We start from the raw sequence: 57,446 nt of genomic DNA on the forward strand, positions 1-57,446 counted from the left end.
ACTTCCTTTTGTTTTTCCGGGAGGATTTGTAAGAACTTAAAGACCATTTTAATCTGAATGTCAGCATCTCCCTCATCCTCCTTTGCTTCCGATTCAAGGTCCATGCCTTCTATTTTTTCAAATTTCTTATTGTTGCGAAACTCTTGAAGGCTTTCATTTTTTAAAGTTCGAACCATCCAGCCTTTGGCATTTTTCATTTTCTCAAGCTCGTCTTTCCTTTGCCATGCCTTTTCAAATACACTCTGTAACACATCCTGCGCTACATCCCGGTCCTTGATCCAGAGATAGGCCATTCTGTAGAGCTGGTTTTTGAGCGGAAGTATATGTGCTTCGAAAAAGGACTTCATTTTTGTAGATGATGCATGGCAAACTGAAATGTTACAGCAATTTGAAAAAAAAACGGAAATTAGACTGATTTTAAATTGAAACAAAAAATAGTATGCATGCCTACTATTTATTATTTTGCAATAGCAAAAAGTTGCATAAGGAAACAATCTTTAATTTGAACGGCTGAAAACAAAAAAAGTCCTGAGCGAACCCAGGACTTTGTGGTGATGAGTGGACTCGAACCACCGACTCACGGATTTTCAGTCCGATGCTCTACCAACTGAGCTACATCACCGTTACCGTTAAAGTGATGCAAAGGTAGATATTTGTATCTTTGATGCAAATCATTTGAGTAAAAAAAATCTTATAAACCCATACGTAAAACTCTAAATCTAACAATATGAGCATATTACCTCAATTGCTTTTTCTTCTCGTTTTTGCAGTGGCTGGCTTTTTTATTTACAAAAGGGTCAGTTTTCTGAGAAGAAGTATTTTTCTTGGAAAGCAAGAAGCCAGAAATGATCAAAAAGATGAAAGATGGAAGACCATGTTGCTGGTGGCATTTGGACAGAAGAAGATGTTCAAGCGCCTTGGTCCTGCTTTTCTGCATTTATTGATTTATGTAGCCTTTATCGTTATTAATCTAGAAGTTTTGGAGTTTGTCATCGATGGACTATCGGGGCAGCACAGGATTTTTGCGCCTTTTCTCGGTGCTGTTTATACCATAGCAATGAATATTTTCGAGTTTTTGGCCATTGCTGTACTGGTTTCCTGCTTTGCGTTTCTGATCAGGAGAAACATCATGAGGGTCAATAGGCTTGCCATGAAAGAACTGAACGGTTGGCCGGCATTGGACGCAAACCTGATCCTTATCATCGAAATTGTATTGATGTTTGCCATTTTGACCATGAATGCTACGGATCAGATTTTGGCAGAAAGAGGAGTGGAAAAATACATAGTGTTGGATGGCCTGTTCTTTAGTAGCCTGATTCAGCCATTGTTTCAGGGAATGTCTGACAGCACACTTATCTTTTTGGAGCGTTTTTCCTGGTGGTTCCACATCATAGGCATACTTGCTTTTTCAGTTTACATTACATATTCCAAGCACCTTCATATTTTCCTGGCATTCCCCAACACTTGGTATTCCAACCTCAAGCCTAAAGGGGAAATGAAAAATATGCCTGAAGTCACCAATGAAGTGAATATGATGCTGGGCATACAGACAGAAGGCAGCAGTGAACCTCCAGCAGAAATAGGCAGGTTTGGTGCCAAGGATGTCAATGACCTTTCTTGGGTCAATATCATGAATGCATTCAGCTGTACTGAGTGTGGCAGGTGCACTGCGGAATGCCCCGCTAATATTACAGGCAAAAAACTTTCTCCACGTAAAATTATGATGGACGTAAGAGATAGGGCGGAAGAAGTCAGTAAATCAATTGACGCCGGTGGTGCTGGCTTCGAAGACGGCAAATCTCTTTTGGGAGATTACACCAGCAAAGAAGAAATCAATGCCTGTACTTCCTGCAATGCCTGTGTGGAGGCTTGTCCCATCAACATTGACCCTCTAGATATCATTCTACAAATGAGAAGATACACTGCCATGGAAGAGTCAAGTTCACCGGCCCAATGGAATGCCATGTTCCAAAATATGGAAACAAGCTTTTCCCCTTGGAAATTTGCCCCAACCGATAGGTTCAACTGGGCGGATCAGCTGAAAAACGAAGAAACGAAATAAGAGATAAGAAGCAAGAATCAAGAGATAAGAAGCAAGAATCAAGAGATAAGAAACAAGAAGCAAGAGATAAGAAGCAAGAATCAAGAGATAAGAAACAAGAAGCAAGAGATAAGAAACAAGAAACAAGAAGCAAGAGAAAAGACGTATGATTCAAAATGGAAGAGCTCCTAAAAATCTACAATCTTAAATCTAAAATCTAAAATCTACAATCTACAATCTAAAATCCAAACAATGTCAACATATAAAGTTCCAACCATGGCCGAGATGGCCGCTTCCGGCGAAAGCCCAGAAATACTTTTTTGGGTAGGTTGTGCCGGTTCTTTTGATGATCGATACAAAGCCGTAACTCAGGCTTTTGTAAAAATATTGAATAAAGTAGGTGTGAGTTTCGCAGTACTTGGGCCAGAGGAGGCTTGCACAGGTGATCCTGCTAGAAGAGCTGGCAATGAGTTTCTTTTTCAGATGCAAGCTGTTGCAAATATACAGGTGATGAATGGCTATAACATCAAGAAAGTCGTCACCGCCTGTCCGCATTGCTTCAATACCATCAAAAACGAATATCCTGCCCTCGGAGGCAATTATGAGGTAATCCACCACTCTGAATTTTTGCAGCAACTGATCAATGAGGGGAAAGTGGCCCTTCAAGGTGGCGGAGAATTTAAAGGGAAGAAGATCACCTTCCATGACAGCTGTTATTTAGGAAGACATAATAATGTCTATGAGGCGCCTAGGGAGGTGATCAAGGCACTGGATGTAGAATTGGTGGAAATGAAGCGCTGCCGGACCAAAGGGCTATGTTGTGGTGCAGGAGGAGCTCAGATGTTCAAAGAGCCTGAACCGGGAAAAAAAGATGTCAATATTGAAAGAACCGAAGAGGCGCTTTCTACAGGTGCTTCTGCGATAGCCGTAGGATGCCCGTTTTGTTTGACCATGATGACTGATGGGGTCAAAAACAAAGACCGGGAGCATGATGTCAAAGTCTATGACTTAGCCGAGATGATTGCTAAGGATATGGGGATATAAGTGGATTGGTATTGTTAAAGCTTTCCGATGAACTCTGTCATTTAGTTCATTATCGATATAGGAGGGAATGATATTTATGGATATTTCGATACTTGTTGAAATTGGCTGAGGATGTAAACGATGATCCTTTACGGCAGTTTTAATTGGTAAATTAGATTAAAAGGAGCGTATTATTTTTAAATGTATAAGACCTGCCAGGTTTCCAAAACCTTGCAGGTTTTTTAATGAGCATTTGTTAAAAAAAATAGGATTCAAAAACCCCAATTGCCCTGACATTGTTACAAGATTTGCTCAAATTTGCCTTTACTTTGTTACAAAAAATAAATTAATTACCCTTACTTTGTTACAATAAAATAAAAAAAATGCCTTTACTTTGTTACAAGATAGTTTGGATATGGCATTTAAAAGACAGGTTTTCAATTATTTAGAGGAATGGAAGAATTCTGTGGAGCGAAAGCCATTGATTGTCAGAGGAGCTCGGCAAGTAGGGAAGACTACATTAATCAAGGATTTTTCAAAATTGTATAAGTATGCTATCTCTTTGAATTTGGAGAAAAGAGCAGACAAGTCATTTTTTGATGATTTTGATGATGTTCAAAGCATTGTGGAGGCGGTATTTTTGACACATAACCTGAGGATAGATGACCTTCAGGATACACTTTTGTTTTTGGATGAAATTCAAGAGTCGCCCAAGGCGATCAAGCTTTTGCGCTACTTTTATGAAGAATTACCACAACTTCATGTTATCGCAGCTGGCTCTTTGCTAGAGTTTGCCATGAAGAAAGTGTCCAGTTTTCCAGTTGGAAGGGTTCAGTTTCTGTATTTGCATCCAATGAATTTTGAGGAATATTTGGAAGCTTTGAATCATAAAATGGCTTTAGAGCAGTTTAATTTAATGCCCATCAAGCCAGTGGCTCATAAAATTCTGATGGATTTATTTCATCGCTATGCTATAGTAGGAGGAATGCCTGAGGTCATAAAGAGAGATTTGGACAAGAATAATTTGTCTGACCTGACGACAGTTTACGAAAGTATTTGGGGTACTTATAAAAATGATATTGAAAAATATACTGCCAACGAAACAGAAAGAAAGATTATCAAGCACATCATGAATTCCGCTCCTTTGGAGTTGGACAAGAGGGTGAAGTTTCAGGGATTTGGGAATTCTAATTATAGATCCAGAGAAGTAGGTGAGTGCTTTAGAATATTGGATGATGCCAAGGTAATCAGGCTGGTATACCCCACTACTGTACTAGAGCCACCTATTCAGGCGGATTTGAAAAAATCTCCAAGATTACAGTTCCTAGATTCTGGATTGGTAAATTACTCCTTGGGGATTCAAGGGCAGCTTTTGAAAATGGATGATTTGAGCAATGCTTACAAAGGAGCATTGATTCCACATTTGGTGACCCAAGAGCTACTTTCTGTTCAGGTCAAGACTGAGCACAAACCCAATTTTTGGGTAAGAGAGAAAAGGCAATCGAGTGCAGAAGTAGATTTAGTCTTTAGCTATCAGGACATGTTGATACCAATCGAAATCAAATCCGGTCCAACAGGCTCTTTAAGATCATTGCATCAATTTATCGATGCTTCTAATCATTCATTCGGGGTAAGGGTTTACGGAGGAACATTGAGTGTTGAAAATGCTGTTACGCCTGACGGGAAACCATACAGACTTTTGAACTTGCCTTATTTCCTCGGTACCAAATTGAATTCATATATACAGTGGTTTATTGAAGGGAAGTTTTGATTTCTGGCCATTAAATGAATTATTAGCTTCAAGAATTATACCCATGCTGTTTATTTCTCCGTTAAGGGAAAGAACTAAATTGGGCTAAAAGTCCTTATTTTGAAGGATAAATTATCAGCAAATATGTACTTGGAATTTGATCAAATGCCTGCCCAAGCAAGAATATGGGTATACCAGTCTGAAAGAAAATTTACTGCTACCGAAAAAGCCTGGATTGAGGATCGTTTAAGGCAGTTTTGTGTAAACTGGAATACCCATGGTGCCATGATGCCCACCTCATTTACCATTAAATTCGATCAGGTTATCATCCTTTCTGTAGATGAAAGTCAGCTTGGAGCAAGTGGTTGCTCTATTGACAGTTCGGTAAGGACATTAAGAGAAATAGAGCAAAAACTCGGTGTCAACCTTTTGGATCAGGGAAAAGTAGGTTTTCTTGAAGAAGGGGACAGTTTGATAGTAAATTCCGTCTTTAAAGTAAAAGAGAGTGTCCAAAATGGAATACTGAACCAAGACACCCTTGTGCTCAATCCAATGGTAAGGGAGAAGAAAGATCTTAAGGACAATTGGCTTATGAGCGCAAAAGATACTTGGTTAAACAAATACTTTAGGAATTAATTATAATAATTATTCTATATTTAAATCGTTAAGAAAAAACTACCGGGAGATTTAGAATGATGCGATCAGCTTTGTTTTTGGGAATGATTATCCTGCTTTTCGGAGCTTGCACCAGCTTGTTTCAGAAAGGTCAAAATCAATTTTTGGCTGGTGATTACCAATTGGCCATCAATTCATTTACCCAGATCCTTGAAGATGACCCTGACAACAAAGAGGCCAATTTTTATGTAGCAGAAAGCTACAGGCTTTCGAACAGGATAGAAAAGTCCAGCGAATATTATAAGAAACTGGTAGAAGAAGAGGAGACTTTTGAGTCTTATTTCAGGTATGGACAAAGCCTTAAAAGTCAAGGGAAATATGAAGATGCAGAAGAAGCTTTTGCTAAAGCAAAAGAACTCACATTGAATGATAATTTTCAAAGGCAGGTCGATATGGAGCTGGCTTCGATTCAGCGAGTTGAAGAAATTGAAGATTACTATCCTTATATGGAAGTGCAGAATTATGAGCTTTTGAATACTTCTGGTTCTGATTATGCTCCAGTATTCAGTGAAGGTTTTGTATATTTTACGAGTACCAGGACTGCGTCGGGGATATATCCAGCTACAGGAATGCCATACACCAAAATTTATCGTGCCCGTGCCGAAGGTGTTAAAGTGGATGTTCAAAATGTGCAGGAGATGCCCGAATTCCGCAATGAGGACGGCTTGAATCAGGGAGCAATTGCGATCAGCCCGGATGGGAATACCATTATTTATGCCAGAGGTAACTCAAGGTCAAATAAGGATCTTCCCGAAGTCCATTTGTTTGCCAGTTACTTTAGGGGGGGTGGCTTCACCCAACCCGTATGGATGCCTGTCAATGAGGATGAATTTTGGTTTAATTCAACGCCTGCATTCAGTCCGGATGGAAATGAACTCTATTTCACTTCCAATAGAGATGGAGGAAGAGGGGGGCTGGACCTTTACAAAGCTACCAAGCTTGCTAATGGAGACTTTGGGAATGCAGTCAATCTTGGGGCGCAAATCAATACTCCCGGAAATGAAATGTTCCCTTATGTGGCTCCGGATGGAAAGCTGTTTTTTGCTTCAGATGGGCATCCTGGCTATGGGAAGCTTGACATTTTTGTAGCAGAACAGACCGAAAATGGCTGGGAAGTCAAAAATCTTGGTCCAAATATCAATACTGTAGCAGATGATTTTGGTATATTTTTTACCAACTATCCTAAAGAAGGTTTTCTGTCTTCTAATAGAGAAGGTGGGGCCGGCGATGATGATATTTATTACTTTGAAGATAAAACTCCAAAACCCAAAATCGTCAATGTGCTGCTTAATGTAGTGACAAAGGAGAAGAAGGATGATGGCTCAGAAGAGGTATTGCCACAGACAAGGGTGGTGCTCTATGACCAAAGCAACAAAAACATCGGTGGTGATTTTTCCAGTCAGAGCGGAAGGTTGAGATTTACCTTGACTCCAAACCAGGAATTTTCTATGATCGCTTCCAAGAGTGGATATTTCTCCAAAACAGTTTCCTACAGTACAGTTGGCAAAACACCAAATCCTGAAGACCTTATTCAGGAAGTTACCAACATTGTTCTGGACACCACAATAGTGCTTGAACCATTGATTTTGGAGCGTTCGATCGTACTTGAGAACATTTATTATGATCTGGACAAAGCGGATATACGTCCAGATGCAGCAGAAGAGCTCGACAAATTGGTACAGATACTTAAGGACAATCCTAAAATCAGGATTGAGCTAAGCTCTCATACTGATGCCAGAGCATCAGACTCCTATAATGATGCATTGTCACAAAGAAGGGCTGAATCTGCGGTTGAATATATCGCTTCTCAAGGAATTGATCGGGACAGGTTGGTTCCAAAAGGATACGGCAGAAGGCAGTTGATTATAGAAAACGCACAGACTGAAGAGGAACATCAGGTCAATAGAAGAACTGAGTTTAAAGTGATTGAAGTAATGGATTAATCACAGCTCAAAAAAATCCCCCTTACGATTGGTTATTGTAAGGGGAATTTTTTTATTTCCTGATACGGCTCCATACCTTGGTAGTAAATCTTGGCCGGTCTTCCATGACATTGAAATCATCTTCACTTACCCGTTTTACACTTTCGATGGTATAGAAGGCCTTGTCATTTAATTTTTTGACTTTACTCACATATTCCTTTAGATCTTCCCTTTTCATGACGGTAAAAAGCAAATTGACTTTTCCGTACCTGCCTTCTGCACCGACATTGGTAAATCGGAAGTTTTTCTCTTTCATATATTCTATAAGCTCCGGCATCGGGGTAGGCGTAATTACCCTTACCAATACTCTTCCAAGTGCAAGCTTTTCTTCAATGGTCATGCCCACATAGGTACCCATTGCAAATCCACCTGCATAGGCAATGTAGGACATCGGGTTGTTGATATTTTGAAAAATCTGACCAATGGCGAGGAGCCAGATCATGGCTTCAAAAAAGCCAAGGATAGGAGCCACGTTTTTTTTGCCATTGAGCACAAACATGATCCTAAGTGTATTTATAGATACGTCCGTTACCCTGGCCATAAAGATCAGCAAGGGCATGATGACATAATTGAATACCTCTGGGGAAATCCCAAAATTCAGAAAATAATCCTGCATAGCACTTAATTTTTTTACAAAGGTAATGGGTATAAATACCATTCCCTAAAAAAACCAAATTAGCTTCTGATTCCGTTAAAGTTCCGCATTTCTGATGATTATGAATGAATTTTCTGTAGAAACAGAAATCAGGCTGTTTTCAATTTCAGCTCTCCTTTTCTTTTGACAATTTTGAGATCAAAATACTGATTGATAAAAGCCTTGCAATTATTTTCAGACCATTCTGCCCTGGATTCAGTATCAAAAAGCAGGGTCATTCTCAACATGGTTTTTACATATTGCTCATGTCTGCCCAGTTCACGGCACCATGAAGTCAGTTGGTCTGCCCAGTCCTCCTTGAATTTTTCTATATGTGTCCTCCCATCAAAAAGCAGCTCGAGCTGATTGTCTCCATTGCGGAACCTGTAGATTCCGCAAAGTTGGCGGTAGATCATCTTCAGTCGGTCATCAGGGTACTCATGGGTATCCAGAATTTTCACAAAAGTCTCATCCATCAGCATCAGGGGGTTGTATAGCTGAGTGTAGGATTTTTTCAATTCAAATACCATCACAGCTGTAAGCTGATCTTCAAGCACTGATTGTGCCTGCCTAAGAATGTAATTTTTGTCTAATGGGAATAATTTCTGAATCATCTGAGGATCAAATCTTTCGCAAATTAGCCTTTTGGTGCCGAAAATTAAAGTTTTTGCTATCAAATTAATTCTTCAAGAGCAGATTGTATAAGGTCCTGTTCAAAACCTTTGGACATTAAATATTGGAAAGTTTTGTGCTTTTTCCTGAATTCATCACTCTCCTTCACCATTCTCAGTTTTTTCTCTGTTTCTCTTAATAAAATTTCCCAATATTCTTCGGGGTTGATTTCTTTGAGTCCTGACTTGATGCAATTGGCACTGATCTGTTTAAATTTCAATTCTTGGACAATTCTGTTTCTACCCCACTTTTTCAGTCTGTATTTTCCCCTTACGAAAGCTTGGGCAAACCTCTCTTCATTTAAAAATCCTTCAGAAATCATATCCGCAATCAAGTCCTCAGCCTTTTCGCCGTATATTCCTCTTTCGTGTAGTTTATTCCTTACTTCCATCTGACACCTCTCCTGATATGCGCAATAAGCAGCGATTTTTACTTTTGCTTCCGCTTCGGACCAATACTTTTTGGGTGCTTCGTAGGGATTATCTTTTCGGGAGTAGGACATTTTGTGTAATTTTAGCCCAAAGTAACTTTATGAGTTATTTTTTTCAAATCAAATCAACAAACCATTAAACAATCATGCGCAAGAAAATAGTAGCTGGCAACTGGAAGATGAACCTCAATTTCGAAGAAGGGCAAAAGCTTACTTCAGAAATTGTCAATATGCTGAAGGATGAAAATGTGAAAGACGTGACAGTAGTTCTGAACCCTCCTTTTGTTCACCTGTATTCAGTAAAAAAAATGATAGGAGATACGCCTAACTTATTTTTGGGATCCCAAAACTGTTCTGATAAAGCATCCGGAGCCTACACTGGCGAAACCTCTGCTGAGATGTTGGCCTCTTTCGGTGCCAAGTTTGTCATCATAGGGCACAGCGAAAGAAGGGAATATTTCGCAGAGTCCAATCAGTTGCTCACAGAAAAGACCAAGCAGGCCCTGGCAAACGGTCTTACACCGATTTTCTGCTGCGGGGAGCCTTTGGAGATCCGCGAAGCAGGAACTCACGAAGATTATGTCAAGGATCAATTAACCGAAAGTCTTTTTGGCTTCTCAGCGGAAGAAATGTCCAAAATAGTTCTCGCTTATGAACCGATTTGGGCTATTGGTACAGGAAAAACGGCCAGCTCTGATCAGGCTCAGGAAATGCATGCAGCACTTAGATCCCACATCGCCTCCAAGTTTGGAGCAGATATCGCAGACAACCTTTCGATTCTTTACGGAGGTTCGGCCAAACCGGACAATGCCAAGGATTTGTTTAGCAAACCTGATGTAGATGGAGGATTGATAGGAGGAGCTTCTTTGAAGTCCAGGGACTTTGTGGAAATCGTTAAATCATTTTAAATAATTCCCGATATATTTTCACCCGGAGCGGCTGGCGACTTAAAAGTCGAAACCCAGGCTTCGGGTGTTTTTTTACCCAACGCAATCATGCAATACCTAGAATTTAAGATCAGCTGTAAGGAACCATTTCGTGAAATTTTAATTGCCGAATTAGCGGAAATTGGCTTCGATTCTTTTTTGGAAACAGACCAGGGTGTAGATGCTTATATTGAAGAAAGCCAATTTGAAAGGGATTCCTATCAGGAAGTCATAGACAAATACCAAGTAGCTGCATCAATTGTAGTAGAGGAAGGGTTGATGGACAAGGTTAATTGGAATGAGGAATGGGAAAAACATTATGATCCCATCATGGTAGGGGAGAAAGTGTATGTGAGGGCCTCCTTTCATGAAGCCAAACCTGAATTTGAATACGAAATTCTTATCAATCCCAAAATGTCTTTCGGTACCGGGCATCATGCCACCACTTACCTGATGATTTCACATCAGTTGGAAGTAGACCATAGAGCTTGCCGGGTGTTGGATATCGGGGCGGGTACAGGAATACTTGCCATTATGGCACATAAGTTAGGAGCTGCACATGTTGAAGCGTTTGATATAGACGAATGGTGTGTTGAAAATGGCAATGAGAACTTTGATCTCAACGGCATGCAGGATGTACGGATGGGAAAAGGTACTGTCCGGGAAGTAAAGCCTCAAGGTGAATTTGAAATTGTACTGGCCAATATCAATAAAAATGTACTTTTGGATGAAATGGAAGTATATGCTTCTTTGGTCAAGAAAGGTGGAAAACTTTTTCTAAGCGGATTTTACGAACACGATATCGCAGATATCGAAGCCAAGGCCAATGAGTTTTCATTTGTAAAAGAAAGTCAAAAAACCAAAGACAATTGGGCAGCATTGCTCTTGACAAAGAAATGACAGAGTTGATAATTTATGCAGTGATATTTTTGGCCTTAATAGGCCATACGCTAATGGCTTCCAAAATGTACAGCGCAGTGCACAAGGACACCTCTTTGAACCTTCATGAAAAGAATGACTGGAAATTGAAAGCCTTGATTTTTCCGCTGTTTTTCTGGGGAAAATATAAAAACAGATAATTTTTCGGTAGCCATTTTTTACATTTCGGTCACCTGAACCTACACTTCAGTAAGCTTTGATTTTTTGAGGATTTCTTTGTTCCCAGATTTGGGTCAAAGTTAAAGCCATGAAAATCATTGTTACTTGCTGCTTACTGTTTTTGATACAGCCCATTTTTGCCCAGAGTACCATCAAGGGCTTGGTCACAGACCAAAGAGGGCAAACCATTCCCGGAGTCAATATCTATCTGAAAGGGACTTTTGAAGGCACTTCATCAGAGATCGACGGTACCTATTTTCTGGAAACAGAAGAAAGGGGAACCCATATTCTGGTTTTTCAGTCCATGGGATTCAAGTCCCAAGAGTTTGAAATTGATCTTGAAGGGAAAGTATTGGAAATCAATTCTACCCTAAAGGAAGCCATTAATGAAATGAAAGCCGTTACCATATCTGCTGGAGCTATGGAAGCTTCTGATGAAAAAAAGGCAGTGGTTCTGAGACCTGTGGATATAGTCACTGTGCCTGCAGCGATGGGAGATATCATAGGAGCTTTTCAGACCTTGCCCGGTACATCCAATGTGGGTAATGACGGGAGGCTTTTTGTCCGGGGTGGAGATGCATCGGAAACCTCAATTTTTATTGATGGGCTTAAGGTGGGGAATGCATTCGGTACAACTGCCTCGAATGTTCCCACCCGCACAAGGTTCAATCCCAATTTGTTCAAAGGTTCTTTTTTCAGTACAGGAGGCTATTCTGCTGAATATGGTCAGGCGCTCTCATCTGCCCTGGTGCTGAATACGGTGGATTTTCCGGTACGGAATCAAGGCGATATCAGCTTGATGTCTGTAGGAGGAGGATACACACAGACTTTGGCCGGAGAAAAAAGCAGCCTAACCGCTTCTGCCAATTATTTTGACCTGTCTCCATATCAGTCTTTGATCAAGCAGAATTTTGATTGGGAAAGGGCTCCATTTGGCTGGGATGCTGAAATCTCTGCCAGACAAAAATGGGGAAAAAGCGGAGTGGTGAAAGCCTACCTACATACCGAATCCAATGGAATGAAAATCTGGCAACCCGTGCCTGGTTCGGAAGATAGAGGACAACTGGTAGGGGTGAAAAATAACTATACTTTTGGCCAGGCTTCTTTCAAACAATTAGGGAAAAATGATTGGAGCTATTATGGGGGTGTTTCATATTCCAACAATGTCGATCAATTCAACCTGGATCCATTGCAAGTCCGCAATCAAAATCAGGTGTTGCACAGCAAGGCTGTCGCGATAAAAGGGTTTTCAGATAGGTTTTCCATCAAAACAGGCCTTGAGTCTTATCTCTACACGTACGAAGAACAACTGCTGTCTGAAGGATTAAGCAGGGATTATCAGGATCATCATTCAGTCCTTTTCACTGAAGCAGATTATTATGTGAGCAATAAATTGATTTTGCGCGGTGGATTACGGGCAGGTAACAGCAGCCTTGCCAAGCAAACCTGGTTGGATCCGAGAGTATCCATTGCTTTCAAGTTTGATCATGATGGTCAGCTTTCTTTGGCAGCTGGACAATTCAGCCAAATGCCTGTGGAGCAGTTGCGGATTTTGGATCAAAGTCTGCACAACACCAGAGCAGATCATTTGATTTTGAATTACTTTCTGAGCAAAAACGGTAGGACTGTCCGGGCAGAGGCTTTCTACAAAGATTATAAGAAGCTCCTCACTTATGAAGTGGCCCAACTATTTCCAATGCCCATTGGGTTTGATAATATCCAGCAAAACGGGGAGGGTTATGCCCGAGGGTGGGATATTTTTTACAGAGATCAAAAGAGCTTTAAAAACACAGACTTCTGGGTAACCTACAGCTTTGTGGACAGCCAAAGGAAGTTTGCCCATTTTACCGAAATGGTTCAGCCCGGATTTGCACCTAGACATAACGGTTCTGTGGTTATCAAGCATTTCATACAGCCTTTACAGTCCCAGCTCGGTGTTTCTTTTAGTATCAATGATGGCTACACCTATGATAATCCCAACCTGCCGGGACAGATGAAATCCAAAACCAAAAGCTTTCAGGATCTGAGCTTGGGTTGGAGTTACCTGCCCAAACCTAACCTGATCATCCACTTGGCTTGTTCCAATGTTTTGGGCCGGGACAATATTTTCGGATACCAGTACGCAAATGTAGCCAATGAGAAAGGGGTGTTTGAAGAAAACCCCATCAGACTTCAGGCTCCCAGATTTTTATTTCTGGGGATTTTCCTGACCCTGTCCAAAGACAAAACCGCAAATAATTTGAATAACCTATAAACTTCGAAAAAAATGAAAAAGTACAGTTTAGCAATTATCGCCATGATGCTGATTTCTTTCTTTACTCATGCATCCAATGAGGCTTATGTAAAGGCCATGCAAAAGGAACTTCAGGCTATGGGTAGTGCCCAAAGCCCTGAAGATTTACAGAAAGTAGCCAATGGATTTGCCAGAATAGCTACTATGGCTCCCGAGGAATGGCTTCCTGAATATTATGCCGGGTTAGCCCTTGCAAATGCAGGATTCAGGTCACAAGGTGGCATAGAGGAAAAAGATACCTTCTTTGAAAAGGCTAAAAAACATGCCGAAAAAGCTGCCTCGATTTCTCCTGATAATTCGGAAATTGTGGCCTTGCAAGGTTTTATTACCATGGGAGAGCTTGCTGCAGACCCCAATAGTAGGGGGCAGCACCTTTCGGCCCAGGCCATGCAGACTTTCAACAAAGCTGTCAATCTAAACCGAAAGAATCCAAGGGCAGTGGTCATGCTTGCCCAAATGGAACTGGGTATGGCGCAGTTTTTTGGCCAAGGACCGGAAAAAGCCTGTGGATTGGTCGAGACTGCTTTGGATATGTTTGAGAAAGAAGAAAACAAGGAAAATAATGATCCATTTGCTCCAAAGTGGGGCAAAGATATGGCCCTTCAGATGAAGGGTGCTTGTAGCTGAAAAAAATAATACTCCCTTCTTCCTCACTTTGGAAATCCAGGCCAAATCTCTAGCTTTAAGAAGGGACAATGATTTATGATTAATTCGATACCCATGTCAAAGAAAAGCGGCAATTACACTTCTGAACCCCTATTTACCAATCTTGGGAAATTTGTATTGCTGAATCTTGGCATAGCGACATTTCTGATGCTTATGTTTTGTCCGGGATGCTTCCTTTCATGGGAAGGGATCAAGTCCATCATCCCGGACTTTTTCTTTGCTTTTGGGGTAGCATTACCCTTAAGTTATGGGGGCTATTTGACAGATTACCTGCTGGACAACAAAGTTTCTTGGGTCAAGACTCCGGTGACCAGGCTTTTGCTGACGATTGGTTTTTACGGGCTTTATTGCTTCATCATGAGTTTTATCGTGGTATTTTGCTATGCCTACTTTCAGGGACAATTTACCTTGGACAATATACCGTGGAGGAGCATCATAAGTTTTGCTTGGACTCCTGTGTTGATTGGTTTTGGGTTTATGAGTTTTTTTACCGTGCGCTCTTGGCTTTTTGAATGGAAAAATGCCGCCATAGAAGCGGAAAAGCTCAGGACCGAGAAGTTTGCCAGCCAATACCAATCTCTCAAGGATCAGCTCAATCCCCATTTCCTGTTCAACTCACTCAATGTTTTGAGCAACCTGGTGTACGAAAGTGCAGATAAGTCAGCTGATTTTATTCAGCAATTATCGAGGATCTACCGTTATGTCTTGGAGGTGCAGAATGAGGAACTTGCAAGCCTTCAGGATGAATTGGTTTTTGCAGAAAATTACCTGAGCCTTCAGAAAATCAGGTTTGAGGAAAGTCTGGAATATTTTATGGATATAGATGATGCAGCTGGTTTTTACATACCTCCGCTTTCCCTTCAGCTTCTTTTGGAAAATGCCATCAAACACAATGTGGCCAGTAAGAAGCAACCTTTGAAGATTTTCATCAGCAAAAAAGCAGATCAACTGGAAGTGAGAAATATCCTTCAGCCCAAATCCGTCAAAGAATCTCCTTCTTCCGGAATAGGCCTTGAAAATATCCAAAAGCGGTATAAGCTTCTGAGTGGTAAAACTCCAGAGGTCGAAGAAACTGGAAAAGAATTCATAGTCTCCCTGCCACTTCTAAAAATCGAACGAAGCCAATGAAAGTATTGATAATTGAAGATGAAAGGCATGCGGTTAGCCGGTTGAAAACCTTGATTGGAGAAACAATGCCCGAAGCTGAAGTGGATGGCGGTTTGGATTCGGTATCTGTTGCAGTTTCCTGGCTGAAGAACAATCCTGCACCCGATCTTATTTTCTGCGACATTCAGCTGGCAGATGGTTTGAGTTTTGAGATTTTCGAAAAAGTGGAGGTGAAAAGTCCCATTATTTTCACCACAGCTTATGATCAATACGCCATTCGTGCTTTTAAACTCAACTCTTTGGATTACCTGCTCAAGCCTATTGATCCAAAAGAATTCAAGGCAGCCGCGGAAAAATTCAGGCAAATGAATACCATTCCACAACTGGACATGTCCTTACTCAAATCACTGCTCCATCAGGAAACTAAAGAATTTAAGACCAGATTTTTGGTCAAATTCGGGGAGAAGATACAATCCATACCGGCTTTGGAGGTTTCCTTTTTCTTCAGTGAAGAGCGGGTGACTTTTCTACAACACCAATCCGGAAGGAAGTACGTGCTGGATTATGCCTTGGATCAGTTAGAGGGCATACTGAATCCGAAGCAGTTTTTCAGACTCAATAGAAAATACATTGCGGCAATTGAATCCATCGCTGAAATCCATACCTATTCCAATAGCCGGCTGAAAATCCGGCTCAAAGACTGCCCGGATAATGATATTCTGGTCAGTAGGGAGAAAGTAGGGGCTTTGAAGGAGTGGTTGGATGGATAGGTGAGAAAAGGTGAAAAAAGGGTGAAGGGTGAAGGAGGAAGGATGAAAAAAGGAGGAAGGATGAAGGGTGAAAAAAGGAGAAAGGATGAGAATTCGGGTTTGCTTTTTGAGTCAAGTGAACTTATGATCTAAGTCTTGTGGCTTCGGATCCGAATGTATAAGCTGATTCAGTATTCGGCTTATTTTTCACATTAAAAAATTGAAAATTTAATGTAAGAGGTGCCATTTGACCTTAAATCTTACGCCATAAAGTTATGCTGACCTTCAAAACCTCTATTTTTATTGTTATTTGCTTGTTCAATAATATTAGTTTCTAATTTTTGAAATTAAAATTTTAGTAATTACATTGGGGTTTAATCCCGATAGATATGAAAAATTTTCTTCTGATTGCACTTGGACTGTTATTGTTTTCCTGCGGTGAAAATAAAACCGAAACAAAAGCTGACTTTTCGAACATAACATTCAGTATGGATACTGTGATTGTGGATGCAGGTGATGAAATAATCAACCTAAGGTCGGGCCTTTGGTTGAGCTCCTTAAGTGAAGATAACAGTAGGCTTTATCTTTGGGACAATCAGGCAACCATGTTGGATATAATAGACCTGGAGGACTTAAAGCTTATCGAAAAAGTCAAATTTGAGAAAGAAGGTCCAAATGGTGCTGGTGGCTTTGTATCTTGGTTGAAACATGTGGAACCCGATAAAGTGGTTTTATCAAGTTTCAATAGTATGGGTTTGTTTGACCTTAAGGGGAACAAGGTGAGAACTTACAAAATGGACGATCTGGAAGGGGACGGCCTGGAAGAAAGAGAGGGCTTTAATCAGCGGACAGTAGTAACCAATGAAGGAAAGGTGATGTACGGGATGCTGGGGGGCTGGATGATAGAAAATGAATCCTTTGCCAAAGCAGATTTTGAAAATCAAACCTTGAAAAAGTTTGAACTCCCTGGAATTGAGGAATTGACAGATTATCAGATCATGCTAAAATCCGGTGATAGGACTATGATTATGCCTGCTGCAAAGACACTCAGGAAAGTAGGTAATAGATTGATTTATTCCAGTGTTGCTTTTAGTGATTTGTTTATTATTGATATGGAAAAGGACAGTGTTTATCAAATTTCCTATGAACCGACTCTGACAGCAAAAGCCAAAAAAGGAGGTTACCCTTCCGAGTTGGATTCCGATAAGCGCTTCATGGAAGTGATGGCTGAAATACATTCAGAAGTCAATTTTGAAGCCCCAATCTGGGATGAAGAAAACAAAAGGTTTTATAGATTTTCCTTTGAAACCAACCCATCCGATGATAAAGAGGGGCCTCTGTTAGGTTCGGCTCAGAGTAAAACCATATCCAAGGTTTTTATCAGCATTTTTGATGAGAACTTTAAGCTATTGGGTGAATCTCGGCTCGATGACTTAGAATCTGTACCACAGTTTCCTTTTGTTAAAGACGGTAAAATCTGGCACTACGTGAATGTGGATGATGAGTTAGGGTTTGTAAGGATGGAGTTAAACTACTGATGCCCTGTGACTAGAGTAATCTTATCTTTGCTGTTTCTTAAATTCATTTTACCATGAAAATCGTAACTCAAACTTTCATTTTTCATGGTAAATCAGTCATAAAACAAACCCGGTAAGTAAAGTGATATCTCTGGCACATAGGTGACTAAAAACAACACGAGTAAACTTATCAAAAGAAAAGGCAAGCCTGCCCTACTGATTTTTTCCAAAGAAATTTTTCCTATGCTGGAAGCCACAAAGAGACAGATCCCAACTGGGGGAGTAGTCAGTCCGATTACTAAATTGACTACCATGATGATGGCAAACTGTATCGGATCCACACCCACATGCATGGCCACGCCCAACAACACCGGAAATAATATCAAAAGCGCAGCAATGGTTTCCATAAAGGCCCCAACAAAGAGTAAAAGCAGATTGATCAGAAAGAGGATCATGAATTTGTTTTCGGTGATTCCCAATAGGCCGTTGGCAATCATTTGGGGGATTTCTTCCACAGTCATGATCCAGGCAAAAAGATTGGCAAATCCCACCAAGACCATTAGGGAAGCGGTAGTTTTGGCAGACTCCAAGATAATGCGGGGGATCATTGAAAGTTTCAGTTCTCGGTAGACAAACAGTCCGATCACCATAGCATATACAACTGCAGCAATAGAGGCTTCTGTAGGAGTGAAGACACCTCCAATAATTCCAAACAGAATCAACACGGTCATCATAATTGCCCAAAATGCCTGATAGAAGCTTTTTGCCATCTGTATGGTACTCACCCTTTTCTTTTTGGGGTAGTTTCTTTTGACCGAAATTACATAAGTAATTCCCATTAGGCCAACACCAAGCAAAATCCCCGGAATGATTCCGGCTACAAATAATTTTCCTACTGAAAGCCCGGTCAAAGTAGCCGCTATGATCATGGGCAAACTTGGAGGAATGATCGGTCCCAAAGTGGAGGAACTGGCAGTCACTGCACAGGAAAACTCTTTGTCGTACCCTTCTTTTTCCATAGCAGGGATCATAACCGCACCAATACTGGCCGTATCCGCAATGGCTGTACCGGATATTCCTCCAAAAAGCATGGAAGCTCCTACATTGGCCAACCCAAGACCACCCCTGACATGCCCAAGGATTGCATTGCAGAAATTGATGATTCTGCCTGTAATGCCACTGGCATTCATCAGGTTGCCGGCAAGGATAAATCCCGGTATGGCCAGCAAGACAAATACATCTATACCTGCATACATTTTTTGAGGAATGACAATCAAAGGCAAATCAGAAAAAATCAGGTAAACAAATGAAGATAAGCCCAAGGCAAAGGCAATTGGAATACCAATCAATAGCAATAAAATGAAAACTATAAACAGCAATAGTATCATGAGTTAATCTTTAAGGTTTTGCTATTGATAAAGATTTCCCTGATCACATACCACAATGTCAATGAACTCATCGCCAACATAGAAAGATAGACCAGACCCATATTAAGTTTCATAGACGCGGATTGTTGAAGGGTGACAATGTGGATAAGCGGGATACTGTAATACATCATAAAGCTCATCAAAAGACCAATGCAAGAGAGTATCAAAATTTCCAATCGGATTCTGGATTTTGGCCCCAACCTGTCAAAAATCACCCCAACTCTCACGTAGCTTTTATCCCTGATGGCCAACCCAGCCCCTAAGCTTACCATGTAGATAAAACAAAATCTGGCCAGCTCTTCTGTCCACGATGGCGACCATGGTAAGGCATATCTGGAAAAAACCTGGATACAAACACTTAGCATCATTAGTACAAATGTGCCTACGACAGCCATTCCCAATACCTGCTCTAAGCTGAATTTTGATTTCATTTTATGGCTTGGATTCTTTTGTACATTTCCTTTTGTTGGGTATTGAAGTTGCGCTCCACTGCTTTACTGGCAATACTTTGGAAGGCCTCTTTGTCCACTTCGACAAATTGCATTCCCTTGGCCTGAAGGTATTCCCGATCCAACTCTTCCTGTTCTAGGAAAAGACCATGCTCGTATTCCTGCATCATTTCTGCTGCCTCCAGGACAACTTCTTGAAGTTCTTTAGGCAGTTTATCAAATTGTTTTTTCCCCATGACCACATAAGCCCAGCCTTTTACATGTTCGGTCAGGTTTACGTATTTCTGAACCTCATAGAGCCCGGCATTTCTGATATGGGAAAAAGGGTTTTCCTGACCATGAATGGTTGATTGCTGTAAAGCGGTGAAGATTTCAGAGAATGCCATCGGTGTAGGTTTGGCACCCAATGCACTCCAGGTGCTGACAAATAAAGAGACATTTGGTACGCGGATGATCAGGTTATTGAGGTCGTTCGGATGAGTTATGGGAACATTGGTAGTAAGGTTTCTGGCTCCCCTTTCAAACCAAGCTATGGGTTTGAGCCCTGCCACATCTTCAATATGCTTTTCTATTTCTTTCCCAATGGGTCCACCGGCTACTTTTCTGAGATGTTCTGAATCACGGATGGCATAAGGGGTGGCACAAAAAATTGCCAATGGTAAGCTCCAGTTTTCCAAAGATTCGGCAGTTATCAGCAGGTCAACCGAACCGCTGAGGATACCGGTGATCATGTCCATTTCCTTTCCAAGCTGTTCGTTGGGATATATTTTGACCTCGATACGGCCAAAGGATTTTTTCTCTACTTCTTCTTTAAATTTAATGGCTGCTTTATGCCAAGTATTGTCTTCATTGACGATGTGCCCAAAGCGCAGTGTATATTCAGGCTTTTCTTCATCTGAGCTACAGGAGCATACAATATAAGCCGATAATAAAAAGATGAATAGCCTATAGAATGGCTGCATTTGGTTTTTGGGTTATTGTAAAAAACAATTTAACCGAAAAAAATAAAAATTACTTTCAAAAATATGGCTTATCGTAAAATTGTCTGACCGACGGTGGAGAGAAACACTTTTCCAATACTTAGGGCATGCTGAAAAGCGCCAACTGGAAAATAAATGCTTTAAATTTTGATGAATACCCCGTTTGTCAAGTATTTCATTTTTAAGCAGGTGCATGCTTATTCAACAATATAGCTCGATTTCCGTGCTCCTTAAAATTTCAAAATTCGAAATTTTAAGGCTAGTCTCAGGCATACCATCTTCTTCATTGGGCTCACTCGAAGTATAAGCATACATCTTCATTCGCCCGCTTTGAATCTGGCATACCTGAGACTTTTTCAGCAAGCCCTACTTAGTACACTGCTTTGGCTCCTTCTATCAATAATCTATCTACTTTGGAAATGTTGGAAAAAAAAGCCCTTTTGATTGATCAAAAGGGCTTTTTAGTGTATTGAAGGTTGTATTTCCTTGGGATTATGTCGCAAAGATATTTACTAGGTATAAAGCTGATGCCTGACTGCCAGCAGACAGGATAGATATCTATCCTCCTTGATTCTTTAAAACGGTATCCTCACATTCAAAGCCACATTCCTCCCGATTTGATTGATGCCAAATGGCCTAAAGAGTGACATGTGGTCCAAATATGTTTGGTTCAACAAGTTGGTACCGCTTACATATACATCCAGCGTATTGTTGCCTACCTGTACATTTCCACCTACATTTAATCCCAATAGGTAATATCCAGGTGTGGCTTCTTCTAATGGAGCTGCTCTGTTTTGGTCAAATACAGCTGTACCCAAAAGACTGATATATGGCCTTTGTATCGCTCCGAAGTTTTTCAACCTGAAATCCACACCCTGGGTCCATCTAAAAGCAGGAATATAAGGCAGGAAGCTCCAGTCAGAGCGTCTTTGACCTATTACCATGCTGTATCCGGAATGGAAATTCATCCACTTGGCACCGGTTGGCTGGTATTGAAATTCCAGTTCACCACCATATAACCTGGCATCAGCTTGCTCAAACTCCCAAACGGTAAGTTCTCCCATCATTTCATCTGTTGGAGAGAAAAAGATATAATTGTTGATATGATTGTAGAAAATTTCTCCTGAAATACTAAAGCCATTTCTGCTATATCTGATACCGAAATCAGTCTGTAAATTTTGCTCTCTTTCGAAGCTGGCATCACCTCTTTCAAATCGGCTAGTACCTGGGTGCGGTCCGTTTGAGAATAATTCGGCGAGATCCGGGGCCCTAAAGCCTTGGGCAATATTCAATCTGAACCTCCAATTGGTACTGGGCCTGAAAGTAGCACCAGCACTGGTGGTGACCCCATCAAAAGTCCTTTCCAGTCTTCTGTCAGCAGGATTACCAGGAAGAATAAAACCGTAATCTATTAGATTGGGAGCGTTGGCATCAGCGACCACTCTTCTCCAATCATATCTAAGTCCCCCTTGAAGTACCCATTTGTCTTTGTTGTAATTGACCAAAGCATAAGCGGAACGGTCATCTTTAGTCGCATCAGGGATAAGAATTTCCTCAGCTTCATCCATGTTTGTATTGGTCAGATAAAAACCCTGGACTCCAAAAATCAGCTCAGTATGCTCGGTTAAAGACTTGAAATACTTCAGGTCGTACATGAAATTGCTTTGATTTAGTCCCAAATCAACTTCATCGAAGTCATCTTCAATTTCTTTTCTGCTATTAATGTGGTATCCAAAGGTGGCTTTTAACCTGTCTTCACCCAAGTAAATGTTGGTCTCAGAGTTGAAGAAATGGTCTCTCACATCCTGAAATGGCAGCTGCATGGAGCGGTCATTTCTGGTGGTTACCAGCTCATCCATTTCATCTTCTTCCAAGATACCTAGATTTTGTTGGAGGTAAGTGTAGCGGAATCTCGTCTCACCCCATTCTTTTTTGAGTCCAACTCCTGCTTTGATATTCTGGGTATTGAAGCGGGTATTGCCCACTGTATTTCCATCACCGTCCAGGTAATCGGCGTGGGATTCGGTTGCTGCCCTCAATGACCAGACAAAACCGTTTTCTGAAGCTCCTTTCGCTCCTACTTCTGCTCTGCCTCCAAGAGAATTGCTGAACCCTCTAAGGTTTACATCACCATTAATATCCCCTGCAGAGGCATCTCTTTCTTCAATGAGATTGACGACACCTGCCATGGCCCCTGAGCCATATATGATGGATGCAGGACCTTTGATCATTTCTATGTCGGCAATTCCGGTCTCTGTCATCCCAAGACCATGATCTGCTCCCCATTGCTGGTTTTCAAATCTAGCTCCTTGGTAAACAGACAAGACCCTGCTAAATGATAATCCCCTGATCACGGGCTTACTGATACCCGGTCCCAACGAGATCTCACTGACTCCAGGAGTTCTTGTCAATGCTGTCATCAGATTTGGAGCAGGCATTTTGAGTAGGTCAGTCCTGTTCAGTTTCTCAATACTTATTGGTGAACTTTCCTTACTCATGACATAAGCACCGGAAACTACCACCTCGTCGATATTGGTGACACGTTCTTCCAATTCTACAGTCAAGTTGCCTACACGATTAGGGTTTAGAGTTTTCACTTCTGTGGCATAGCCAATAAATGAAATCTGGATGGTAATGTTTTTGTCAGGTAGGGAACCTAGGCTAAAATTGCCATCTAGGTCCGTTACCACACCTCTGTTGAGTTCTGGAATAAAAACAGAAACTCCGGGAAGAGGGGTTTTGGAATCTTTGTCTACCACTTTGCCGGTAAGACCAATATCTTGCGCAGCATTCAATCCTATTGTAAACAGGAAAGACATTGCCACAAATAACATTTTCATGGAATTATGAATTTATTTTTTTTAAAAGGAATAAAGCCCAAAAGGGGCCTGAGAAGTGGGTTTAACCTATTCTGGGTGGACCCCGGTGGTCAAATCCCAGAGAAATAAGTTGAAAAAACTCATGTGTAAAAAATGAGGAATAAATCTCGCCTGGACTTTCGGGTGCATTTGGTATGGCAACCTCAAAATGATAGGCAAAATACTCTCCGTGGGCAATCAAGTCCAAGATGATAAGCTCCATCTCAGTGTGCCCGTGATCTGTTGGATCTTCACTTTCAATACTAGCCAGCACAGGGTGGGCGTGGGTAATGATCTTACCATTCTCCAATTCGTGCGAGTGAAAAAACAATACGCCATTGGCCAGTATACTTAGCATCAAGGCTAAGCTGACATGACTAATCAGTGGCAATATTTTTCTCCAGAGGTTCATTTAATGTAAATACACCAAATCAATGCGAATATAGCAAAGAAAGTTAAGTTAGACATGCCTTTTTTATTTTTATCGTAAATCAAAATAAATATTTAGTGTGGGCTAAAAAAATGTTTCCGCATTATTTGTGTAAATTTCCGATATGATTGATTATGATTTCAGACCTGAGCGCTATTACGACGGGACAGGCCCTAGTACTGTTTTAGTCAGATTATTCTATCCGGAAAGCCAATGGGGAGAAGAGATCAGTATCTACACGAATGTGATAGACGGAAAAATTCATTTTGAAGCTGTGGACTTTTATGGCAACGATATACATTTAAGCCCTCAAGTTTCGGACAAGCCTCTGAGTTTGCAGGAGTTGATATTGATGATCGAAACAATGGACATCAATACAGAGGCTGAGTTAGGAAACTTAGCTCTTACGCTTTCAGGTATACCTGAAGCTGAAAGTACTTATTACCCGGCCTTGGAAAGGTATTTTTCTGAAAAAAGAAAATATTACGGACTGCGTTAAAAATCCAAAATAGTTTCGTAATGTCTTGAAATCACATGATTGGTCTTGAACCAATAATCGTAGGTGTCAAAATCCACACAATCATTGAGTGTCATTCCCTCAAACTCCACAGATTTGATGCTGGACTTTGGTAGCCAGCTCCTCAGATCATTGGCCTGATCAATGGTCAATTGGTCTAATTGGATTACTTTCACGCCTTCTAAAATAAATGGTATCAGTTTGGTCATAACCTTAGCTTTTATCTTTTTACAAAAGAAGTCCATATTCTTTTGTATTTGATTAACAATAAATTACCCTTCTGTTAAATTTCAAAAATGTGTAGCTTATTTTTAGGCTGCTCTAATCTACCAAGTCCATTTTATGACAAATCTTTTTCTGATTGTGTTTTTTTTGCTTGTGGGTCTACTGCTTCAAAAGCTCAGTTTTGTCCCTGCAAGACTCTCGGAATATTTGAATACCTACCTGATTTATGTTGTTTTACCCGCTTTGGCTTTGCTTTATTTGCCTGAAGTCAAGCTGAATCTGGACTTATTACTTCCAATTGCCTCAGCTTGGATCAGTTTCTTCCTTTCCTGGCTACTTTTTGGATTTTTGGGCAAACATTTTTCTTGGCCCAATTCTCTTACAGGATGTCTGATCATTACAGCAGGTTTGGCAAACACTTCTTTTGTAGGTTTTCCAATAGTACAGGCACTTTATGGAGAAGAAGCAGTAAAAATCGCTTTGCTTATAGATCAGGCAGGTTCATTTATCATTGTCAGCAGTGTGGCTGTTGTGGTCGCTTCTATTTACAGCACCGGGAAAAAACGAAAAAGAGATATCAGTAAAAAAATCCTAACGTTTCCCCCCTTTCTGTTTTTTGTTTTAGCAATGGGAATGAATGTTTTTCAAATACAAATTCCTCAAGGCTTGGAGTCTATTTTACAGTTAATAGCCATCACTTTGACTCCAGTTGCATTGACGGCCGTAGGACTTCAGGTCAAGATCAATCTAGAAGCGATCAGCTCAAAATTTCTCTGGCTCGGTTTATCTTATAAGCTGATATTGATACCAGGAATTATTTACCTGCTATTTTCTCAGGTATTTGGTTTGGAAGGTTTGCTTTTCAAGGTGTCTGTGATAGAAGCTGCAATGGCTCCCATGATCACAGGTTCAATTATTGCGATTACCCATGATTTGGAACCAAAGCTGGCTTCCCTACTCGTGGGAGTAGGGATTCCGCTTTCCTTTTTGACCATTACAGGATGGTACTTTTTATTGGCCTGATCAAGGGTTTGAGGTAGTGTCCGGTCTTGTATTCTGTCTAGGAGGACGAAGCACATTTCTCAGCACACTTTTGGCTTCTTCCACTGCGCGGTCTTTGGTTTCGGAGGCTTTTCTTTCTGCTTCCCTGCGTACGCTGTCCTGTAGGGTTTCTGCTTTTGCACGGACTTCCCTTTTTAGACTGTCTTCTGCTGCCCTAAACTGCTGCGTTACCTGCTCTTGGATATTTTCTCTTTCCTGCGTGACTCTAGATCTCAGTGCATTTGCCAACATGTTTTCAATGCTGTTGCCTCCAGCAAGACTTACTCTTGGATTGGAATAAGTACCACCCAAGTTTAGCGCCAAAGGTATGATAGTGGATTCAGAAGCCTGGGTTCCCGATATAGTGGACAGTATGTTGTTGGCCATAGATCCAAACCTGCCTGCTGGCACCTGCATGTTGAGCAGGTAATTGATACTTCCGTCAAAAGAAGTGCTTCCCTGAATGTTGGCCTGATAGTCCCAAAGCCTTACATCGAAAGGACGTACATCCATCACACCATTATTTATCTCAACCGGAATACTGATATTTCTGAATTGTAAGCTATTGCTTTCATTGAGACGGGTTACTTGAGATACTGCTTGCAAGAGCTGTGGATTTTGATAGGATGCTTCTGCTACCCTCAGCAGTCCCTTTCCATCGAGGGTAGAAAGTACTGGCATCATATCAGGGCCCAGTTGACCTGAAAAATTAAGCTTTGTGCTAAAATTGCCCGTAAGGTGCTGGGCAATTGGAGCAAATGCCCTGACTGTATTGAAAGATTCAAATGCCCTTGGAATACTCAGAGAGGACAGGTCTAGGTCAAAAGCAAACACAGGTTCAGTGATATTCCTTGGATCATAAGTTCCGTTCATGCTGATCTGTCCTCCTAAAGTACTCATAGCAGCATCTCTAAATCTAAGGATACCATCTTTTATACCGAGATTTCCTCTTACATTTTTCAAACTCAGGTTGTCGTAAATAACTTCCTGCATATTGATCGCCATTGTAAAATCGATGTCTTTTGGCAATTCCACCACACTAAGTTCCATGCTTTCCTCAGAGGTATCCGCTGTCATCCATTCGTTGATATCAAATTTGCTGGAATTGAGGCTGAGCTGTCCAGTCAATACGGCGTCATTTTTCAGGAAATAATCCATATAGTTGGATAGAAAACCTGTTGCAGTAAGAGGACTTTGACCTAATCTCGAATCAAAGTCTTTGAGTGTAATCCTTTGTGGGGAAAATTCCATAGTGGATGTATTGATCCTTATTCCTTGAGGAACATCCGTGGAATTGAAATAAAACTCTCTGAGATCCAGTTCTCCCCTCATGTCTATCCTATTGTACCTAGCGGCTTCTACATCTGCATAAGATCCTTTGGATTGCAGGTCTGCCTTTAGCTTACCTTCCATGATGATGTTTTCCATAGGGAAAATTGCGAGCATTTTTCCCAAATCCACTCCACCTTGCAAGGCTCCATCCCAGTTGAGGGCAGCAAAATCCTGTACCCTAAGTCTTCCTGTAATGCTTTCGTTTTCCAGCTCAAAACCAAACTGGGACAAGTTGACAATAAAGTCATCCATACGTCCGCTTGGATTGCTGACAGTAGCATTCACGTTAAGCTTCTCAATGGGAGCGGGATAGTCACTGCTTTTTACAAACCCGTTGGTAAGGGCGAGCCTTGCATCCATACTTGGAATGACCTGAGCTACAGAATCATAACGGCCTTTTGCTGTGGCATCCACATCCAACATTCCACGAAGGGTAATGCCTTCTACAGGGAAAATTGAAGTAAGTTCCTCCAGGTTCAGTTTGCCTCTAAGGGATCCATCCATGGTATAGTCCTTGAGGTTGGCAAGTGCAAACCGACCTGAAATAGGGTTTGAACCAAAGTCCATGCTGAAGTTCGGGATCTCGATTCGGGTATTGTCCAAGTCATTGCTGCTGTTTTCCACATGCATGGCCACATTGATATTGCTCACCGGTCTTGGTAAATCAGGATATTGGAACATACCATCTTCCACTTTTAAGGAAATATCAAAGGAGGGAAAAGAATTTTCATTATATATACCCTTCATAAATCCACGGAAATCCATGGTTCCGGAGGTCCGGAGATTATCGAAGTTTTCGGTGTATACCCCGGGAACCAAAGATAATATGCTTTTAAAGGTGTTGTTTTTTCCTTCAAATGCAAGATCCATTTCAATATCTTCCTCAGGTAGTGCTAGATATCCTTTTAAATCAAATAGAAAATCATTGAGCCTAAAGCTACCATCGCCTAAGGTAAATTTCATTTGCTCGAGATCCACATTGAGTACTGTTTCACCCTTAAATTTTTTGTTTCTCAAATAGTTGGTCCCATCGAAAGAAACATCTGCAATAATAGCTTCCATTTCCATAGGTAAGTCATAGACATCCATGGTGAAGTCCCCCCTGCCTACCATGTCGATCTGGCCTAATGCCATAAAAAAATCCAGTTCCCTGTCGTCATATATCACATCTAGGTCATTGACTTCTATGATATCTACAGCCATTTTAAAGTTGCTTTCAGTGGCAGGTTCTTCAGAAGGGAAGGTAATGTCGTAGTTAGCCTTTCCATCTTCCAATACCTTTACATAAAGGCTACCGCCATTCAGGTGGAGGCCTGTAAGCGTTGGGAAATCATCGAATATCACAGAGCGAAGATTAAAATCTACCTGCAACCTGTCTACATGAACCAAAGTGTCATTTTGGAAAGGAGGGTTGCCAATGATTCCAAATTCCCTCACTGTGGCAGAGATATGGGGAAACCTCCTAAAAATACTAAGGCTGATATTGTTGAAATCGTAATAAACCTGTGCGTTTACCGCTCCTTGTATTTCACGGTCAATCCGCTCAGCTATCTTATCTTTGAAAATGAAGGGCAGTGCTGCCAAAATTCCCAAAATGAGGAAAAATATAGCAAACCCGATCAAAATTTTCTTTTTCATACCTTCTTGATTTTGGGGATTGTACGCTGAAGAAACGAGAAAGATGGCTTATGTGGGCATCAGTTTACCAGACTTTTTGGATTTCTTTCAGCATCTCCTCATGTACATGCGAATTGCTTGCCAAAATCTCTTTGCCGAAAATGTAATTATCACCACCAGAAAAATCGCTCACTTTTCCACCGGCCTCAGCCAGAATAATAACTCCAGCAGCAACATCATAGGGCTTTAGATCATACTCAAAGAATCCCTCAGATCTTCCACAGGCTACATAGCAGAGATCTGTGGCCGCACTTCCCATCCTTCGGAGACCATGGCAGGTTTCCATGAGACTTCTCAGTACGGCCAAATAGTCATCTATTTTTCCGAAGGCTGAGTACGGAAATCCAGTTACTATCAGGCTTTCGGAAAGTGTTTCGGATTTGCTGACAACGATGGGTTGCCCGTTCAAGAACGCCCCATTTCCTTTGCTGGCATAAAAGCATTCGTCAAGGTTGATCTCGTACACGACACCCAAAACAATGTCTTCTTTGTATTTGAGTCCAATACTCACTGCAAAGACCGGTATGCCATGGATAAAATTGGTCGTGCCATCCAATGGATCAATGATCCAGGTGAAATCTTTTCCACTTTGACCTTCTGTGCCTTCTTCAGCAATAAAGTCTGCTTCTGGAAGGATATTTTTCAGCTTTTCAACAATGATTTTTTCAGCTTCTTTGTCTACATAAGAAACTAAATCATTGAGCCCTTTGGCTTCAACTTTATTTCTATCAAAGGTTTTTGATTCTTGCCGGATAAAAGATCCTGCTGATTTTGCTGTTGAGATGGTTTTGGTAAGTATTTCCGAAAAATCAATCGATGAATTCATTTTTAATGGTTTAGGTAAAAACAGGAAATGTTACAATTCTTATTTTCCTTGCACGACAAGTACAATTTCCCCTTTAATAGGATTTTCTTGGTAATAGGCTATGAGTTCTGATAGGCTGCCTCTTACATTTTCTTCGTATAATTTGCTAAGTTCCCGGGACACACTTGCCATTCTGTCCGGACCAAAAGCTTCTGAAAACTGTTCCAGTGTTTTCATCAGTCTATGAGGAGATTCATAAAAAACCATGGTTCTGGCTTCATCCTGTAGGTTTTCGATACGGGTCTTCCTACCTTTTTTGTGGGGGAGAAAGCCTTCGAAGGTAAATCTGTCATTGGGTAAGCCTGAATTTACAAGAGCAGGTACGAAGGCTGTGGCGCCGGGAAGACAGTTTACCTCCAGACCGGCTTCTTTTGCGGCCCTTACCAACAAAAATCCAGGATCTGAAATTCCCGGTGTACCTGCATCACTTACCAAAGCCATTTTTTCTCCCTTTTGCATTCTTTCGATGAGCTTTTCTACGGTTTTGTGCTCATTGAATATGTGATAGCTTTGAAGAGGTCTTTGGATTTCAAGGTGCTTCAATAGTTTGCCGGAGGTTCTGGTATCTTCTGCAAGAATGACATCCACTGACTTGAGTATATCTATGGCCCGAAGGGTGATGTCTCTGAGATTGCCGATTGGTGTGGGTACCAGGTAAAGGTTTACCTCTTTTATTTCCTGATCTGACATATTAGATCTTATCGATGGCTTCAGCCAGCTTTCTGTCTTTATTGGTCACCTTATTGCCGGCATCGTGGGTAGTGAGTTCAATAGTTACTTCATTGTATACATTGCTCCAGTTGGGATGGTGGCCCTGAGCTTCTGCCAAAAATGCGACTCTTGTCATAAAAGCAAATGCTTCCTGAAAGTCTTTGAATTCAAAAGTCCTGCTAAGTTTGTCATTTTCTTCTTTCCACATGGTTCAGTTGGTTTAAAGTGCAATTACTCCTTCAATTTTCGAAGCCTTATCATATACCTCCAAAATTGCCTCTGAGCTACTCATCATTGCTTTGATGGTGACAGACACGTATTTACCTTTCGAAGATTCTTTGAGCTCCATTTTGTTGTTGGGCAAAAGGCTCCCTACTTCCGCTTCCTTGCCATTTTGAACAATGAACTTGAACATATATAAGGAAGGAAAAGAGGTCATGGCATCCAATTTCTCTTTGAAAGCTTCCCGGTCGAAGGTGTTTTTCATTTGATACTAATTTAAGACTTAAATTCTATACTCTAAAAGTAAACCGATATTTATCTGGTTTTGGTTTCCTATCTCTACCTTTTGCCTTTAGCTAGGTGAAAGTGAGGGTATAAAAAAACCCGTGAAAAGCTTTTCACGGGTTTCTACTCATTCAATCTTTAACTATTAAAAGAATTTGTATCTATAATCTTTTACATTGGCAAGATCTTCTAGTGCCATCATAATCATATAAGCAGTCCTTTGTGAAGAGTTTAGGGTCAGCTGTCTTTGGAAGTTGCTGTAGTCACCTACTTCAGAAGCAGGAGTCAGGGAGTTAAGTTTCAATACAATGATACCTACATCTTCCTGTACAGGCTTGGAAATTTGCCCGCTCTCTTTCAATCCAAAAGCTGCGCCAACAGCACTAGGAGCAAAACCTACTCCTGGCAGTACAGAGGCAGATAGCTTGAGATCCGGCGTGTTGTCCAATGAAGCATCATCCGGGAACACATCTCTCATTTCTTCCAAGGTAGATTTTCCGGCAATCTTATCTTTGATCAATTTTGCCTTCTTTTCATTTCTTACCTGAAGAAGTACCTGTGGCCTTACTTGATCTAAAGTAGCAGTACCTTCTTCATACCTTTGCTTCAGTGTAGCTACGATATAAGCATTGTCCAATTCGAACACACCCGAAACTTTGCCTTCAGAAGCATCATTGAATGCCCACCTGATCACTTCTCTGGCATTGGTAAGGTTGTTCAGGTTTCTTGCAAAAGCATCCACATTATTGGCCTGAATCACGCGATATCCTTCTTTCTCGGCATTTGCATTGAATTCGCTGGCATTACCTGCATTGGCTGCAAAGAAGTCTGCTTTTCTGTAAGCATCATTTCTTGTAGCATCGCTGGCAATCAGTTCTCTTTCGATAGTTGCGATTTTGAAGGACTCTCTTTTTGGAAGATCAGTCACGCTGATAATGTGGTAGCCATATTCTGTTTCTACAAGTCTGTTGATCAGTCCTGTATTTCTCTGCGCAAAAGATACCTCTGCAAATTCATCTACAAAGTCCTCTTTGGCAAACCAACCTAGATCTCCACCTCTTTGCGCAGTGCCATCCTGTCCGTATTGAGCTGCTGCTGTTGCGAAATTCAATCCATCCTGGATTTCTTTCAATACACTTTCAGCGTTTTGTTTTACTTCAGCTTTGGCATCATCACTTAGCCCTTGGGTTCCAAATAGAATATGAGCTGCACGCATCCTTGGAGTTCCATCAAATTTTGAAGTGATTTTGTAGGTAACATAAGTAGACCTATTCGTAAGGAAAGGGCCATATATCTCACCTTCTTCGATCTCGTCTACATTGCTTGTGAGTGAATTAGGTAATGCATCTCCTGGAAGGAAAGTCTGAAAAGGCCTTTGAGCTTCTGAGTTTCTGATCGCGAATACAGAGTCGCTTTCTGCATTTCCCAACTCTTCGGTTAGCCTTCTCATTTCAGATATCACTGCAGCAGAGTCTTCGCTACTAGGATTGATAGGAAAGCTTACATAAGCAAGGTCTGCTGCATTGGTAACTTTAAATTTCTCCTTGTTTTTATTGATATAATCACGAAGCTCGCTGTCAGAAACACTTACAGCTGTGTCCGGAATAGCATAAAACGGGATGAAAAGATGGTCTACATCAGCAATGGTATTGGACATTTTGTGCTCCATTCTACCCTCTGCTTTTGTCGCATACTCTGAGGTCGATAGTAAATTATCATACTTGATCCTCAACCTGGCATCTGCAAACAGCCTTTCTTGTTGAGCCCAAAAAGCCCTTTGCTCTGGTCCTGCATCCTCAAGAGACTGAAGGAAAGCAACCAGCTGATTTCTGTCAAACTCTCCAGTTTCAGGATTGGTCAGTTGTTGCCTTAACTCGGCAATGATATTCTTCCCTTGAACCATATCCACTAACTCCGCATCGGAAACAGTGAGTCCAAGAGCGTCAAATTGGGAATCAAATACCTTATCCACTATAAGTGCTTGCCAGGCTTGCTCCCTGATGCTGTTCATTTCATTTTCGGATGGAGTCCTACCGGTATTCTGCTGAAACTGGAATTTAATCTCCTCTATTTTCCGGATGTATTCTTCATAAGTAATACGCTCACCTGCAATCTCTCCCACTTTGTTGGAACTTCCGCCCAGAAGGGTTGAGTTAGGGCTGAGTATATCTCCTCCTACTAGGAAGAAGATCAAGCCCACTGCTATCACACCGATTGCAAGACCTGTTTTCTGTCTGATTTTTTTAATTAATGCCATTCTACTGGTTTTTTGAAGTGCCGCAAAATAATTACATCTAGTGCTAAATTCAAAATATTATCACTGTCAATAAATTACTTATTGGGTTTAAGGTTGGGATTGATTTTTAATTTAAGGGTTTCTATTCTGTGATCTTGTTTGGATACTATGGTAAATGTGAATGAGCTGTACACTATTGACTGCCCCTTTTGAGGTATGTCTTCTGTCAATGAAAGGATAAATCCAGCCAAAGTTTCAAATTCACCATACGGCAGTTCCCATCCATATTTTTCGTTGAGATAGTCAATTTCATGACGGGCACTGAAAAGGTATTCTGTATCGGATATTTTTTGCTCGATTAGGTCATCGCTGTCATATTCGTCCTGAATTTCTCCAAAAATCTCTTCAATAATGTCTTCCATGGAGACGATACCGCTGGTACCCCCAAACTCATCCACGACCAAAGCAAGGCTTTTGCGCTCTTTGATAAATTGAATCAACAGTTCATTGGCCAGGGCTGATTCGGGTACGATGATGATACTTGTCAGAATATCAGATATGGATTTTGGCTTTTTGAAGAGTTCCAATTGGTGGCAATATCCTATAACATCGTCAATTGACTCTTTGTAGACGATGATTTTGGAATGCCCGCTTTCTGCAAAGGCCTGTTTGAGGTCCTCAATGCTTTCTTCGATATCCACTGCCACAATATCAGTTCTGGGCACCATACATTCCCTTACTTTGATGGTCTTGAATTCTACGGCGTTGTCAAAAATCTTGGTGTCAATTTCTACCTTGACATCCTTGTCGGAATGTTGAAGATTGTTTTGAATAAAGCTGTTCAGGTCGGTTACTTTAAATACAGGCTTGTCTTCATTATATTCTAATCCCAGCACCTTTGTGATGAAAAAGCGTGATAAACCTACCACGAACCAAACTATTGGGTACATCAAGTAATAGATGGCCTGAAAGGGAAAGGCAAAAACTGATAGAAGTCTATTTGGGTTGAGTATGAAAATGCTTTTGGGTAAAAACTCTGCGGTGACCAATACGATAATAGTGGAAATGACAGTCTGAGAGATCAATACAAAAGCTTGTCCGTCGACATTGTCCGGAAGTAAGTCTTTGATCCAAGGCTCTAACAGATTAGCCATGAAGATTCCGTACATGACCAGGGCTATGGTGTTTCCTATAAGCGTCGTACCTATAAATTGTCCAGGCCTCTGAACAAAATTGGAAAGTATCCTTCCGGAAATCAACCCCTGCTTGTTCTGTAATTCTATCTGAAGTTTATTGGCAGATATGAATGCGATTTCTATTCCCGAAAAAAATGCGGAAAACAGCAAAGTAATCAATACATATATGAGGTATTGGCTTTCCATTATTTTTTGGGCTTTTTGCTAGGAGGTGTGTTATCCTGATTTTCCCTTTCCTTATTGGTTCTGTATTTGTACCAAAATAACAGACCCACGGACAGCATAAATATGGGATATGAAGCCATTAGTCCCACAGTGATCAATTGGTGGGTGCCAATGATTACTGCAGCAGCTGCTAAAGAGAGAATGGAAATGTTACTGATTTTCATCTTTTTTAATTTTCACCTGGCAAGATGGTTCGGCTATTGGTAACCTTAAACAGCTTGTATTCATTAAAGCCTTCATCTGCTTCCATTCCTGTACCATTGAAAAGCGTTTCTCTTTCCTGGATGGTCACAAATTTTTCTGTATAGATTTTTTTTGCATTTGGATCCCAGAAGAGTTCTTCTGAGTTTAGCTTCTGATCTTTCTCAAGGTTGTGGACCCTCACATCTCCTTCACCTTTATAAAGGTTGTCTTTATGTGTGTAAAACCCCCTATCAGCCCGCATGGTGGTAGTGATATTGCCCTCTTCATCATAAAATGTGATGTCAATACCTTCGGGGAATTCCTGATCTCCGTTTTCAAATTCAATCTGTTTCTTTGCCTGAAGGTAAGTGCGTACCAAGGCAGAATCACTGTGGTAAAGCTCTACATCCAAAGCCTCACTGACAGGGCCAAGATAGGGCTCCAAGAGACTGCTGTCCACTTCTTCATCACAAGAAGCAAGGCCCATTATTAGGCAAGCCCCAATCATAAATGAGCAAATTACACGGAACATAGCCACAAAGATATCAAAAGATTATTAACAGTAAGGAATTTCACAATTGACCATATCAAATGTGTTTGCATAAAAAAAGCAGTCTTTTGGACTGCTTTTTTGGGGTATGTGATATGGTTTAATCTCTTGTAGCCAAAGTCACTGTTTCACCTATCCAGCAGCCTGTGCTGATCGTAGAACCTGCCTGAAGTCCTTCAGTGAAAAGCTCTTCTTTGGATGGGAACCTGGCTCTCGCATCTCTCATGCCATCATTGTTGCCGGCTCTTTGGAAGGCATTGTAAGCTGCAATGTAGATGGAGTAATCTTTTGCTCTACTTTCTCCTCCTTTACAGTCGTTGAAAGATCCCATATAAAGCTGTCCCACCATGGTATAAGCATCAGAGGCTTTATCAGAGTCTAATTTTGCAGATTCCATAGCCGCAGATCTTGCAGCAGACTTTCTACCTGCTTGAGCGTGAACTTTGGCAAGGTCAAATTGAACCTCAGCTTTCTGCTTGTCATTTTCAGCTAAAGAAAGTGCTTTTTCCAAAATTGGCTGGGCTTTTTCGTATTCCCTGTTCTGCATGTACCTCATTGCTCTTACCTGAGAAGTGGAGAACGTAGGGTTGTCATTGTCGATCAATTCCAAAGCCATCAAGAAAGAAGAGGAGTTAAGACACTTGTATTGTACAGAATATTTGAAAATCTGTTGCGCCAGCATTAGGTTTTCAGGTTCTGCCTTGAGCTTAGGCCCAAGGTTATTTTCAATAAATTCACAGTCAATCAATTCCATAGCTACTACCAATTGTTCAAGGGTAGATTTCGGACTGGATACATCTTTTCCTTCAGCCTCAGCCTCATCCAACAAAGCTTTCAGGTTTTCATACTTTTCCAATTGCTCCATTTTGGTGAAAGCTTTATTGTAAGCACTGTGCCTGTAGACCAAATCAAAGTAAGCTCCTACCAGTGTTGGGGTATTGAAATTGCCGTTGATTTCTACTACTCTGTCAAAATAGCTTAGTGCTTCTTCTAATTTGTCTTTTTCTCCTTTCCAGAAATTATAAGCATAATAAGCCCTGTTTTCTGCCCATCTCGATTCATTGTCATAATATTTGTCACGAAGCTCAAATACAGTCATTACAGAATCTTGATAAACTCTTTTCTGAGCTGCGTCAGAACTTGCATTAGCGGCGCCTGCATATACATTGACTCCGTTGATGTAGATTGACTCGTTGACTTGAGGAACGTTGGTCAACAACCAATTTAATCCTCTGGTTGCCTCTACAAACTGCTCAGACTTCATGTAATCCGTGTAAGCAGCGTTGAGCTCTCTAGCTCTTGCCTCTTCTGCAGGGTCAGATGGCCAATTCCATTCTTGAGCCTGGGCAAATCCCGCCATCATGATGGTTAGAAACCCGGCTAGTACACTTTTAACTTTCATGTTTGTTAAATTTATTCGAATACTCGTTTGTAAAACCATGTGTTATCATTGAGAGAAAATCCTAAACTAAAGTTTACATAATTTTCTCTTATCAATCCATTTTCGGTGGTGCCGCGGGTTCCAAGTTTAATGGCGAAGTTTGTCAACGATAAACTGTTTATAGGAACCGAACCTCCAAAATTGATGCCAATGTCCTGAACTTGGATGCTTGACAAAACATACGGAGTTTGCTGGTATTCCACCCCAAATCTGTACGTAGTCCGCTTCAGGAGATTGTCAATCGCCCCAAAATCCGGGGTAATCTGACCTCCGAGCGCAAGTTTGAAAGAATCCCCAAGCTCGCCTGTACCACCATCAAATGAGCGGAACTGGCTGAGTTGTTGATATTGTCCTTCAAGGCCAATTACAAATTTATTAATTTTTTCGAAAGATATACCAAAACCTACATTACTAGGTATGTAAACACTTCCTGCTACATTGTCGCTGATTAGGTCCCCTTCAGCGTCTGGTCTGCTAGCTTCCCCAATATTGCCTGTCTTCGCAAATTCTTTTCCATTAATATTTCCATATGCCTGATAAATGGCGCCTAGGTGGATATTATTTCTGTTTCCGGCTTTAAAATAATAATGGGCCCCACCTTTGATTGCAAAGTCACTTACACTGAATCTTTGATACAATTCTGTTGAAATTCCAGCAGGGTTTCCGTTTTCATCCAATAAGCTCAACTGGTTGGTCCGGATGGTAGAGCCAAAAAGATATGACCCATGAACTCCCAAGCTAAGGTTTTTGGCGACAAGAAATCCTGTGGATAAATATGCTTCTGATATTCCTCCTCTTCCATCTATTCTATTGACAGAATTGAAGTTGGTCCCTGCTACTTGTCCTGAAATCAGGAGGTTATAATTTACACTGGTTACCTGATTGATTCCCATTCCGAGAGTGGATTTTCCCGAATTTATAGGTAAAGACATCAACACATACGACAAGCCACCTCCATCTGAAAGTTCTGTGCTCTCTCCTGACGAAACGTTGATTCTTTCGTAATTGAAAGCAGCCTGGAAGTTGAAAATGGTATTTCTGGTAGAAAGTGCAGGGTTCATGTAGTTGACCGACCAGCCTGTACCAAAGCTCAGGCCAAGCCCTCCCATACCTTGGTTGGTAGTCAGGCCTGAATTGTTGAAATCACCAATGCCTAATGCACTGTAAGTGGATGCGCTCGATTGGGCAAAGACTTCTGAAATTATGAAAAATGAGCAAAACGTGCTCAATAATTTTATCCTATTGGAGATTGACATTGTAGCTTAGAATTCTATTTAATCCATACAGGACCAAATTTGGGATTACAAATATGTGGTCTTTTGTTAAGCTTTCAAAAACTTTTGAATCACCCCCGCAAATTAAGACCTTCAATTCGGGGTAAGCTTTTTGGTAAGCATGTATAAATCCTTCGATTTCGTGAAGGATGCCGTGATATACACCACTCTGCAGACAGGTCTCTGTCGTATTGCCTGTAAGTGCGGGTACCTTCCAAGGTTCCAAATCCACCAATGGAAGTCTTGCTGTGTATTGATTCATGGACTTGAATCTCATTTTCAGTCCTGGGGTAATAGAACCCCCAAAATACCTGTCTTCCCCGTCCAGAATCTCATAGGTAATACAGCTTCCCAAGTCAATAGTAAGCAAGGCGCCTTGCTTTACAATGGCCCTAGAGCCTACTACAGCAGCTTTTCTGTCCACTCCTAAGGTCTCAGGGCTTTGGTATAGGTTATTGATCGGAATCGGTGTTTCTTTATCCAAAAACAAAAACACAAACCCAAGTCGCTCTTTTAGCTGTTCTTCAGTATATTTTACTGAACTGATGATGCACTTGGAGAAATCCAATCCCTTTGAAAATACAGATAATGCATCTAAATCCTCAAAGGCGGCTTCTTGAATCAATTTGTCCCGGACAAAAACTGCTGCTTTTATCCTGGAATTTCCTATATCTACGATGAGGTTATTCAAATTATCAAAAGTTTCTCGTCACGCATCGGCGAAAATACTCAATTATGTCAAGTACAATTTTTGCATAAAATAAATTTAACTTTAGCTTGCTGTTTTTAACAAAATTTAACCCTGGTTGCCATGGATCAAACTTATAAAGTCATCGGCCTGATGTCCGGAACTTCAGGAGATGGACTTGATATCGCCTATTGTCATTTCACAAAATCAAAAGATTGGTCATTCAATCTGGAGTTTGGAGAAACTGTTCCATTTCCTGAAAACCTCGGGAAAAGCCTTCAATTTGCCCATGATTTTGACAGCCTTTCTTTGGCTCAACTGGACGTGGACTTCGGGAAATGGATGGGAAGACAAGTGAGGAACCTGATAGATAGAAAAGGCTGGGAAGTGGATGTTGTATGTTCTCATGGTCATACTGTCTTTCATCAGCCTTCCAAAAGATTGACTTTGCAGATTGGGAATGGTTGGGCTTTACATCAGGAAGTTGGAGTTCCCGTGATCAATGACTTTAGGATGAATGATGTGCAGCTTGGAGGACAGGGAGCCCCTTTAGTGCCTATTGGTGACCGTCATCTTTTTGGGGCTTACGATTATTGTATCAATCTTGGGGGCATAGCCAACATCAGCATGGAAATCTCAGGGGAGAGAAAAGCATTCGATATTTGTCCCTTTAACCTTTTGCTCAACCGTTATGCTGTCTCTTTGGGAAAATCATATGATGAAAATGGAGATTTTGCTCGTGAAGGGAAAGTCCTTGAAGATGTCCTTGATCGTTTGAATGGACTGACCTATTATAAGCAACCCAATGCGAAGTCCCTTGGCAGAGAGGATTTGGACATTTATTTGGAAATATTGGAAAATAAACTTGATCACAGGCCTCAGGATGTCCTCAGGACATTGGTGGAACATTACATTTTTCAGATAATGAGAGTACTCTCTCCGGAATCCTCAAAAAGGAAAAGCGTTTTGGTAACCGGAGGAGGAGCTTTTAATATGTTTTTTATGCAAAAACTCAAAGAAGCCATGGCAGGATACTTTGAATTGATAGATGCCGGGAAGGAGATGATCAACTTTAAAGAGGCGCTTATTTTTGGCTTCCTTGGCGTGCTAAGACTTCGAAATGAACCAAACTGTCTTGCTTCTGTCACGGGAGCCAAAAAGGATAGCTGTGGAGGAATGTTATTTGGACTATGATAGACGGTGCTTTTTGTACTGCCTAATTTTTATAATTTTGCTTCCCTGTAAACCCAAATATATTTTATGAAAGATTTATTGAAGAAGTTTGAAAATAAGCAACCTGAAATTGTTTTTGAATGGAGTGACCACGAGACAGAAGCAGAAGGCTGGGTGGTGATCAATTCCTTACGAGGAGGTGCTGCCGGCGGAGGTACCAGAATGAGGAAAGGTCTTGATAAGCGGGAAGTGGAGTCTCTCGCCAAAACCATGGAGGTAAAATTTACTGTTTCAGGTCCTGCAATTGGAGGAGCCAAATCAGGGATCAATTTTGATCCTAACGATCCCAGGAAAGATGATGTACTCAAAAGGTGGTACAAAGCTGTCATGCCACTTCTCAAAAATTACTATGGCACAGGAGGGGATCTTAATGTGGATGAGATCCACGAGGTTATTCCCATTACGGAATCTTATGGACTTTGGCATCCTCAGGAAGGCATAGTAAACGGCCATTTCAATGCTACCGAACCACAGAAAATCAGAAAAATTGGACAGTTGAGGCAAGGTGTCTCCAAAGTTTTGGAAGATCCGGACTACACCCCTAATGGCCCAAAAAAATACACTGTTGCGGATATGATTACAGGTTATGGGGTAGCCGAAGCTGTAAGACACTATTATAAAATATGGGGAGGGACATTAAAAGGTAAAAGGGCTGTCATCCAAGGATGGGGCAATGTGGGTGCTGCGGCAGCCTGTTTTTTGGCGGTAGAAGGCGTGAAAATAGTGGGTATAATTGATAGGGTTGGAGGCCTTATCAATGAGAAAGGTTTTTCATTGGATGAAATCAGAGAGCTATTTATAAAAAGGGAAGGCAATAAGTTGGTGGCGGATAACCTGATTCCTTTTGATGAAATCAACGGGAAGATTTGGGACCTGCAAAGTGAAATATTTATTCCTGCCGCGGCATCTAAACTGATTACAAAAGACCAATCAGAAAGGATGGTAAAAGCAGGGCTTGAAGTAATATCCTGTGGAGCGAATGTTCCCTTTGCTGACCCTGAAATTTTCCTTGGGCCTATTGGAGTATGGGCGGATGAGAGGGTAGCGGTATTACCGGATTTCATTGCCAATTGTGGTATGGCAAGGGTATTTGCTTACCTGATGTCAGGAAATGCGGAGGTGACTGATGATGCTATATTCAAAGATGTGAGTAAAACCATAGCTAAGGCATTGAAGAAAACTTATGCAATCAATACGGGAAAGACCAAGATTGCCCAGACTTCTCTTGAGTTGGCCTTGAAACAACTGGTATAAGAATAAAACCAATCATCAGCCGGGATGAAATGTCATAAAACAATTCATCCCGGCTTGATTATTTTATATGGTTCTTTTCATTCAAAATAAGTAGTTTAGCAAAAACAAACTTGCGACTTGAATAAAATCATGCCATTCAAGCAAGTTTTTTTTGATCCAAACCTGTTGAAGAATAAGTTAATTTTAGCTGAATGAAGAATTTTATTGCCGTTTTTGCATTGATATTGGGGTTAACTTTTTTGGTTGACATTCCAGATGCCAAAGCACAGGCAGACACCCAAACTGAACAAGTAGATACCACCGCACAGGGTGACAAAATCACCAGCGTGGCCGCTCATATCCATGATGATCATGAACACGAAATAGCCCCTTTTTGGTTAGTAATTCCTTTTGTGACATTGCTATTGATGATTGCAACAGGCCCTTTGTTTTATGAACATTTCTGGCACCATAATTATCCAAAAGTCGCTGTAGGCCTGGCTATAATAGTGGTGTTTTATTATCTTTTTGTCCTGCATAATGTACATGGTCCAGTCCATGCCTTGGCTGAGTATGTACAGTTCATTGCTCTTTTGGCCTCACTATATATAGCTTCAGGAGGTATTTTGATTGAGATTGATAAAAAGGCCACTCCAATGGCCAATGTCACTATTTTATTGATTGGGGCAGTGATTTCCAATCTTATAGGAACCACTGGGGCTTCCATGCTTTTGATCAGACCATTTATAAGACTGAATAAAGGAAATATACAACCCTACCATATTATCTTCTTTATATTTATGGTGAGTAATATAGGTGGATCACTTACACCTATTGGAGATCCTCCTTTGTTTTTGGGCTTCTTGAAAGGAGTTCCGTTTTTCTGGACCTTGGAATACAATTGGCCTGCATGGGTGGTTGCATTGGTCATATTGGCTATAGTATTCTATTTTATCGACAAAAAATTTGGAAGGGCCAATGAAGAAGAGCTGGAAGAGGTGAGTTATTCCAACAAGTTTGAGTTGATAGGTACTAAGAATTTTATTTGGTTGGGTATTGTCATTCTTTCTGTTTTCCTGGATCCAAATGTGATAGACTGGGTTCCAGCCATCAGATATGACGGGCAAAAGTTTTCCTTTTTGAGAGAAATCATCATGTTATCTGTGGCCTATTTCAGTTATAGGTTTGCGGATCAAAAGGCTATTAAAGGCAATGAGTTCAACTTTGAACCCATTCGGGAAGTGGCATTTATATTTGTAGGGATTTTTGGAACCATGATGCCAGCACTTGAATTGGTGGGCAACTTTGCCAAATCTCCCGAAGGAGCTGAGTTGATCACTCACAATACCTTGTACTGGGGAACAGGGATTTTATCAGGTTTTTTGGATAATGCTCCCACCTACCTGAATTTCCTTGCAGCGGCCATGGCTTCACAAGGTGCTGAAATAAGTAACCTCGAAAGCGTCAGAAACTTTGCGCTCAACAATTATGACGATTCAGCATTTGAACTGATGGCTATTTCCATAGCAGCGGTGTTCTTTGGCGCTATGACTTATATAGGCAATGGACCTAACTTTATGGTGAAGTCCATAGCTGAGCAAAGTGGTATCAAAATGCCTTCTTTCTTTGGATACATTATCAGGTTCAGTATTCCGATCTTATTGCCTGTTCTGATTTTGACCTGGTTGATTTTCTTCGCCTTTGTGTGATGAAGCCAAGGTAATGAAAATTATATCTTCTCAATTGGTATCGGCTAGATAGGGCGTGCTGAAAAACGCCAACTGGAGAATAAATTCTTTAAATTTTGATGAATACCCCGTTTGTCAAGTATTTTATTTTTAAGCAGGTGCACGCTTATTCAATAATATAGGTCGATTTCCGTGCTCCTTAAAATTTCAAAATTTTAAGGCTAGTCTCAGGCATACCATCTTCTTCATTGGGCTCACTCGAAGTATAAGCATACATCTTCATTCGCCCGCTTTGAATCTGGCATACCTGAGACTTTTTCAGCAAGCCCTATATACAAAAAAGGATGAAAGTACCCTGCTTTCAGCCTTTTTTAATGTTTCTCAACTGAGTTTTTTTATTCTATTATTGATGCGGAAATGATGACTTTGTTGGGCCTAGAAAATACCACTTCCTGAATGTTTTCTACCGAATACTGATCCAATTTTCCGGATTCTGAATGGAATATCAACACTCCTCGTGTTTGGGAGGTGTAAAAAGGGTTTTTTGTCTCTGATCTAAAACTCACCTCTTTGACATTTCCCTCTAGGTATTTCACTGTCATTTTTTTGACTTTTCCTTTTTCCCCTTCTTTAAGTTCGTGCACCAGAGTAGATTCACTTCTTTGTGTTTGATATGACTGTGCCAATGCAGGTCTATTGATATCTGCATCTAAGAAGAAGCTCAATTCCTGTAACCATTCTTCTTCAGTAGGGCTTGTGGTAGTCCTATCTTTTTGCCCGTTGATATTTACTTCCTTGACAAGCTTCTTTCCATACGCTTTTTCCACTGCTACTTCTGTAAATTCTTTGATCGGGAAATAGGCAGGTTCGTTGCTGTCTCGATCATTTGAAATATCTGTACAGGCTGCAAGCCACCACAGTAAAGTTAAACTGCTGATTAGGTATTTCAATTTCATAAATATTGGAATGAATGTATTCTGACAATAATGTTGCTTGCCCTGATAGGCAGTCGCTTCTCTCTTTAGTATTGAGAGAGAAGCGAGTATGTTCCAGAAGGCGAAATTTTATTGAAACCCTTACTTACTTCAATAAAATTTCGCCTGTCATTTCCTCCGGGATTTCGACACCCATCATAGTAAGAATGGTCGGTGCAAGGTCTCCAAGTTTGCCATCTTTGACTTCCAGTCTATCCTTCCCGTCCACCATAATGATGGGTACTAGGTTAGTGGTATGTGCAGTGTTAGGGGACCCATCTTCATTGATCATCATGTCACTGTTGCCATGGTCAGCTATGACGATGGTACTATATCCGCTTTCCAAGGCTTGGTTGATGACCTGTTCGGTGCATTTGTCCACTGCCTCACAGGCTTTGACGGCAGCATCGAATACTCCTGTATGTCCCACCATGTCTGCATTGGCAAAATTGAGACAGACAAAGTCCACCTCTTTTTTCTTGAGCTCCACGGTGATTTTGGAAGCGATTTCGAAGGCACTCATCTCTGGCTTAAGGTCATATGTTGCGACTTTTGGGGATGGGCATAGGATTCTGCTTTCTCCTTCAAATTCTGTTTCCCTTCCTCCTGAAAAGAAAAAGGTTACGTGCGGGTACTTTTCTGTTTCTGCAATTCTTATTTGCTTTTTGTGGTGCTTTTCAAGCACTTCTCCTATGGTATTGTTTAGATTGTCTTTTTCAAAAAGTACCTTGACCCCTTTGAAAGTGTCGTCATAGTTGGTGAAAGTTATGTAGTGCAGGTTTAGTTTCTTCATATGGTAATCCTCAAAATCAGTTTGAGTAAGTACCTGTGTGATCTCTCTTCCACGGTCTGTTCTGAAATTGAAGTTGATCACTACATCTCCTTCTTCAATCAAAGCCATTGGTTTATTTTCTCCATTAACTTGTACGATTGGACGGATAAATTCATCGGTAACTTCATTGGAGTATGATTTTTGGATAGAGGCGAGTACATCTTTTGATTTTTCACCCTCTCCTTTGACTAATGCGTCATAGGCAAGTTTGACTCTTTCCCAGCGTTTGTCCCTATCCATGGCATAATACCTTCCTACCACTGAGGCGATATCACCCACTGAGTGTTGAAGGTGTTCTTTTAAATCTTTTAGATAAAGTACACCGCCTTTAGGATCAGTGTCTCTTCCATCAGTGAATGCATGGATAAATGCTTTTTCTATGCCATTGGCTTTGGCAGCGTCACAAAGGCCTTTGAGGTGGGCTATATGCGCATGTACTCCACCGTCTGAAACGAGGCCAATAAAGTGGATTTTCTTCCCGGAGCTTTTGGCGTATTCGAATGCTTCCACCAAAACCGGATGCTTGTTAAGGTCACCTTCCTGAACTGCTTTGTTGATTTTTACGAGGTCCTGATAAACCACCCTCCCGGCACCGATATTCATATGTCCTACTTCAGAATTGCCCATTTGCCCCTCGGGGAGTCCTACTGCCAGGCCTGAGGCATCCAGTTTGGCATGTGGGTATTTTTGGTAAAGACTGTCGATAAAGGGAGTCTGGGCTTTGTCTATGGCTGAAACTGTTGGGTTGGTCGCCAAGCCCCAACCATCTAAAATCATCAGTATTACTTTCTTTTCCATCTCTTCAATATGCTAAAGGTAAAAGTTAAAATTAATCCGCCGTAAAAATGCTTATTCTTTGGCAAGCCCCCAAAACATGAGGGACTTTAATTTGTCTGAAAAATGCAAATTACAAAAGGTTTGATGATGTTTTCGATGTGTTTTGGGTAGATTTTACTGAATCTTGTTTTTTGGCTTAATATTTGTTTTTTCAGCAAGCCGTGAAAAAAACAGTTTCCATATTAGTCATTTTTGTATTGATCTGCTCCCTTGCGGTAGCGGGCCTTGAGTACCGTTCCAATGACAGTATTGATGATATTGCATCTACTTTCAGGTATGGGTCCAGCAAGGATTTGGCGAGATTTTTTGATCAGGGGATTGATATCAATATCACAGGAAACCAAGGAGATTATTCCAAAAGTCAAGGAGAATTGGTAATGAGGGATTTTTTCAAAAAATTTCCGCCCATTGATTTTTCAATAGTACATAAGGGGAATGGCTCCGAGCAGGTGATCAATTATATAGGCTCTTATAAGTCAGACGGTTCGGAATTCAGGATTTTTATCCGAGGCAAAAAAGCGGATACCGGAATCAAAATTTACGGCCTTGATATCATGAAGGTATAAGCTGATCCGTCAAAGCTGCGATTATTTTTCTAATTTTGTCGGGTGAAAAATATACCCTACCTCAGCAAAGAACACATTCTGGAGTTTATAAGACAGGCCATTTTAGAAGATGTAGGCCCAGGAGATTATTCTAGTCTAGGCTCCATTCCTTCAGGCCAGAAAGGCCAAGCTAAGCTTTTGATCAAAGAACCCGGTATAGTAGCTGGACTTGAGTTGGCCAAAATGATTTTTGAATATTATGACCCCAATCTTCGGGTAGAAGTACTGTTGCAAGATGGGGATACTGTGGCAGTAGGTGACATTGGACTCACCGTAGAGGGTGATGCCGTTTCCATCTTAAGTACTGAAAGACTAGTGCTCAACTGTATGCAAAGAATGAGCGGTATCGCTACCAAAACCAATCGGCTTTCAAAGTTGATTTCTCATACCAAGGCAAAACTTATGGATACGAGAAAGACTACTCCGAATTTCCGAATGATGGAAAAATGGGCTGTAGTCCTTGGTGGAGGTCTCAATCACAGGTATGCACTCTACGATATGGTAATGCTCAAAGATAATCATGTTGATTTTGCGGGAGGAATTGCGCAAGCCATCAACAATACGAGAAGCTTTTTGGAGAAAGAGGAGCTTGATCTCAAAATTGAAGTAGAGACAAGAAGCCTCGATGAAGTGCAGCAAGTACTGGATACAGGTGGTGTTGACTTTATAATGCTGGACAATATGGACTATGAGACCATGAGAAAAGCTGTGAAAATGGTAAATGGAAGGTATCCACTCGAAGCCTCAGGAGGAATTACCGAAGACACCCTTAAAGATGTGGCAGAATGTGGGGTTGACTTTATATCTGTCGGCGCCCTTACCCATCAGGTGAAAAGTATGGATATAAGCCTTAAGGCTTTTTAAAGCTGGTCTTAATTGAGATATAAAAAAATGGCCTGACATTGCTGCCAGGCCTTAAAAAATTACTCAAATTAATCTTTGGAGGCGAAATCAGGATAAGCTTGCATGCTATGTTCGTTGATATCAAGACCTTCAAGCTCTTCTCTTTCATCCACCCGGATTCCAATACTTCTTTTCATACTGAAGAACAAAAGCCAGCTGGTGGCAAAGCAGAAAGCACCTACCACTGCTATTCCAAGAAGTTGGGAAAGTACTTGGCTCATGCCAGCCAGGTCTCCAAAAAGACCTACTGCCAAGGTTCCCCAGATCCCGCCAAGTAAATGGACGGATATGGCACCCACAGGGTCGTCAATTTTGATTTTATCAAACAAGACAACGCCAAATACGACGATAATTCCTCCTATAAATCCGATAATAGCTGCTTCACCTACACCCATTAGGTCTGCTCCTGCAGTGATGCCTACAAGACCTGCCAGAATTCCGTTGAGGACCATGGTGATGTCATAGGTTTTAAATTTCCAATAGGAAGCAAACAAGGCCCCAAAAGCTCCTGCAGCGCCTGCAATAGCAGTGGTGACAAATACTTTGGAGACTTCACCTGGATCTGCTGAAAGTACTGATCCGCCGTTAAAGCCAAACCATCCAAACCATAGTAAAAATACACCTATTGTGGCCATTGGTATGCTATGTCCAGGTATTGGCTTCATACCTTTTTCGGTGTATTTTCCCAGTCTTGGTCCCAAAAGGAAAGCTCCCACAAGTGCTCCCCATCCGCCTACTGAATGCACAATGGTAGATCCTGCAAAATCATAAAAAGGAGTATCCAAGCTGTCAAGAAATCCTCCGCCCCACTTCCACATACCTACTATGGGGTAACAGATGCCTACATAAAGTATAGAAAAGAAGATAAATGGACCAAGTTTGATCCTTTCAGCTACAGCGCCTGACACGATGGTAGCGGCAGTTGCGGCAAACATGGCCTGGAAAATAAAATCAGTGTAAAAGGTGTATCCTTCATCATAAGCCGCAGTGTCCCACCCATCAGGTAGACTCAGCCCAAGGCCGGATAGTCCAAAAAACCCACCCGCAAAAGGATCGCCGGGGTACATCAGGTTAAACCCGATAAAGGCGTAGGTCAATATGCCGATGGCAGGGATGATGGTGTTCTTAAAGAGTATGTTTACGGTGTTTTTTGCCCTCGTAAGGCCTGCTTCCAGTGCTGCAAATCCCAGGTGCATGATAAACACCAGGATGGTAGCGACCAGCACCCAAAGGTTGTTGATGGTAAATATTTCTTGGTTCATAGGTTTGATAATGTTTTGATTCTAATGAGAGATTTTAGACTTGGGTCTTTATGCGGAGTGAATGATTCCAAGGAGAAAGTTTTACAAAGCTTCTTCACCTGTATCATTATTCCGTATTCTATAGGCTTCTAGGGCTTCGTAAATGAAAATTTTACCGTCACCCACATTGCCGGTTCGTCCATTGGCCAAAATGCACTTGATGACGCCCTCTACCAATGTTTCCGGAACTACCACCTCAATTTTGGTTCTTGGAATATAGGCCGGTTCGTAGGCTATTCCCCTGTAAGTCTGTGATTTTGGATGTTCCATTCCCATTCCTTTCACCTCATAGGTGGTGAGGAATTTTACACCCAAACCAAGGAGACATTCATGGATCTCCTCAAATTTTGATGTTCTAATGATTGCTTCGATTTTTTTCATTTTAGTCAATAATTCGAATGGTTTAATAGGTTTTTCGTGCTAATCTAAGGTAAAATTTGAAAATAAAGTAATTATGGTTTAAAAAATAACTCAAAATGATTAAAAAAGTGTAAAAATGATCTAATCATGGTGTTTTTGAGCCTTAAAATTGTTTGGTGAGCAAAAAAATTATCAAAAATGATGTAAAATGAAACCTTTTCGAAGTTGTAGGGTGGAATATATGCTCATTTAAAATAATCCTTGGGCTTCCTTTGTAAGAAAATGGAAAGGGCTAAATTTGAGACTTTAAAAAAAATCTAAGCGATGAAAAATAAACCAACACTTTTAGTTTTGGCTGCCGGTATGGGTAGCAGGTATGGAGGAAACAAGCAAATAGACGGCTTCGGGCCAAATGGTGAGACAATTCTTGAATACTCAATTTATGATGCGATCAGAGCAGGCTTTGGAAAAGTCGTTTTGATCGTTCGGGAAGAGATTCTTCAGACAGCAAAGGATCTTCTGTTGCCCAAAATCCAAGGTAAAATAGAAATTGACTTTGTACTTCAATCTATCAAAAGCTTTGTACCGGAGGAATTTCAGAATCCTGATAGAGTAAAGCCTTATGGTACAGCACATGCAGTATTGTGTGCCAAGGATGCCATAGCTGAGCCTTTCGCTGTGATCAATGCAGATGATTTCTATGGTAAGGAGGCTTTTGAGGTGCTGGGTAAGTTTCTTAGCGAAGGTGTACAGCCCAACCTTCATGCGATGGTAGGATATGCAATAGAAAATGTGCTATCTGAAAACGGGACTGTCTCAAGAGGGGTATGTGATATGAATGATTCCAATCAGCTTACGGGAATGGTAGAACGTACTTCCATCTCTAGGGAAGATGAAAAAATAATTTCCAAAGGAGAAGGAGAAGTGTTGGAAATAAAAGAAGGTACTCCTGTGTCCATGAATTTCTGGGGTTTTCATCAAGCGGTTTTTGAAGACATTCAAAGAATGTGGGAGGAGTTTTTACCTGCCAATCAGGAAAATCTCAAGTCTGAATTCTTCATTCCTACAGTGGCCAATAATCTGATCAAAGAAGGAAAGGCTGCTTTTGAAATCCTGGAAGGAGGAAAAACATGGTTTGGGGTAACGTATACCGAGGACAGGCCTGTGGTCATCAATGCACTTAAAGAAATGCATCAAAAAGGTGAATATCCCGATCAATTGTGGGGATAATGCTCAAAAGAAGCTGTTCACTAGAGCAGTTTCTTTTGCTTGTAGGGTTTATTGATTTGAGTGGAATTCAAGATTCTTTAGCAGTTGATTTTTAATCTAAGCCCTGATTAATTAATTTCATGGGATAATTTGATTTATTTATCTCCAATTTTATCTCTCACCCCTTTATGAAAAAAATATTCTTTTCCACTTCCCAGTTTATGCCGGCCGTAGGCCTGGCACTTCTCAGGATAGGTTCTGCACTTATGATGATCACCCACGGGTGGTCCAAAATCTCCAATTTCAGCAATAACCTGACAACATTCAGAGATCCTATAGGGCTGGGCCCAGCTGTTTCATTGCAGTTGGCTATTTTTGCTGAATTCTTTTGTGCAATCCTGTTGGCAATAGGTTTTTTGACAAGACTTTCTCTAATTCCGCTAATTTTCACCATGGGTGTGGCAGCATTTATAGTGCATGCAGATGACCCATTTTCTACGCAAGAGAAAAGTCTACTTTTCTTATTGATATTTGTGGTGTTGATGTTTTTGGGTCCGGGAAAGTATTCTGTGGATGCCCAGATCAAAAAAAGCAGAAAATATTAACTCCAGTCTGAAACCTGTCCTTTCTCAATCCAGAAAAAGCGGCTCTTCGCATCCATTTGCTGCAAGATGCTTTTGGATCTTTCTGGCCTTGCATCAGTGATAAACAGCTGCCCAAACTCATGGGCAGCTACAAGGTTCATGAGTTTTTCTATTCTACCATCATCAAGTTTGTCAAAAATGTCATCCAACAAGAGGATAGGTTTGGTTTTTTTGTGGCTGAAGAAAATCTGAAACTGTGCAAGTTTGAGGGCAATCACAAATGATTTTTGCTGTCCCTGAGATCCAAATTTTTTGATGGGATAACCATTGATTTCAAATACAAAATCATCCTTATGTATCCCCATGTTGGTTCTTTTGAGGATAAAGTCCTTTTTGGCAGATGCCCCGAAATCTACTTCAAAAGATTCAGATAGGCATTGGGTCTCGTAGGCAATGCTTATGCCTTCCTGCTCACCTGATATGATGCCATAATTTTTTTTCAATAGCGGTTCGTATTCCTTTAGGAACCCAAGCCGTGCTGAAGAAATATGTTTAGAAAGCTGAATGATTTCCCTATCATACGGCTCAATGAATGTTTTTTCCCACCGACCTTTCTCCGCAAACTGTTTTACAAGCGCATTTCTCTGCTTAAGGAAATGTTGGTACCTGACCAGATTTTCAAGATAGCCTTTATTCATCTGACAAAGCATGTTGTCAAAAAACCTGCGTCTTTCTTCACTGCCGTTTTTGATCAGATCTGTATCGTCGGGAGCTATCATGACCACTGGCAAAAGCCCAACATGATCGCTCATTTTGTCTACAGCTTTCCCATTTTTTAGTAGCTGCTTTTTTTTGCCCGATTCAAAAATGCACCTGATTTCTATTTCTTTGCCTTCCAGGTCGAAGTCTCCAAAAACAGTAAAAAACTCTTTGTCATGGAGTATATTTAAATTGTCCACTCCATTGAGGGCACTTTTGGTAAGGCAGAGATAATGTATGGCATCCAGAAGGTTGGTCTTACCGCTTCCATTGATCCCGACCAAACAGTTGATTTCATCTGAAAAATTCACCTCTGCTTTTGGGTAATTTTTAAATTGCTGAAGGCGGATTTTTTTAAGATGCATCTTGGGTATTCTGAAGGGTTTTTGACTATTTTCGCGTTTGGCCTGAATTTTCGACCCATTTGCTTATATTTGGGCCTAATTTAGCATATTTTACTATAATCGATATGGCAAAAAAGAGTACTGCCAGCAAGGCAAAAGCGAAATATTCCAAAGATACATACGCATATTGGTATGAAAGCATGCTGTTGATGAGGCGTTTTGAAGAAAAAGCCGGTCAATTGTATGGACAACAAAAAATCAGAGGTTTTTGTCACTTATATATTGGTCAGGAAGCCTGTGCTTCAGGCGCAATTACTGCCTTGGAGAAAGACGATAAATGGATCACTGCTTACAGAGATCATGCCCACCCGCTTGGCTTGGGTACAGATCCAGGTGCTGTGATGGCAGAATTGTACGGAAAAGCTACAGGTACCACCAAAGGAAAAGGTGGATCCATGCACATATTCGATAAAGAAAGAAATTTCATGGGTGGGCACGGTATTGTAGGCGCCCAAGTACCTATGGGGCTTGGAATCGGATTTGCTGAAAAATATAAGGGAACCAAAAACCTGTGTATCTGCTATATGGGAGATGGTGCTGTGAGACAAGGTGCAGTCCATGAGGCATTCAATCTCGCCATGTTGTACAAGACTCCTGTGATCTTCGTGATCGAAAACAATGGCTATGCAATGGGTACATCTGTGGCCAGAACTTCCAATGTTACTGAGCTATACACTATTGGTGAATCTTATGACATGCCTTCTTTCCCTGTAGATGGAATGAATGTGGAAGCTGTGCATGAGGCTGTGGCCGAAGCAGCTGAAAGAGCAAGAAAAGGAGATGGGCCTACACTTCTTGAATTTAGAACTTACAGGTACAAAGGTCACTCTATGTCAGATCCTCAGAAATACAGGACTCGGGAAGAAGTAGAGGAGTACAAGCAGAAAGATCCCATCGAGCAAGTGAAGAAAACCATTTTGGACAACAAAATCCTTACTGAGGAAGAAATCGCCAAAATTGATGAAAAGGTCAAAAAACAAGTGGCTGATTCAGTGAAATTTGCTGAAGAATCCCCATGGCCTGAAGGAGAAGATGCATTCAATGATGTATATATGCAGGAGGATTATCCTTTTGTGATGGAATAATATAAATCAAAAGAATCAACCATGGAGGTCTGCCAGATCTTCATGGTTGATTTTTTTTAGATGTTTGTGAATTAAGTAAAAGCTTTATATTTGCGGCTGCAAAAAATATTAAAATGGCGAAGAAAGATCAAAAAAAGGCACCTGAAGCAGAATATGAACTTCTGGAAAAACCGGAGGTTATTGCGAGCAGACTGGAAAGAGGTGAAGCCTTTGTTAAGAAAAATTCAAAAATCTTTGGCGGAATCCTCATTGGTGCCATCCTTATAATTGCTGGAATTTTATACTTCCAGATTGATAGACAAAACAAAGACAAAAAAGCCCAGGCAGAAATGTTTCAGGCCGTGTATTATTTTGAGCAGGACAGCACTGACTATGCACTTAATGGAGACGGTTCCAATCCTGGTTTTCTTAAAATTGTAGATCAATACAGTGGTACCAACTCTGCCAATCTTGCCCATTTTTATATAGGATCTATTTACCTTTCTGAAGGAGATTTCCAAAAAGCTGTGGATCACCTTAAGAAATTTTCTTCCAATGATTATTTCGTTCAGGCAAGAGCATATTCCCTGATCGGTGATGCTTACCTTGAGTTGGGCAATACCAAAGACGCCATTTCCAGTTACAAAAAGGCAGTAGATCACAAGGAAAACAAACACTTTGCACCAAGATACCTAAGCAAACTTGCCATCGCATATGAAGAGGCAGGAGATATAGATAATGCGATCAAAACTTGGGGAACAATTGAAGACAAGTATTTCGAATCTTTCGAATTTACCAATGCACGAAAGCATAAAGCCCGCTTGGAAGGCCTTGCCTCTAAGTAATGCTTTGTCATATATAGCATTTTACAAAGAGTAAGGCCTTCCGGTCTTACTCTTTTTTTATAATGTACCATCTAAAAACAAACATGATATGGCCACTTCTTTAAAAAGCCTGAGTCAGTATTCTGACAAAAACATCCTGGATGTATCTGACAAGAAATTCGGGATTGTCGTTTCAGAGTGGAACGATCAGGTCACCGAATCTTTGTTTTCCGGAGCAGTAGAAACATTGCTAAAGCATGGAGCCAAAAAGGATAACATTTTCAGGAAAAATGTTCCAGGTTCATTTGAGCTTACTTTAGGCGCCCAATGGCTGGCCGAATTGGATGAAATTGATGCGGTGATTTGTCTGGGCTGTGTGATTCAGGGAGAAACAAGGCATTTTGACTTTATTTGTGATGCAGTAGCGCACGGGATCACCAATGTTGGATTGAAATTCAACAAACCGGTGATTTTCGGAGTTCTTACTCCCGACACTTTACAACAGGCGCTGGATCGGTCTGGGGGCAAGCATGGCAACAAAGGAGACGAAGCTGCCATTACAGCCATCAAAATGTTGGGATTTTAAGTTTTATGCTTTTAAAGGAACTGCTTCTCAGACCTTACGTCTAAATACTCTGATCTATTAATAACCTTACCTATTTTAATACCCTATGAAAATCATGAAATTCGGAGGGACCTCCGTAGGAAAGCCTGAAAGAATGCATCAGGTAAAGGACCTGATTACCCGTGACAACCAGAAGAAAATAGTGGTTTTGTCTGCTCTTTCGGGTACCACCAATGCCCTTGTCGGTATAGGTGATGCTTTGGCCGAAGCCAATAAGGACCTTGCCAAAAAGAGAATTGATGACCTGCACAAACACTATCTGGCTTTTTATAAAGATCTTCTCAAAACCGATGCGGCAAGAGCAAAAGCTGAAAAAATCATTAAGGAACATTTTGAGTTTTTGAACATCATACTGAAAATATCCTTTAATGAGGCCATCAATAGGGATATTTTGGCTCAAGGGGAGCTTTTGTCTACGAAGCTTTTTTATACCCTTTTGCAGGAAATGGATGTACCTGCGGTATTTTTGCCGGCACTGGATTTTATGAGTATTGATGAAAACAATGAGCCTGAACTTAAAAAGATTTCTGATAAGGTAAAGGTCATACTTGCCAATTATCCTCAGGACAGGATTTTCATCACACAAGGATACATCTGTAAAAACCATCGAAACGAGGTAGATAACCTCAAGAGAGGTGGGTCAGACTATTCGGCTTCTCTTATTGGTGCTGCCGTAAGTGCTGAAGTAGTCGAAATCTGGACTGATATAGACGGAATGCACAACAATGACCCAAGGGTAGTGGATAAAACAAGGCCTATTGCCCAGCTTTCTTTTGATGAAGCTGCTGAATTGGCCTATTTTGGCGCTAAGATTCTCCATCCGGCTTCTATCTGGCCGGCTCAGCAATACAACATTCCGGTCAAATTGCTCAATACCATGGAACCTGATGCTGTGGGTACTACCATCACAGCAAAGGAAATGGGGACAGGGGTAAAGGCACTGGCTGCTAAAGATGGCATTACTGCCATTAAAATAAAATCAAGCCGAATGCTTTTGGCTTATGGTTTTCTGAGGAAAGTTTTTGAAGTTTTTGAAAAAAACAGAACGTCCATAGACATGATTACCACTTCGGAAGTTGCGGTGTCTCTTACTATCGATGACTTGTCACATCTGAAGGAAATCACAAAAGAGCTGGAAAAGTACGGTACCGTTGAAGTAGATAAAAATCAGACCATTATTTCCATAGTGGGAAACATGATCGCCGAGTCCAAAGGAACCATTGCCAATATTATGAACTGCCTTGAAGATTATCCTCTTAGAATGGTTTCTTATGGAGGCAGCAGGCACAATGTATCCATATTGGTAGATGCCAAGTATAAGAATGATGCCCTCAAAAGCCTCAATGATGGGCTTTTTGATTGGAATTGATAAAAAAACTCCGGCTTTCTAACCGGAGTTTTTTTATAACCTCGCCAGCCATCTTGCCAAGATCACGTCATGTACCAGATAGGAATCTTGATCGTAGATGACCATTTCCTGTTTTTCCAGTGCCTTTAAAGCAGAGCTTACTGTGCTAATAGCCCCGAGCTGATGTTTTTTGGCAAACTTCCTGCTTGTAGGGCTTTTTTTACGAAGATTTCATTACGAACTATTCGAGATTTATTTATACTTTTTTGATTTCAAAATCATTTGCTCCAATAATGTAATTGCTTTGGGTAAGTTTCAGCATTTTACCCAAATTTGGGCATGAAATATATAATTAGCCTCAAGGTATTGTTGATATTCAGTCTGACTGCATTGGCACAGCAGCAGTATGTGACCCTTTTCGAAGAAAGTGACGGCACAAAGACTCCTGAGTATAAGCAAGTGATTGCTTACTTTCAGTCATTGGCCAGAGATTTTGATGAAGTCAAAATGGTGGAAATGGGTATGACAGACGCGGGTTTTCCGCTGCATATAGTATTGTATGACAGGGAACAGGTTTTTGATCCTGCAAAATGGCATGAGGCCAAGCGTCCTGTTTGGTTGATCAATAATGGGATTCATCCGGGCGAACCTGATGGGATAGATGCCTCAATGATGTTCCTGAGAGACCTCTTACAGGGGGAGCAAGATTTGGCCGATGAGGTGGCATTGGCCATTATACCGGTGTACAATATCGGAGGACATCTCAATAGGGGCTCACACAGCAGGGTTAATCAAAATGGCCCTGAAGAATATGGCTTTAGGGGAAATGCAAGAAATTTTGACCTGAACAGGGATTTTATAAAAGCGGACACAAAAAATGCCAGGTCTTTTCAGTTGATTTTCAATTGGCTTCTGCCCCATATTTTTGTGGACACCCATGTCAGCAATGGCGCGGATTACCAACATGTGATGACTTTGATTTCTACCCAGCACAATAGACTTGGAGGTAAGGCCGGGGAGTATCTTTTCAACAGTCTGAATCCACTGCTTTATTCCAAAATGGAATCCAAGGGTTTTCCCATGATCCCTTATGTAAATGCATGGGGTGGAAAGCCTGAAAACGGCTGGTCCCAATTTAAAGATTTGGGAAGGTACAGTAGCGGCTATGCAGCCTTGTTCAGTACTTTGAGCTTTATGCCGGAGACCCACATGCTTAAAGCATATAAGGAAAGAGTAGCATCTACTTACAGTATTTTTGAGGCTTTTGCAGAGATTCTCAACGAAGAGGGGGATGTGGTAGTCGAAAAAGTTTTGGCAAATAGGGAAAGTCAAAAAGACAGAGAGGTTTTTGAACTGAACCACGTTCTCAATAAGGAAGAGCATAGCTTGATCACCTTTCTAGGCTATGAGTCAGGTGAAAAACCCTCCGATATTTCCGGGCTTCCCAGGCTTTATTATGACAGGGAGCAGCCTTTTACCAAAGAGGTAAAGTTTTTTGATAAGTATGAAGCAGGACTTGAGCTCACCAAACCAGAAGCTTATATCATTCCTCAAGGTTGGTACACTGTCATAGAAAACCTTCAGAGAAACGGTGTGCAGCTTCAACAGCTGGAAAATGACACTACCATTCGGGTGAGCATTTATGAGATCAAGGATTTTCAAACCGCCTCCAGGCCATTTGAAGGGCATTACTTGCACTCCAACACCCAAGTGGAAAAGTTGGAGGATAGGATACGGTTTAGAAAAGGGGACTATATGGTTGTGATGGATCAGCCTGCCAACCGGTACATCGTAGAAGTCCTGGAGCCTCAGTCAGAGGACAGCTTTTTCAACTGGAATTTTTTTGATACTATCCTACAGTCCAAAGAAGGTTACTCTGCGTATGTTTTCGAAGACCTTGCCAATGAATTTTTGGAAGAGCATCCCAGGATGAGGCAGGTGTTGGAGGAAGAAAAAGCAAAAGATGAGTCATTGGCAAATAGTGCAGCGGCCCAGTTGAGATGGGTCTACGAACGTTCACCTTGGAAAGAAAAGGAACATAATCGATATCCTATTTTCAGGTTGGAAAAAAGGTGACACTATTTTCAACGGAATTTGTTAAGCTAAAATGGAACAGGAAAACAAAGCAAACTTTCTGGAAAGACTACAACGTAAGTGGAACTTGAAAAGTCTCCGCCAGGTAATACTGGTTTTAGTGGTCTTTGCCTGTACTGGTTTTACCATTCTTTTTATCAAAAAACCTATTTTCGATTTTTTGGGAATAAGTATGGAGCGTGGGGGATTTTGGA

55 protein-coding genes and 1 tRNA gene (2 of these 56 running past the window's edge) are annotated in these 57,446 nt (G+C 41.1%); 28 read left to right on the forward strand and 28 right to left on the reverse strand.

What is annotated here, in order from left to right:
* On the reverse strand, positions 1-347 hold the 5' portion of the coding sequence (locus EGN73_RS07350) for an RNA polymerase sigma factor (RefSeq protein ID WP_219287900.1). The gene continues 148 nt to the left of window position 1, outside the view; the window shows 347 of its 495 coding nt (coding positions 1-347); its start codon is at positions 345-347; its stop codon lies beyond the left edge, outside the window.
* Between the two features lie 202 nt (positions 348-549).
* Positions 550-622 (reverse strand) — tRNA-Phe (locus EGN73_RS07355).
* A gap of 105 nt (positions 623-727) precedes the next feature.
* On the opposite strand from EGN73_RS07355, the gene EGN73_RS07360 reads away from it, so the two are divergent.
* The 5 genes from EGN73_RS07360 (at position 728) to EGN73_RS07380 (ending at position 7,432) form a co-directional block, all read left to right on the forward strand.
* Positions 728-2,062 (forward strand): 4Fe-4S dicluster domain-containing protein, encoded by a 1,335-nt coding sequence (locus tag EGN73_RS07360; protein WP_219287901.1) that lies wholly within the window; start codon positions 728-730, stop codon positions 2,060-2,062.
* Between the two features lie 231 nt (positions 2,063-2,293).
* Positions 2,294-3,085 carry a (Fe-S)-binding protein gene (locus EGN73_RS07365; RefSeq protein WP_219287902.1) on the forward strand — a complete coding sequence of 264 codons (792 nt, stop codon included), beginning with the start codon at positions 2,294-2,296 and terminating at the stop codon, positions 3,083-3,085.
* 394 nt (positions 3,086-3,479) lie between these two features.
* Positions 3,480-4,835 (forward strand): ATP-binding protein, encoded by a 1,356-nt coding sequence (locus EGN73_RS07370; protein ID WP_219287903.1) that lies wholly within the window; start codon positions 3,480-3,482, stop codon positions 4,833-4,835.
* 99 nt (positions 4,836-4,934) lie between these two features.
* A complete protein-coding gene (locus tag EGN73_RS07375) occupies positions 4,935-5,450 on the forward strand; it encodes a hypothetical protein (protein ID WP_343207096.1) in 516 nt (171 codons plus the stop codon).
* A gap of 56 nt (positions 5,451-5,506) precedes the next feature.
* Positions 5,507-7,432, forward strand: a complete 1,926-nt coding sequence (locus EGN73_RS07380) for a CHU_0125 family OmpA-like outer membrane integrity protein (protein WP_219287904.1) — start codon at positions 5,507-5,509, stop codon at positions 7,430-7,432.
* 52 nt (positions 7,433-7,484) lie between these two features.
* Here the strand turns inward: EGN73_RS07380 and EGN73_RS07385 are convergent, their stop codons facing one another.
* The 3 genes from EGN73_RS07385 to EGN73_RS07395 form a co-directional block, all read right to left on the reverse strand.
* Positions 7,485-8,087 (reverse strand): DUF2179 domain-containing protein, encoded by a 603-nt coding sequence (locus EGN73_RS07385; RefSeq protein WP_219287905.1) that lies wholly within the window; start codon positions 8,085-8,087, stop codon positions 7,485-7,487.
* 128 nt (positions 8,088-8,215) lie between these two features.
* Positions 8,216-8,719 carry a hypothetical protein gene (locus tag EGN73_RS07390; RefSeq protein WP_219287906.1) on the reverse strand — a complete coding sequence of 168 codons (504 nt, stop codon included), beginning with the start codon at positions 8,717-8,719 and terminating at the stop codon, positions 8,216-8,218.
* 59 nt (positions 8,720-8,778) lie between these two features.
* On the reverse strand, positions 8,779-9,279 hold the full coding sequence (locus EGN73_RS07395) for a regulatory protein RecX (RefSeq protein WP_219287907.1): 501 nt from the start codon (positions 9,277-9,279) through the stop codon (positions 8,779-8,781).
* A 74-nt stretch (positions 9,280-9,353) separates the two neighbouring features.
* On the opposite strand from EGN73_RS07395, the gene tpiA reads away from it, so the two are divergent.
* From tpiA to EGN73_RS07435, 8 genes are all read left to right on the forward strand, one after another.
* Entirely contained in the window at positions 9,354-10,115 is a 762-nt protein-coding gene (gene tpiA / locus EGN73_RS07400; protein ID WP_219287908.1) for a triose-phosphate isomerase, read from the forward strand.
* Between the two features lie 87 nt (positions 10,116-10,202).
* Positions 10,203-11,033, forward strand: coding sequence for a 50S ribosomal protein L11 methyltransferase (gene prmA, locus EGN73_RS07405; protein WP_219287909.1), 831 nt, complete (start codon positions 10,203-10,205; stop codon positions 11,031-11,033).
* The gene (locus tag EGN73_RS07410) at positions 11,030-11,212 is read left to right on the forward strand and encodes a hypothetical protein (RefSeq protein WP_219287910.1); all 183 of its coding nucleotides are present in this window, start codon (positions 11,030-11,032) and stop codon (positions 11,210-11,212) included. The genes prmA and EGN73_RS07410 overlap by 4 nt, the downstream gene beginning before the upstream one ends.
* A gap of 107 nt (positions 11,213-11,319) precedes the next feature.
* Positions 11,320-13,485 carry a TonB-dependent receptor gene (locus EGN73_RS07415; RefSeq protein ID WP_219287911.1) on the forward strand — a complete coding sequence of 722 codons (2,166 nt, stop codon included), beginning with the start codon at positions 11,320-11,322 and terminating at the stop codon, positions 13,483-13,485.
* 12 nt (positions 13,486-13,497) lie between these two features.
* The gene (locus tag EGN73_RS07420; RefSeq protein WP_219287912.1) at positions 13,498-14,151 is read left to right on the forward strand and encodes a hypothetical protein; all 654 of its coding nucleotides are present in this window, start codon (positions 13,498-13,500) and stop codon (positions 14,149-14,151) included.
* A gap of 93 nt (positions 14,152-14,244) precedes the next feature.
* A complete protein-coding gene (locus EGN73_RS07425; protein ID WP_219287913.1) occupies positions 14,245-15,318 on the forward strand; it encodes a sensor histidine kinase in 1,074 nt (357 codons plus the stop codon).
* On the forward strand, positions 15,315-16,067 hold the full coding sequence (locus tag EGN73_RS07430; protein WP_219287914.1) for a LytR/AlgR family response regulator transcription factor: 753 nt from the start codon (positions 15,315-15,317) through the stop codon (positions 16,065-16,067). The genes EGN73_RS07425 and EGN73_RS07430 overlap by 4 nt, the downstream gene beginning before the upstream one ends.
* 368 nt (positions 16,068-16,435) lie before the next feature.
* Complete coding sequence (locus EGN73_RS07435) at positions 16,436-17,584, forward strand: DUF4221 family protein (protein WP_219287915.1); 1,149 nt, start codon at positions 16,436-16,438, stop codon at positions 17,582-17,584.
* Positions 17,585-17,676: 92 nt separating this feature from the next.
* On the opposite strand, the gene EGN73_RS07440 is transcribed toward EGN73_RS07435, so the two are convergent.
* The 5 genes from EGN73_RS07440 to EGN73_RS07460 form a co-directional block, all read right to left on the reverse strand.
* Positions 17,677-18,951, reverse strand: coding sequence for a TRAP transporter large permease (locus EGN73_RS07440; RefSeq protein WP_219287916.1), 1,275 nt, complete (start codon positions 18,949-18,951; stop codon positions 17,677-17,679).
* Entirely contained in the window at positions 18,948-19,421 is a 474-nt protein-coding gene (locus EGN73_RS07445; protein ID WP_219287917.1) for a TRAP transporter small permease, read from the reverse strand. Before EGN73_RS07445 ends, EGN73_RS07440 begins: the two co-directional genes overlap by 4 nt.
* On the reverse strand, positions 19,418-20,401 hold the full coding sequence (locus EGN73_RS07450; RefSeq protein ID WP_219287918.1) for a TRAP transporter substrate-binding protein: 984 nt from the start codon (positions 20,399-20,401) through the stop codon (positions 19,418-19,420). The genes EGN73_RS07445 and EGN73_RS07450 overlap by 4 nt, the downstream gene beginning before the upstream one ends.
* Positions 20,402-20,994: 593 nt before the next feature.
* A complete protein-coding gene (locus tag EGN73_RS07455) occupies positions 20,995-23,259 on the reverse strand; it encodes a TonB-dependent receptor (RefSeq protein WP_219287919.1) in 2,265 nt (754 codons plus the stop codon).
* A gap of 61 nt (positions 23,260-23,320) precedes the next feature.
* A complete protein-coding gene (locus EGN73_RS07460; protein ID WP_246611501.1) occupies positions 23,321-23,635 on the reverse strand; it encodes a hypothetical protein in 315 nt (104 codons plus the stop codon).
* A 196-nt stretch (positions 23,636-23,831) separates the two neighbouring features.
* Between EGN73_RS07460 and EGN73_RS07465 the strand changes: the two genes are divergently transcribed.
* Positions 23,832-24,206 (forward strand): UDP-glucuronosyltransferase, encoded by a 375-nt coding sequence (locus EGN73_RS07465; RefSeq protein WP_219287921.1) that lies wholly within the window; start codon positions 23,832-23,834, stop codon positions 24,204-24,206.
* Here EGN73_RS07465 and EGN73_RS07470 read toward each other — a convergent pair.
* A complete protein-coding gene (locus tag EGN73_RS07470) occupies positions 24,203-24,433 on the reverse strand; it encodes a hypothetical protein (RefSeq protein WP_219287922.1) in 231 nt (76 codons plus the stop codon). The two genes, EGN73_RS07465 and EGN73_RS07470, sit on opposite strands and share 4 nt — an antisense overlap.
* A 133-nt stretch (positions 24,434-24,566) precedes the next feature.
* On the opposite strand from EGN73_RS07470, the gene EGN73_RS07475 reads away from it, so the two are divergent.
* Complete coding sequence (locus EGN73_RS07475) at positions 24,567-25,472, forward strand: AEC family transporter (protein WP_219287923.1); 906 nt, start codon at positions 24,567-24,569, stop codon at positions 25,470-25,472.
* Here the strand turns inward: EGN73_RS07475 and EGN73_RS07480 are convergent, their stop codons facing one another.
* The 12 genes from EGN73_RS07480 to EGN73_RS07535 all read right to left on the reverse strand — a co-directional run bounded on the left by EGN73_RS07480 (position 25,473) and on the right by EGN73_RS07535 (position 38,378).
* The gene (locus EGN73_RS07480; protein ID WP_219287924.1) at positions 25,473-28,460 is read right to left on the reverse strand and encodes an AsmA-like C-terminal region-containing protein; all 2,988 of its coding nucleotides are present in this window, start codon (positions 28,458-28,460) and stop codon (positions 25,473-25,475) included.
* Between the two features lie 64 nt (positions 28,461-28,524).
* Entirely contained in the window at positions 28,525-29,325 is an 801-nt protein-coding gene (locus EGN73_RS07485; RefSeq protein WP_219287925.1) for an inositol monophosphatase family protein, read from the reverse strand.
* A 39-nt stretch (positions 29,326-29,364) separates the two neighbouring features.
* Complete coding sequence (rsmI, locus tag EGN73_RS07490) at positions 29,365-30,054, reverse strand: 16S rRNA (cytidine(1402)-2'-O)-methyltransferase (protein ID WP_219287926.1); 690 nt, start codon at positions 30,052-30,054, stop codon at positions 29,365-29,367.
* Between the two features lies 1 nt (position 30,055).
* On the reverse strand, positions 30,056-30,283 hold the full coding sequence (locus tag EGN73_RS07495) for a 4a-hydroxytetrahydrobiopterin dehydratase (protein WP_219287927.1): 228 nt from the start codon (positions 30,281-30,283) through the stop codon (positions 30,056-30,058).
* Between the two features lie 12 nt (positions 30,284-30,295).
* On the reverse strand, positions 30,296-30,562 hold the full coding sequence (locus EGN73_RS07500; protein ID WP_219287928.1) for a DUF493 domain-containing protein: 267 nt from the start codon (positions 30,560-30,562) through the stop codon (positions 30,296-30,298).
* Between the two features lie 165 nt (positions 30,563-30,727).
* Positions 30,728-32,839, reverse strand: coding sequence for a SurA N-terminal domain-containing protein (locus EGN73_RS07505; protein ID WP_219287929.1), 2,112 nt, complete (start codon positions 32,837-32,839; stop codon positions 30,728-30,730).
* A gap of 74 nt (positions 32,840-32,913) precedes the next feature.
* Positions 32,914-34,200, reverse strand: coding sequence for a hemolysin family protein (locus EGN73_RS07510; protein ID WP_219287930.1), 1,287 nt, complete (start codon positions 34,198-34,200; stop codon positions 32,914-32,916).
* On the reverse strand, positions 34,200-34,403 hold the full coding sequence (locus EGN73_RS07515; RefSeq protein WP_219287932.1) for a hypothetical protein: 204 nt from the start codon (positions 34,401-34,403) through the stop codon (positions 34,200-34,202). The genes EGN73_RS07510 and EGN73_RS07515 overlap by 1 nt, the downstream gene beginning before the upstream one ends.
* Positions 34,404-34,408: 5 nt before the next feature.
* On the reverse strand, positions 34,409-34,930 hold the full coding sequence (lptC, locus tag EGN73_RS07520) for an LPS export ABC transporter periplasmic protein LptC (RefSeq protein WP_246611502.1): 522 nt from the start codon (positions 34,928-34,930) through the stop codon (positions 34,409-34,411).
* A gap of 142 nt (positions 34,931-35,072) precedes the next feature.
* The gene (locus EGN73_RS07525) at positions 35,073-36,374 is read right to left on the reverse strand and encodes a tetratricopeptide repeat protein (RefSeq protein WP_219287934.1); all 1,302 of its coding nucleotides are present in this window, start codon (positions 36,372-36,374) and stop codon (positions 35,073-35,075) included.
* 11 nt (positions 36,375-36,385) lie between these two features.
* Positions 36,386-37,669, reverse strand: a complete 1,284-nt coding sequence (gene bamG, locus EGN73_RS07530) for a BamG family beta-barrel-assembly machinery protein (protein ID WP_219287936.1) — start codon at positions 37,667-37,669, stop codon at positions 36,386-36,388.
* On the reverse strand, positions 37,653-38,378 hold the full coding sequence (locus tag EGN73_RS07535; protein ID WP_219287938.1) for a type III pantothenate kinase: 726 nt from the start codon (positions 38,376-38,378) through the stop codon (positions 37,653-37,655). The genes bamG and EGN73_RS07535 overlap by 17 nt, the downstream gene beginning before the upstream one ends.
* Before the next feature lie 120 nt (positions 38,379-38,498).
* On the opposite strand from EGN73_RS07535, the gene EGN73_RS07540 reads away from it, so the two are divergent.
* The 3 genes from EGN73_RS07540 (at position 38,499) to EGN73_RS07550 (ending at position 42,550) form a co-directional block, all read left to right on the forward strand.
* A complete protein-coding gene (locus EGN73_RS07540) occupies positions 38,499-39,569 on the forward strand; it encodes an anhydro-N-acetylmuramic acid kinase (RefSeq protein ID WP_219287940.1) in 1,071 nt (356 codons plus the stop codon).
* Between the two features lie 66 nt (positions 39,570-39,635).
* Positions 39,636-40,862 carry a Glu/Leu/Phe/Val dehydrogenase dimerization domain-containing protein gene (locus tag EGN73_RS07545; protein WP_219287942.1) on the forward strand — a complete coding sequence of 409 codons (1,227 nt, stop codon included), beginning with the start codon at positions 39,636-39,638 and terminating at the stop codon, positions 40,860-40,862.
* Positions 40,863-41,053: 191 nt separating this feature from the next.
* Positions 41,054-42,550, forward strand: a complete 1,497-nt coding sequence (locus EGN73_RS07550) for a sodium:proton antiporter (RefSeq protein WP_219287945.1) — start codon at positions 41,054-41,056, stop codon at positions 42,548-42,550.
* A gap of 374 nt (positions 42,551-42,924) precedes the next feature.
* Here the strand turns inward: EGN73_RS07550 and EGN73_RS07555 are convergent, their stop codons facing one another.
* Entirely contained in the window at positions 42,925-43,485 is a 561-nt protein-coding gene (locus EGN73_RS07555) for a hypothetical protein (protein WP_219287947.1), read from the reverse strand.
* Between the two features lie 124 nt (positions 43,486-43,609).
* Positions 43,610-45,133, reverse strand: a complete 1,524-nt coding sequence (gene gpmI, locus EGN73_RS07560; protein ID WP_219287949.1) for a 2,3-bisphosphoglycerate-independent phosphoglycerate mutase — start codon at positions 45,131-45,133, stop codon at positions 43,610-43,612.
* A 200-nt stretch (positions 45,134-45,333) separates the two neighbouring features.
* Between gpmI and EGN73_RS07565 the strand changes: the two genes are divergently transcribed.
* Positions 45,334-45,738 (forward strand): DUF4783 domain-containing protein, encoded by a 405-nt coding sequence (locus tag EGN73_RS07565; protein WP_219287951.1) that lies wholly within the window; start codon positions 45,334-45,336, stop codon positions 45,736-45,738.
* A 42-nt stretch (positions 45,739-45,780) separates the two neighbouring features.
* Positions 45,781-46,641, forward strand: coding sequence for a carboxylating nicotinate-nucleotide diphosphorylase (gene nadC, locus EGN73_RS07570; RefSeq protein ID WP_219287953.1), 861 nt, complete (start codon positions 45,781-45,783; stop codon positions 46,639-46,641).
* A 68-nt stretch (positions 46,642-46,709) separates the two neighbouring features.
* Here the strand turns inward: nadC and EGN73_RS07575 are convergent, their stop codons facing one another.
* Both EGN73_RS07575 and EGN73_RS07580 read right to left on the reverse strand, forming a co-directional pair.
* Positions 46,710-47,942: an ammonium transporter gene (locus EGN73_RS07575; RefSeq protein ID WP_219287955.1), complete on the reverse strand. Its 1,233-nt coding sequence runs from the start codon at positions 47,940-47,942 to the stop codon at positions 46,710-46,712.
* Positions 47,943-48,023: 81 nt separating this feature from the next.
* The gene (locus tag EGN73_RS07580) at positions 48,024-48,362 is read right to left on the reverse strand and encodes a P-II family nitrogen regulator (protein WP_219287957.1); all 339 of its coding nucleotides are present in this window, start codon (positions 48,360-48,362) and stop codon (positions 48,024-48,026) included.
* A gap of 303 nt (positions 48,363-48,665) precedes the next feature.
* Here EGN73_RS07580 and EGN73_RS07585 point away from each other — a divergent pair, with 303 nt between their 5' ends.
* Together EGN73_RS07585 and EGN73_RS07590 are read left to right on the forward strand one after the other, a co-directional pair.
* Complete coding sequence (locus EGN73_RS07585) at positions 48,666-49,571, forward strand: nucleotidyltransferase family protein (RefSeq protein ID WP_219287959.1); 906 nt, start codon at positions 48,666-48,668, stop codon at positions 49,569-49,571.
* 167 nt (positions 49,572-49,738) lie between these two features.
* Positions 49,739-50,155, forward strand: coding sequence for a DoxX family protein (locus EGN73_RS07590; protein WP_219287961.1), 417 nt, complete (start codon positions 49,739-49,741; stop codon positions 50,153-50,155).
* Here EGN73_RS07590 and recF read toward each other — a convergent pair.
* Complete coding sequence (recF, locus tag EGN73_RS07595; RefSeq protein ID WP_219287963.1) at positions 50,152-51,258, reverse strand: DNA replication/repair protein RecF; 1,107 nt, start codon at positions 51,256-51,258, stop codon at positions 50,152-50,154. The genes EGN73_RS07590 and recF overlap by 4 nt on opposite strands.
* A 104-nt stretch (positions 51,259-51,362) precedes the next feature.
* On the opposite strand from recF, the gene pdhA reads away from it, so the two are divergent.
* The 6 genes from pdhA to EGN73_RS07625 all read left to right on the forward strand — a co-directional run.
* Positions 51,363-52,382: a pyruvate dehydrogenase (acetyl-transferring) E1 component subunit alpha gene (gene pdhA, locus EGN73_RS07600; protein WP_219287965.1), complete on the forward strand. Its 1,020-nt coding sequence runs from the start codon at positions 51,363-51,365 to the stop codon at positions 52,380-52,382.
* 113 nt (positions 52,383-52,495) lie between these two features.
* The gene (locus tag EGN73_RS07605; RefSeq protein WP_219287968.1) at positions 52,496-53,206 is read left to right on the forward strand and encodes a tetratricopeptide repeat protein; all 711 of its coding nucleotides are present in this window, start codon (positions 52,496-52,498) and stop codon (positions 53,204-53,206) included.
* An 88-nt stretch (positions 53,207-53,294) separates the two neighbouring features.
* Positions 53,295-53,771 carry a 6,7-dimethyl-8-ribityllumazine synthase gene (ribH, locus tag EGN73_RS07610; RefSeq protein WP_219287970.1) on the forward strand — a complete coding sequence of 159 codons (477 nt, stop codon included), beginning with the start codon at positions 53,295-53,297 and terminating at the stop codon, positions 53,769-53,771.
* An 85-nt stretch (positions 53,772-53,856) separates the two neighbouring features.
* Complete coding sequence (locus EGN73_RS07615) at positions 53,857-55,179, forward strand: aspartate kinase (protein WP_219287972.1); 1,323 nt, start codon at positions 53,857-53,859, stop codon at positions 55,177-55,179.
* Positions 55,180-55,497: 318 nt separating this feature from the next.
* On the forward strand, positions 55,498-57,234 hold the full coding sequence (locus EGN73_RS07620) for a M14 family metallopeptidase (protein WP_219287974.1): 1,737 nt from the start codon (positions 55,498-55,500) through the stop codon (positions 57,232-57,234).
* Between the two features lie 31 nt (positions 57,235-57,265).
* Positions 57,266-57,446: the 5' portion of a DUF6787 family protein gene (locus tag EGN73_RS07625; protein WP_219287976.1), read on the forward strand. It continues 161 nt past the right edge of the window; the window shows 181 of its 342 coding nt (coding positions 1-181); the start codon lies at positions 57,266-57,268; the stop codon falls past the right edge of the window.

It is taken from the genome of Arthrospiribacter ruber, assembly GCF_019343195.1.
In the GTDB taxonomy this organism is placed as follows: Bacteria; Bacteroidota; Bacteroidia; order Cytophagales; family Cyclobacteriaceae; genus Arthrospiribacter; species Arthrospiribacter ruber.

Excerpts from the sequence above, each read along its gene's own strand:
- EGN73_RS07360 (WP_219287901.1), top strand. The coding sequence starts at position 728 with ATGAGCATATTACCTCAATTGCTTTTTCTTCTCGTTTTTGCAGTGGCT.
- EGN73_RS07365 (WP_219287902.1), top strand. The coding sequence starts at position 2,294 with ATGTCAACATATAAAGTTCCAACCATGGCCGAGATGGCCGCTTCCGGC.
- EGN73_RS07370 (WP_219287903.1), top strand. The coding sequence starts at position 3,480 with ATGGCATTTAAAAGACAGGTTTTCAATTATTTAGAGGAATGGAAGAAT.
- EGN73_RS07380 (WP_219287904.1), top strand. The coding sequence starts at position 5,507 with ATGATGCGATCAGCTTTGTTTTTGGGAATGATTATCCTGCTTTTCGGA.
- EGN73_RS07385 (WP_219287905.1), bottom strand. The coding sequence starts at position 8,087 with ATGCAGGATTATTTTCTGAATTTTGGGATTTCCCCAGAGGTATTCAAT.
- EGN73_RS07390 (WP_219287906.1), bottom strand. The coding sequence starts at position 8,719 with ATGATTCAGAAATTATTCCCATTAGACAAAAATTACATTCTTAGGCAG.
- EGN73_RS07395 (WP_219287907.1), bottom strand. The coding sequence starts at position 9,279 with ATGTCCTACTCCCGAAAAGATAATCCCTACGAAGCACCCAAAAAGTAT.
- tpiA (WP_219287908.1), top strand. The coding sequence starts at position 9,354 with ATGCGCAAGAAAATAGTAGCTGGCAACTGGAAGATGAACCTCAATTTC.
- prmA (WP_219287909.1), top strand. The coding sequence starts at position 10,203 with ATGCAATACCTAGAATTTAAGATCAGCTGTAAGGAACCATTTCGTGAA.
- EGN73_RS07410 (WP_219287910.1), top strand. The coding sequence starts at position 11,030 with ATGACAGAGTTGATAATTTATGCAGTGATATTTTTGGCCTTAATAGGC.
- EGN73_RS07415 (WP_219287911.1), top strand. The coding sequence starts at position 11,320 with ATGAAAATCATTGTTACTTGCTGCTTACTGTTTTTGATACAGCCCATT.
- EGN73_RS07420 (WP_219287912.1), top strand. The coding sequence starts at position 13,498 with ATGAAAAAGTACAGTTTAGCAATTATCGCCATGATGCTGATTTCTTTC.
- EGN73_RS07425 (WP_219287913.1), top strand. The coding sequence starts at position 14,245 with ATGTCAAAGAAAAGCGGCAATTACACTTCTGAACCCCTATTTACCAAT.
- EGN73_RS07430 (WP_219287914.1), top strand. The coding sequence starts at position 15,315 with ATGAAAGTATTGATAATTGAAGATGAAAGGCATGCGGTTAGCCGGTTG.
- EGN73_RS07435 (WP_219287915.1), top strand. The coding sequence starts at position 16,436 with ATGAAAAATTTTCTTCTGATTGCACTTGGACTGTTATTGTTTTCCTGC.
- EGN73_RS07440 (WP_219287916.1), bottom strand. The coding sequence starts at position 18,951 with ATGATACTATTGCTGTTTATAGTTTTCATTTTATTGCTATTGATTGGT.
- EGN73_RS07445 (WP_219287917.1), bottom strand. The coding sequence starts at position 19,421 with ATGAAATCAAAATTCAGCTTAGAGCAGGTATTGGGAATGGCTGTCGTA.
- EGN73_RS07450 (WP_219287918.1), bottom strand. The coding sequence starts at position 20,401 with ATGCAGCCATTCTATAGGCTATTCATCTTTTTATTATCGGCTTATATT.
- EGN73_RS07455 (WP_219287919.1), bottom strand. The coding sequence starts at position 23,259 with ATGAAAATGTTATTTGTGGCAATGTCTTTCCTGTTTACAATAGGATTG.
- EGN73_RS07460 (WP_246611501.1), bottom strand. The coding sequence starts at position 23,635 with ATGCTAAGTATACTGGCCAATGGCGTATTGTTTTTTCACTCGCACGAA.
- EGN73_RS07465 (WP_219287921.1), top strand. The coding sequence starts at position 23,832 with ATGATTGATTATGATTTCAGACCTGAGCGCTATTACGACGGGACAGGC.
- EGN73_RS07470 (WP_219287922.1), bottom strand. The coding sequence starts at position 24,433 with ATGACCAAACTGATACCATTTATTTTAGAAGGCGTGAAAGTAATCCAA.
- EGN73_RS07475 (WP_219287923.1), top strand. The coding sequence starts at position 24,567 with ATGACAAATCTTTTTCTGATTGTGTTTTTTTTGCTTGTGGGTCTACTG.
- EGN73_RS07480 (WP_219287924.1), bottom strand. The coding sequence starts at position 28,460 with ATGAAAAAGAAAATTTTGATCGGGTTTGCTATATTTTTCCTCATTTTG.
- EGN73_RS07485 (WP_219287925.1), bottom strand. The coding sequence starts at position 29,325 with ATGAATTCATCGATTGATTTTTCGGAAATACTTACCAAAACCATCTCA.
- rsmI (WP_219287926.1), bottom strand. The coding sequence starts at position 30,054 with ATGTCAGATCAGGAAATAAAAGAGGTAAACCTTTACCTGGTACCCACA.
- EGN73_RS07495 (WP_219287927.1), bottom strand. The coding sequence starts at position 30,283 with ATGTGGAAAGAAGAAAATGACAAACTTAGCAGGACTTTTGAATTCAAA.
- EGN73_RS07500 (WP_219287928.1), bottom strand. The coding sequence starts at position 30,562 with ATGAAAAACACCTTCGACCGGGAAGCTTTCAAAGAGAAATTGGATGCC.
- EGN73_RS07505 (WP_219287929.1), bottom strand. The coding sequence starts at position 32,839 with ATGGCATTAATTAAAAAAATCAGACAGAAAACAGGTCTTGCAATCGGT.
- EGN73_RS07510 (WP_219287930.1), bottom strand. The coding sequence starts at position 34,200 with ATGGAAAGCCAATACCTCATATATGTATTGATTACTTTGCTGTTTTCC.
- EGN73_RS07515 (WP_219287932.1), bottom strand. The coding sequence starts at position 34,403 with ATGAAAATCAGTAACATTTCCATTCTCTCTTTAGCAGCTGCTGCAGTA.
- lptC (WP_246611502.1), bottom strand. The coding sequence starts at position 34,930 with ATGATTGGGGCTTGCCTAATAATGGGCCTTGCTTCTTGTGATGAAGAA.
- EGN73_RS07525 (WP_219287934.1), bottom strand. The coding sequence starts at position 36,374 with ATGAAAGTTAAAAGTGTACTAGCCGGGTTTCTAACCATCATGATGGCG.
- bamG (WP_219287936.1), bottom strand. The coding sequence starts at position 37,669 with ATGTCAATCTCCAATAGGATAAAATTATTGAGCACGTTTTGCTCATTT.
- EGN73_RS07540 (WP_219287940.1), top strand. The coding sequence starts at position 38,499 with ATGGATCAAACTTATAAAGTCATCGGCCTGATGTCCGGAACTTCAGGA.
- EGN73_RS07545 (WP_219287942.1), top strand. The coding sequence starts at position 39,636 with ATGAAAGATTTATTGAAGAAGTTTGAAAATAAGCAACCTGAAATTGTT.
- EGN73_RS07550 (WP_219287945.1), top strand. The coding sequence starts at position 41,054 with ATGAAGAATTTTATTGCCGTTTTTGCATTGATATTGGGGTTAACTTTT.
- EGN73_RS07555 (WP_219287947.1), bottom strand. The coding sequence starts at position 43,485 with ATGAAATTGAAATACCTAATCAGCAGTTTAACTTTACTGTGGTGGCTT.
- gpmI (WP_219287949.1), bottom strand. The coding sequence starts at position 45,133 with ATGGAAAAGAAAGTAATACTGATGATTTTAGATGGTTGGGGCTTGGCG.
- EGN73_RS07575 (WP_219287955.1), bottom strand. The coding sequence starts at position 47,942 with ATGAACCAAGAAATATTTACCATCAACAACCTTTGGGTGCTGGTCGCT.
- EGN73_RS07580 (WP_219287957.1), bottom strand. The coding sequence starts at position 48,362 with ATGAAAAAAATCGAAGCAATCATTAGAACATCAAAATTTGAGGAGATC.
- EGN73_RS07585 (WP_219287959.1), top strand. The coding sequence starts at position 48,666 with ATGAAAAATAAACCAACACTTTTAGTTTTGGCTGCCGGTATGGGTAGC.
- EGN73_RS07590 (WP_219287961.1), top strand. The coding sequence starts at position 49,739 with ATGAAAAAAATATTCTTTTCCACTTCCCAGTTTATGCCGGCCGTAGGC.
- recF (WP_219287963.1), bottom strand. The coding sequence starts at position 51,258 with ATGCATCTTAAAAAAATCCGCCTTCAGCAATTTAAAAATTACCCAAAA.
- pdhA (WP_219287965.1), top strand. The coding sequence starts at position 51,363 with ATGGCAAAAAAGAGTACTGCCAGCAAGGCAAAAGCGAAATATTCCAAA.
- EGN73_RS07605 (WP_219287968.1), top strand. The coding sequence starts at position 52,496 with ATGGCGAAGAAAGATCAAAAAAAGGCACCTGAAGCAGAATATGAACTT.
- ribH (WP_219287970.1), top strand. The coding sequence starts at position 53,295 with ATGGCCACTTCTTTAAAAAGCCTGAGTCAGTATTCTGACAAAAACATC.
- EGN73_RS07615 (WP_219287972.1), top strand. The coding sequence starts at position 53,857 with ATGAAAATCATGAAATTCGGAGGGACCTCCGTAGGAAAGCCTGAAAGA.
- EGN73_RS07620 (WP_219287974.1), top strand. The coding sequence starts at position 55,498 with ATGAAATATATAATTAGCCTCAAGGTATTGTTGATATTCAGTCTGACT.